The 53,638-nt window shown below is 71.3% G+C and carries 58 protein-coding genes and 4 pseudogenes; 35 read left to right on the forward strand and 27 right to left on the reverse strand.

All coding sequences use genetic code 11. From position 1 onward, the window contains the following. Positions 1–221, forward strand: a pseudogene (locus ABZ815_RS42765) (hypothetical protein); the annotation flags it as partial. Between the two features lie 162 nt (positions 222–383). Here ABZ815_RS42765 and ABZ815_RS42770 read toward each other — a convergent pair. Then, a complete protein-coding gene (locus ABZ815_RS42770; RefSeq protein ID WP_357707239.1) occupies positions 384–578 on the reverse strand; it encodes a Clp protease N-terminal domain-containing protein in 195 nt (64 codons plus the stop codon). Positions 579–1,078: 500 nt separating this feature from the next. Here ABZ815_RS42770 and ABZ815_RS42775 point away from each other — a divergent pair, with 500 nt between their 5' ends. Beyond that, positions 1,079–1,594: a hypothetical protein gene (locus ABZ815_RS42775; RefSeq protein WP_357707241.1), complete on the forward strand. Its 516-nt coding sequence runs from the start codon at positions 1,079–1,081 to the stop codon at positions 1,592–1,594. Here ABZ815_RS42775 and ABZ815_RS42780 read toward each other — a convergent pair. The 3 genes and pseudogenes from ABZ815_RS42780 to ABZ815_RS42790 all read right to left on the reverse strand — a co-directional run bounded on the left by ABZ815_RS42780 (position 1,494) and on the right by ABZ815_RS42790 (position 3,719). Beyond that, positions 1,494–2,163: pseudogene (locus ABZ815_RS42780) on the reverse strand (transposase). The gene ABZ815_RS42775 and the pseudogene ABZ815_RS42780 sit on opposite strands and share 101 nt — an antisense overlap. A gap of 357 nt (positions 2,164–2,520) precedes the next feature. Further along, on the reverse strand, positions 2,521–2,877 hold the full coding sequence (locus ABZ815_RS42785) for a DUF4440 domain-containing protein (protein ID WP_357707242.1): 357 nt from the start codon (positions 2,875–2,877) through the stop codon (positions 2,521–2,523). Continuing rightward, positions 2,874–3,719 carry an NmrA family NAD(P)-binding protein gene (locus ABZ815_RS42790; RefSeq protein WP_357707244.1) on the reverse strand — a complete coding sequence of 282 codons (846 nt, stop codon included), beginning with the start codon at positions 3,717–3,719 and terminating at the stop codon, positions 2,874–2,876. The genes ABZ815_RS42785 and ABZ815_RS42790 overlap by 4 nt, the downstream gene beginning before the upstream one ends. A gap of 71 nt (positions 3,720–3,790) precedes the next feature. Between ABZ815_RS42790 and ABZ815_RS42795 the strand changes: the two genes are divergently transcribed. Further along, complete coding sequence (locus tag ABZ815_RS42795) at positions 3,791–4,759, forward strand: AraC family transcriptional regulator (protein ID WP_357707245.1); 969 nt, start codon at positions 3,791–3,793, stop codon at positions 4,757–4,759. A 15-nt stretch (positions 4,760–4,774) separates the two neighbouring features. Here the strand turns inward: ABZ815_RS42795 and ABZ815_RS42800 are convergent, their stop codons facing one another. The 4 genes from ABZ815_RS42800 to ABZ815_RS42815 all read right to left on the reverse strand — a co-directional run bounded on the left by ABZ815_RS42800 (position 4,775) and on the right by ABZ815_RS42815 (position 9,109). Further along, the gene (locus ABZ815_RS42800; RefSeq protein WP_357707246.1) at positions 4,775–5,464 is read right to left on the reverse strand and encodes a DUF4097 family beta strand repeat-containing protein; all 690 of its coding nucleotides are present in this window, start codon (positions 5,462–5,464) and stop codon (positions 4,775–4,777) included. Between the two features lie 119 nt (positions 5,465–5,583). Beyond that, complete coding sequence (locus tag ABZ815_RS42805) at positions 5,584–6,696, reverse strand: polysaccharide deacetylase family protein (RefSeq protein WP_357707248.1); 1,113 nt, start codon at positions 6,694–6,696, stop codon at positions 5,584–5,586. Between the two features lie 49 nt (positions 6,697–6,745). Beyond that, positions 6,746–7,762, reverse strand: coding sequence for a helix-turn-helix domain-containing protein (locus tag ABZ815_RS42810; protein WP_357707250.1), 1,017 nt, complete (start codon positions 7,760–7,762; stop codon positions 6,746–6,748). Positions 7,763–7,858: 96 nt separating this feature from the next. After that, positions 7,859–9,109, reverse strand: coding sequence for a deoxyribodipyrimidine photo-lyase (locus ABZ815_RS42815; protein ID WP_357707251.1), 1,251 nt, complete (start codon positions 9,107–9,109; stop codon positions 7,859–7,861). Between the two features lie 157 nt (positions 9,110–9,266). On the opposite strand from ABZ815_RS42815, the gene ABZ815_RS42820 reads away from it, so the two are divergent. The 3 genes from ABZ815_RS42820 to ABZ815_RS42830 all read left to right on the forward strand — a co-directional run bounded on the left by ABZ815_RS42820 (position 9,267) and on the right by ABZ815_RS42830 (position 13,021). Beyond that, a complete protein-coding gene (locus ABZ815_RS42820) occupies positions 9,267–10,736 on the forward strand; it encodes an SDR family oxidoreductase (protein ID WP_357707253.1) in 1,470 nt (489 codons plus the stop codon). A gap of 380 nt (positions 10,737–11,116) precedes the next feature. Further along, positions 11,117–12,541, forward strand: a complete 1,425-nt coding sequence (locus tag ABZ815_RS42825; protein ID WP_357707254.1) for an amidase family protein — start codon at positions 11,117–11,119, stop codon at positions 12,539–12,541. A 291-nt stretch (positions 12,542–12,832) separates the two neighbouring features. Beyond that, complete coding sequence (locus ABZ815_RS42830; RefSeq protein ID WP_357707346.1) at positions 12,833–13,021, forward strand: PQQ-binding-like beta-propeller repeat protein; 189 nt, start codon at positions 12,833–12,835, stop codon at positions 13,019–13,021. Between the two features lie 72 nt (positions 13,022–13,093). Here ABZ815_RS42830 and ABZ815_RS42835 read toward each other — a convergent pair whose 3' ends face one another. The 4 genes from ABZ815_RS42835 to ABZ815_RS42850 all read right to left on the reverse strand — a co-directional run bounded on the left by ABZ815_RS42835 (position 13,094) and on the right by ABZ815_RS42850 (position 17,122). Further along, entirely contained in the window at positions 13,094–14,395 is a 1,302-nt protein-coding gene (locus tag ABZ815_RS42835; RefSeq protein WP_357707255.1) for an MFS transporter, read from the reverse strand. Positions 14,396–14,516: 121 nt separating this feature from the next. Further along, positions 14,517–16,076 carry a multicopper oxidase family protein gene (locus ABZ815_RS42840; RefSeq protein ID WP_357707257.1) on the reverse strand — a complete coding sequence of 520 codons (1,560 nt, stop codon included), beginning with the start codon at positions 16,074–16,076 and terminating at the stop codon, positions 14,517–14,519. A gap of 91 nt (positions 16,077–16,167) precedes the next feature. After that, entirely contained in the window at positions 16,168–16,563 is a 396-nt protein-coding gene (locus tag ABZ815_RS42845) for a hypothetical protein (RefSeq protein WP_357707259.1), read from the reverse strand. 55 nt (positions 16,564–16,618) lie between these two features. Continuing rightward, complete coding sequence (locus ABZ815_RS42850; protein ID WP_357707260.1) at positions 16,619–17,122, reverse strand: carbonic anhydrase; 504 nt, start codon at positions 17,120–17,122, stop codon at positions 16,619–16,621. A 105-nt stretch (positions 17,123–17,227) separates the two neighbouring features. Between ABZ815_RS42850 and ABZ815_RS42855 the strand changes: the two genes are divergently transcribed. The 3 genes from ABZ815_RS42855 to ABZ815_RS42865 all read left to right on the forward strand — a co-directional run bounded on the left by ABZ815_RS42855 (position 17,228) and on the right by ABZ815_RS42865 (position 18,733). Next, complete coding sequence (locus tag ABZ815_RS42855) at positions 17,228–17,377, forward strand: NUDIX domain-containing protein (protein ID WP_357707261.1); 150 nt, start codon at positions 17,228–17,230, stop codon at positions 17,375–17,377. A gap of 115 nt (positions 17,378–17,492) precedes the next feature. Next, the gene (locus ABZ815_RS42860; RefSeq protein ID WP_357707262.1) at positions 17,493–17,792 is read left to right on the forward strand and encodes a hypothetical protein; all 300 of its coding nucleotides are present in this window, start codon (positions 17,493–17,495) and stop codon (positions 17,790–17,792) included. Between the two features lie 323 nt (positions 17,793–18,115). Next, positions 18,116–18,733: a DUF6461 domain-containing protein gene (locus ABZ815_RS42865; protein ID WP_357707263.1), complete on the forward strand. Its 618-nt coding sequence runs from the start codon at positions 18,116–18,118 to the stop codon at positions 18,731–18,733. 24 nt (positions 18,734–18,757) lie between these two features. Here ABZ815_RS42865 and ABZ815_RS42870 read toward each other — a convergent pair whose 3' ends face one another. Continuing rightward, positions 18,758–19,291: a DUF2165 domain-containing protein gene (locus ABZ815_RS42870; protein WP_357707265.1), complete on the reverse strand. Its 534-nt coding sequence runs from the start codon at positions 19,289–19,291 to the stop codon at positions 18,758–18,760. 227 nt (positions 19,292–19,518) lie between these two features. Beyond that, positions 19,519–20,400, reverse strand: coding sequence for a LysR family transcriptional regulator (locus ABZ815_RS42875; RefSeq protein ID WP_357707267.1), 882 nt, complete (start codon positions 20,398–20,400; stop codon positions 19,519–19,521). Positions 20,401–20,513: 113 nt separating this feature from the next. On the opposite strand from ABZ815_RS42875, the gene ABZ815_RS42880 reads away from it, so the two are divergent. Genes ABZ815_RS42880 through ABZ815_RS42910 form a run of 7 tightly spaced genes read left to right on the forward strand, consistent with a single transcriptional unit; the run spans position 20,514 to position 27,138 of the window. Next, positions 20,514–21,182, forward strand: coding sequence for an isochorismatase family cysteine hydrolase (locus tag ABZ815_RS42880; RefSeq protein ID WP_357707269.1), 669 nt, complete (start codon positions 20,514–20,516; stop codon positions 21,180–21,182). Positions 21,183–21,188: 6 nt separating this feature from the next. Continuing rightward, on the forward strand, positions 21,189–22,013 hold the full coding sequence (locus ABZ815_RS42885; RefSeq protein ID WP_357707270.1) for a DUF2877 domain-containing protein: 825 nt from the start codon (positions 21,189–21,191) through the stop codon (positions 22,011–22,013). After that, positions 22,010–23,533: an acyl-CoA synthetase FdrA gene (fdrA, locus tag ABZ815_RS42890; RefSeq protein ID WP_357707271.1), complete on the forward strand. Its 1,524-nt coding sequence runs from the start codon at positions 22,010–22,012 to the stop codon at positions 23,531–23,533. Before ABZ815_RS42885 ends, fdrA begins: the two co-directional genes overlap by 4 nt. A 23-nt stretch (positions 23,534–23,556) precedes the next feature. Continuing rightward, complete coding sequence (locus ABZ815_RS42895) at positions 23,557–24,984, forward strand: DUF1116 domain-containing protein (protein ID WP_357707272.1); 1,428 nt, start codon at positions 23,557–23,559, stop codon at positions 24,982–24,984. Further along, positions 24,981–25,940 carry a carbamate kinase gene (gene arcC / locus ABZ815_RS42900; RefSeq protein WP_357707273.1) on the forward strand — a complete coding sequence of 320 codons (960 nt, stop codon included), beginning with the start codon at positions 24,981–24,983 and terminating at the stop codon, positions 25,938–25,940. The genes ABZ815_RS42895 and arcC overlap by 4 nt, the downstream gene beginning before the upstream one ends. Then, positions 25,937–26,341 carry a gamma-glutamylcyclotransferase gene (locus tag ABZ815_RS42905; protein ID WP_357707275.1) on the forward strand — a complete coding sequence of 135 codons (405 nt, stop codon included), beginning with the start codon at positions 25,937–25,939 and terminating at the stop codon, positions 26,339–26,341. The genes arcC and ABZ815_RS42905 overlap by 4 nt, the downstream gene beginning before the upstream one ends. Before the next feature lie 2 nt (positions 26,342–26,343). Continuing rightward, a complete protein-coding gene (locus tag ABZ815_RS42910) occupies positions 26,344–27,138 on the forward strand; it encodes a cytosine permease (protein WP_357707276.1) in 795 nt (264 codons plus the stop codon). On the opposite strand, the gene ABZ815_RS42915 is transcribed toward ABZ815_RS42910, so the two are convergent. The 3 genes and pseudogenes from ABZ815_RS42915 to ABZ815_RS42925 all read right to left on the reverse strand — a co-directional run bounded on the left by ABZ815_RS42915 (position 27,135) and on the right by ABZ815_RS42925 (position 28,260). Beyond that, positions 27,135–27,302: a hypothetical protein gene (locus ABZ815_RS42915; RefSeq protein ID WP_357707350.1), complete on the reverse strand. Its 168-nt coding sequence runs from the start codon at positions 27,300–27,302 to the stop codon at positions 27,135–27,137. The genes ABZ815_RS42910 and ABZ815_RS42915 overlap by 4 nt on opposite strands. A gap of 167 nt (positions 27,303–27,469) precedes the next feature. After that, positions 27,470–27,748, reverse strand: a pseudogene (locus ABZ815_RS42920) (SMI1/KNR4 family protein); the annotation flags it as partial. Between the two features lie 254 nt (positions 27,749–28,002). Then, positions 28,003–28,260: a hypothetical protein gene (locus tag ABZ815_RS42925; protein WP_357707278.1), complete on the reverse strand. Its 258-nt coding sequence runs from the start codon at positions 28,258–28,260 to the stop codon at positions 28,003–28,005. A gap of 78 nt (positions 28,261–28,338) precedes the next feature. Between ABZ815_RS42925 and ABZ815_RS42930 the strand changes: the two genes are divergently transcribed. Continuing rightward, positions 28,339–28,779 carry a LysR substrate-binding domain-containing protein gene (locus ABZ815_RS42930; RefSeq protein WP_357707348.1) on the forward strand — a complete coding sequence of 147 codons (441 nt, stop codon included), beginning with the start codon at positions 28,339–28,341 and terminating at the stop codon, positions 28,777–28,779. Here the strand turns inward: ABZ815_RS42930 and ABZ815_RS42935 are convergent. Further along, positions 28,722–28,895, reverse strand: coding sequence for a M15 family metallopeptidase (locus ABZ815_RS42935; protein ID WP_357707349.1), 174 nt, complete (start codon positions 28,893–28,895; stop codon positions 28,722–28,724). The genes ABZ815_RS42930 and ABZ815_RS42935 overlap by 58 nt on opposite strands. Positions 28,896–28,925: 30 nt before the next feature. Here ABZ815_RS42935 and ABZ815_RS42940 point away from each other — a divergent pair, with 30 nt between their 5' ends. Then, a complete protein-coding gene (locus ABZ815_RS42940) occupies positions 28,926–29,129 on the forward strand; it encodes a hypothetical protein (protein WP_357707280.1) in 204 nt (67 codons plus the stop codon). 236 nt (positions 29,130–29,365) lie between these two features. Here the strand turns inward: ABZ815_RS42940 and ABZ815_RS42945 are convergent, their stop codons facing one another. The 3 genes from ABZ815_RS42945 to ABZ815_RS42955 form a co-directional block, all read right to left on the reverse strand. Beyond that, positions 29,366–30,718 carry an HAD-IIIA family hydrolase gene (locus ABZ815_RS42945; protein WP_357707281.1) on the reverse strand — a complete coding sequence of 451 codons (1,353 nt, stop codon included), beginning with the start codon at positions 30,716–30,718 and terminating at the stop codon, positions 29,366–29,368. Positions 30,719–30,871: 153 nt separating this feature from the next. Next, a complete protein-coding gene (locus tag ABZ815_RS42950; RefSeq protein ID WP_357707282.1) occupies positions 30,872–31,876 on the reverse strand; it encodes a LacI family DNA-binding transcriptional regulator in 1,005 nt (334 codons plus the stop codon). A gap of 8 nt (positions 31,877–31,884) precedes the next feature. Next, a complete protein-coding gene (locus tag ABZ815_RS42955; protein ID WP_357707283.1) occupies positions 31,885–32,925 on the reverse strand; it encodes a hypothetical protein in 1,041 nt (346 codons plus the stop codon). Between the two features lie 131 nt (positions 32,926–33,056). On the opposite strand from ABZ815_RS42955, the gene ABZ815_RS42960 reads away from it, so the two are divergent. The 8 genes from ABZ815_RS42960 to ABZ815_RS42995 all read left to right on the forward strand — a co-directional run bounded on the left by ABZ815_RS42960 (position 33,057) and on the right by ABZ815_RS42995 (position 41,937). Next, complete coding sequence (locus tag ABZ815_RS42960) at positions 33,057–34,046, forward strand: ABC transporter permease subunit (RefSeq protein ID WP_357707284.1); 990 nt, start codon at positions 33,057–33,059, stop codon at positions 34,044–34,046. Beyond that, on the forward strand, positions 34,046–34,933 hold the full coding sequence (locus tag ABZ815_RS42965) for a carbohydrate ABC transporter permease (protein WP_357707285.1): 888 nt from the start codon (positions 34,046–34,048) through the stop codon (positions 34,931–34,933). The genes ABZ815_RS42960 and ABZ815_RS42965 overlap by 1 nt, the downstream gene beginning before the upstream one ends. 61 nt (positions 34,934–34,994) lie before the next feature. Beyond that, positions 34,995–36,668, forward strand: a complete 1,674-nt coding sequence (locus tag ABZ815_RS42970; protein ID WP_357707286.1) for an extracellular solute-binding protein — start codon at positions 34,995–34,997, stop codon at positions 36,666–36,668. Positions 36,669–36,702: 34 nt separating this feature from the next. Beyond that, complete coding sequence (locus ABZ815_RS42975) at positions 36,703–37,956, forward strand: hypothetical protein (protein ID WP_357707287.1); 1,254 nt, start codon at positions 36,703–36,705, stop codon at positions 37,954–37,956. 583 nt (positions 37,957–38,539) lie between these two features. Further along, on the forward strand, positions 38,540–38,968 hold the full coding sequence (locus ABZ815_RS42980; RefSeq protein WP_357707288.1) for a hypothetical protein: 429 nt from the start codon (positions 38,540–38,542) through the stop codon (positions 38,966–38,968). Between the two features lie 19 nt (positions 38,969–38,987). Continuing rightward, positions 38,988–39,917, forward strand: coding sequence for an inorganic phosphate transporter (locus ABZ815_RS42985; RefSeq protein ID WP_357707289.1), 930 nt, complete (start codon positions 38,988–38,990; stop codon positions 39,915–39,917). After that, complete coding sequence (locus ABZ815_RS42990) at positions 39,914–40,546, forward strand: DUF47 family protein (protein WP_357707290.1); 633 nt, start codon at positions 39,914–39,916, stop codon at positions 40,544–40,546. The genes ABZ815_RS42985 and ABZ815_RS42990 overlap by 4 nt, the downstream gene beginning before the upstream one ends. 137 nt (positions 40,547–40,683) lie before the next feature. After that, positions 40,684–41,937 carry a valine--pyruvate transaminase gene (locus tag ABZ815_RS42995; protein WP_357707291.1) on the forward strand — a complete coding sequence of 418 codons (1,254 nt, stop codon included), beginning with the start codon at positions 40,684–40,686 and terminating at the stop codon, positions 41,935–41,937. Positions 41,938–41,974: 37 nt separating this feature from the next. On the opposite strand, the gene ABZ815_RS43000 is transcribed toward ABZ815_RS42995, so the two are convergent. Next, on the reverse strand, positions 41,975–43,054 hold the full coding sequence (locus tag ABZ815_RS43000) for a Gfo/Idh/MocA family oxidoreductase (protein ID WP_357707292.1): 1,080 nt from the start codon (positions 43,052–43,054) through the stop codon (positions 41,975–41,977). Between the two features lie 90 nt (positions 43,055–43,144). Here ABZ815_RS43000 and ABZ815_RS43005 point away from each other — a divergent pair, with 90 nt between their 5' ends. The 3 genes from ABZ815_RS43005 to ABZ815_RS43015 all read left to right on the forward strand — a co-directional run bounded on the left by ABZ815_RS43005 (position 43,145) and on the right by ABZ815_RS43015 (position 45,376). After that, the gene (locus ABZ815_RS43005; protein ID WP_357707293.1) at positions 43,145–43,747 is read left to right on the forward strand and encodes a TetR/AcrR family transcriptional regulator; all 603 of its coding nucleotides are present in this window, start codon (positions 43,145–43,147) and stop codon (positions 43,745–43,747) included. 129 nt (positions 43,748–43,876) lie between these two features. Then, entirely contained in the window at positions 43,877–44,461 is a 585-nt protein-coding gene (locus ABZ815_RS43010) for an RNA polymerase sigma factor (RefSeq protein ID WP_357707294.1), read from the forward strand. Positions 44,462–44,464: 3 nt separating this feature from the next. Beyond that, on the forward strand, positions 44,465–45,376 hold the full coding sequence (locus ABZ815_RS43015) for a CU044_5270 family protein (RefSeq protein WP_357707295.1): 912 nt from the start codon (positions 44,465–44,467) through the stop codon (positions 45,374–45,376). A 19-nt stretch (positions 45,377–45,395) separates the two neighbouring features. Here ABZ815_RS43015 and ABZ815_RS43020 read toward each other — a convergent pair whose 3' ends face one another. Further along, positions 45,396–45,689: a hypothetical protein gene (locus ABZ815_RS43020; protein ID WP_357707296.1), complete on the reverse strand. Its 294-nt coding sequence runs from the start codon at positions 45,687–45,689 to the stop codon at positions 45,396–45,398. Between the two features lie 58 nt (positions 45,690–45,747). Between ABZ815_RS43020 and ABZ815_RS43025 the strand changes: the two are divergent. The 6 genes and pseudogenes from ABZ815_RS43025 to ABZ815_RS43050 form a co-directional block, all read left to right on the forward strand. Continuing rightward, positions 45,748–46,068 (forward strand): annotated as a pseudogene (locus ABZ815_RS43025) (TetR family transcriptional regulator C-terminal domain-containing protein); the annotation flags it as partial. A 99-nt stretch (positions 46,069–46,167) separates the two neighbouring features. After that, positions 46,168–46,494, forward strand: coding sequence for a PadR family transcriptional regulator (locus ABZ815_RS43030; protein ID WP_357707298.1), 327 nt, complete (start codon positions 46,168–46,170; stop codon positions 46,492–46,494). Beyond that, complete coding sequence (locus ABZ815_RS43035) at positions 46,491–46,847, forward strand: DUF1048 domain-containing protein (RefSeq protein WP_357707299.1); 357 nt, start codon at positions 46,491–46,493, stop codon at positions 46,845–46,847. The genes ABZ815_RS43030 and ABZ815_RS43035 overlap by 4 nt, the downstream gene beginning before the upstream one ends. A 1-nt stretch (position 46,848) precedes the next feature. Next, on the forward strand, positions 46,849–47,175 hold the full coding sequence (locus tag ABZ815_RS43040) for a DUF1048 domain-containing protein (protein ID WP_357707300.1): 327 nt from the start codon (positions 46,849–46,851) through the stop codon (positions 47,173–47,175). A 108-nt stretch (positions 47,176–47,283) separates the two neighbouring features. Next, positions 47,284–47,715, forward strand: a complete 432-nt coding sequence (locus ABZ815_RS43045) for a hypothetical protein (protein ID WP_357707302.1) — start codon at positions 47,284–47,286, stop codon at positions 47,713–47,715. Further along, a complete protein-coding gene (locus ABZ815_RS43050) occupies positions 47,712–49,748 on the forward strand; it encodes a M48 family metalloprotease (protein ID WP_357707303.1) in 2,037 nt (678 codons plus the stop codon). The genes ABZ815_RS43045 and ABZ815_RS43050 overlap by 4 nt, the downstream gene beginning before the upstream one ends. 12 nt (positions 49,749–49,760) lie before the next feature. On the opposite strand, the gene ABZ815_RS43055 is transcribed toward ABZ815_RS43050, so the two are convergent. From ABZ815_RS43055 to ABZ815_RS43070, 4 genes are all read right to left on the reverse strand, one after another. After that, positions 49,761–50,348 carry an isochorismatase family protein gene (locus ABZ815_RS43055; protein WP_357707304.1) on the reverse strand — a complete coding sequence of 196 codons (588 nt, stop codon included), beginning with the start codon at positions 50,346–50,348 and terminating at the stop codon, positions 49,761–49,763. A 125-nt stretch (positions 50,349–50,473) separates the two neighbouring features. Next, positions 50,474–51,751 carry a serine hydrolase domain-containing protein gene (locus ABZ815_RS43060; RefSeq protein ID WP_357707305.1) on the reverse strand — a complete coding sequence of 426 codons (1,278 nt, stop codon included), beginning with the start codon at positions 51,749–51,751 and terminating at the stop codon, positions 50,474–50,476. A gap of 110 nt (positions 51,752–51,861) precedes the next feature. Further along, complete coding sequence (locus tag ABZ815_RS43065; RefSeq protein WP_357707306.1) at positions 51,862–52,194, reverse strand: nuclear transport factor 2 family protein; 333 nt, start codon at positions 52,192–52,194, stop codon at positions 51,862–51,864. After that, complete coding sequence (locus ABZ815_RS43070) at positions 52,191–53,564, reverse strand: MFS transporter (RefSeq protein WP_357707307.1); 1,374 nt, start codon at positions 53,562–53,564, stop codon at positions 52,191–52,193. The genes ABZ815_RS43065 and ABZ815_RS43070 overlap by 4 nt, the downstream gene beginning before the upstream one ends. Positions 53,565–53,638: the final 74 nt, after the last annotated feature.

A 53,638-nucleotide genomic window follows, 5' to 3' on the forward strand; every position in this document is an offset into this window, starting at 1 on the left:
TGGAAGCCCCCGAGCAGTGGCACTTCCCCTACTACGACGAGGAGATGGCCGCGGCCGTCTCCGGCCAGCTCGACGAAGCCGACATCCTCCTGCTCCACCCGGTCGTCCTCGGTCATGGAGAGCGGCTCTTCGCCGGCAGCGGTCCGACCCCGCTGCGACTGGTCCACTCGGCCACCTTCGCCACCGGTGTCCTGCACCTGATCCATCACCCTGGCCCCTGACAAGGCCGGGGCAGGGCGCCGCCGCGCGGCCGCCCTGGCCCCCCGACAACGCGCCTGTGGCAGCCTGCACCGTGAGGCGCAAGCACAGGCCGGGCCAGGTGGAGCCGGACGCATGGCGACGTAGCCGCCGCCACACGTGACGCGGCTGGTCGCCCAGATGCCTCAGGAAGCGTCCCGGGCGAGGCGTTGCGACACGGCCGCGTGATCCACGCCCAGCCGGGCAAGCAGTTCTGCCGCCGGGCCGGGACGATCCAGTTCCAGCAGTGCCCGCAGCAGGTGCCTGGTGTCGACGTCGCGGGTCCGGGCCTTCGCGGCCTTGACGGCGCTCGTCAGGACCGCCTGGGCGGTGGAGGTCATCGGCGGGTACTTGCGGGAGGGGGCGCCTGGATCGGTGGCGAGGCATCCGAGGTCGATGCCGACGGCGCGTAGGCTTCACGGTCCAGCGCCTCCAGGGCCGATCTGCCTGTCCTGCTGGACGGCGCTCCGGTCGCCGTTGTGGCGGTGGCGGCGTGAGTGTCGCGCGTGGCCGCGTTCTTGTACGGGGTTGCCCGTCGTCTTACCCGTGCCGGACCCGCCCGACGTCAGGCCCGTCACATCTGCGGCTGACAGAGATGGTTACCGTCTCGGGTGCCTGGCGGCCGTGCTCGCGGAACTGGGCGGCCGGCTGGATCGCCGATCCACCGCCGGCGGCCTCGTGCTGTGCACGGCCACCGGCGTGGTCTACCTGACGAGTCTCGCCCTGGCCGTACTGGGCACTTACAGACCGCGCGGAATAGGGCTTGGGGCGGAGGGCGCAAGTGGCTACGTGCCTCGGCTGTCGATCATCATCGTGACCAGGCTTGACCTATGCTGAGCCGATGACCGGCAATGGCGCACCGACGAGAAGCTCGGGCGTTGAAGAGCCTGGCGTTGACGCGAAACTGCCCGCGACTGTGCGTATCGCCGGGGTTGTGTTGAGAAGGATGGAGAGCCCTCCATCGCTGGCCTGCTGGACCGGTTACTTCCCGGAGCCGACAGGCGCGGTGGAGACCGGGATGAGTCTGGTGATCGAGCCAGCCGCCCCGCCGGAAGAGGCCACCCTCCATTTCGCTCATGACGTCGTGAGCCACTTCGATGTCTTCGTCGACCAAGCTTTGGAGTACTGCCGCACCCGACTCCGGGAATCGCACTTCGAACTCACAACTGAGGAACTGAGCTGGCTCGACCTTCCGGAGTTGCCCCTGGCAGTTCCCGAAGCAACCGTGTGGGCCGACCAAACCTGGGCAATCCGTTTCACGGAGAGCAGACTCCGGCTGGCGGACCCCTACGGAATCCTCGTGACGTTCGACGGAAGGCAGCCTGTCGACGTTGAGGGCCTCGACGACGAGCAATGAGCCGCTCGACGCGCCATCGGGCGTGTGTTCCCGGGTGGCGGTTGGGTCGGTTGTCCCACATGGGTACGCTCCACATGCCACCTGTCGCTTGCCTGGACCGGTGCCTTCTCGCCCTTGTGCGCGATCCGGCCGTCCAGGCCACGTTCGGCAAGCAGGGCGCGGGTCTTGTCGGAGTCGTAGCCGGCGTCCAGGTGCACGGTGATGTCGTCGGGCAGGGGCCGGAGGTCGTCCAGCAGGTCCAGGGTCGCGGCGAGCAGCGGGGAGTCGTGACGGTTCGCTCCGGCCAGGACACGGCCCAGCGGAATGCCGTAACCGTCCGTCATCCCGGAACGCTTCAAGCCCTGCTTGCCGCGGTCGACCGGGGAACGCCCCGCCACCTCACCACCACCAGGCGCCTTGGTGATGCGGCCGTCCACAGCGACCCGGTCACCGATACGCCTGCGATGACAGCCCAACGGATGGCCCGGGTGGAACTCCGGCCGCATTGGCAACAGGGCCGCGAACTGCTCCCGCAGCGGTTCGCCAGGACTCGTACCCGCTCTGCCGCCAGTCTCCCCAACCGCCCCTATCCGCGCAGCCACTTACGCGATCGTGCTCTATCCTTCCGGCGATGCCGATCTCGGGCCGCTTTTCCGGGTTGGTACTTTCCTGCACTGGTCGTCATCGCCCTCGTGACCCTCACCGGGCTGACCGTCTGGCTGTCCGCCGCGGTCAGGGAGGCCCCAGCCTCCTGATGGTCAACGCTGCGACCACCGCGCCTCCCGAACATGTCCGCAGCCTGCCAACCGGCTCGGTGGGCTGATGCGAGTGTCACGGCTCCACCCCCTCAAGCTGATCTTCTCGAACACGCTCCGAGGATCTTGTCTCTGAGGATGGTGAAGGAGGCGGCAGGGCCTTCGTGGAGGGGCGTGCCGTCACCGACGCCGTCACGGGAGCCAGGTCTCGTGCAGGTGCAACCACGTGGCGGCCTGGAGGACCGCCGTGGACTGCCGGGTCCGATCCGGCTGGACCTCCTGGTAGGTGGCCACCGCGAGGGCGCCGTCGGAGGCGACGATCCGTACGTGGCGGATCTCGATGGTCAGCCCGGGTGCCCTGCCGTGGAGTGCCTCGACCTCGGCGAGGACCTGGTCGCGGGGGAGCGTCCGGCCGTCGGGGGTGATGAGCGTGAAGCCGGGGGCGTGGGCGTCGGCGAAGCGGGCGAACTCCTCCCGCGCGGCGGCACCGGTGAGCCAGCGTTCGATGACCTCGTGGTGGCGGACGATCTCCGCCTCGACGCCGTTCACCGGGTCGCCCAGGGCTGGGCGGCGATCCAGGTGCGCAGCGGCGTCAGCCGGAGGCCCAGCAGGTCGGCCACCTCGGGGTCGGCCGCGAACAGGTCGCGGTCGGCGGCGGCCCAGCGGTAGGTGGCCGCCACCACGGCGGCCGTCGGCGCGCCCAGCGCCATCGTCAGGCCCGCCTCGAACTCGTCCGGATCCTGCGCGGCGTAACGGGCGCCGAAGGCGGCCGCCAGCTCGTCGCCGGTCACCACGTCGGGCCCGCCGAGCCTGAGGACGGCTCCCTCCAGATCGTCACGCACGAGCGCGGCGTGCGTGGCGGCCGCCAGGTCGTCGTGCGAAAGCCAGGGCACCGGCAGGTCGGCGGGCAGCGGGTAGCGCAGCACGCCCTCGGCCGCCAGCGGACCCGCCACCCACGGCGCGGCCAGGTTGTCCAGGTAGACCGGCGGGCACAACACCACGACCGGCAGCCCGGCCGACCGCAGCGCCCGCACCGCCCACCGGCGCGTCTCGAAGGCCGCCACCTGCGTGGTGGCCTCGGGCAACCGGTTGGCGGTGTTGAACACCAGCCGCCGCACCCCGGCCGCCAGCGCGGCGTCGCGCACATGATGGACGTGGGCGGCCACCGTGTCCGGCTCGTAGACCATGGGGAGCGTCACCGAGGCGTGCGTCACCCCGGCGAAGGCCGCCTTCACCGCCTCGGCGTCGCCGAGGTCGCCGGTGACCGGCTCCACCCCGTGCGGAACTCGGCCGCTCCTGGTCAGGCCGCGCACTGTGTGTCCCTCGGCGACGAGCCGCCGCGCGACCGCGCCGCCCTGGGCGCCTGCAGCGCCGATCACAAGAAAGGTCATGCCGGATAGCCTTCACCCAATCGGCGATACGCTCGATAAAGCGAAATATCGGGTTATTTAAGGATCGTCCGGTGGATGGTGACCTGCTGAGCGCTCTGCTGGCCCCGCTGCGGCTGGAGGGCGTCTTCCACAGCCGCTGGCAGGCTGGCTCGCCCTGGGGCGTCGCGGGCGAGAGCGAGGACTGCGCGCTGCTGCACTACGTGCACGAGGGCACCTGTGCCGTCGAGCTGCCCGGCGCCGAGCCCGTCCTGCTGCGCGCCGGGGACCTGGCCGTCTTCCCGCACGGCAGCGCCCACCGGCTGGGCGACCGGCCGGGGCGTCCCGCCGTGCCGCTCGCGGCTGTGCTGCCCGAGCGGCCGCAGGGCGGCGTGAGCACCGTCGAGCTGGGCGGGCCCGGCGAGCGGACCGTCCTGCTGTGCGGCGGGCTCCACTACGACCGGGCCGCCATCTCGCCGATCTACCGGGCGCTGCCACCCGTCCTGGTGCTCGACCGGGCCGCGCTGGAAGGTCACGGGCTGCTCGGCGGCACCCTCGGACGGCTGGCCGGCGAGTGGGACCTGGCCGAACCCGGCGCGACGCTGGTCGCCCTGCGCGCCTTCGAGCTGGTCTTCGTCCTGGCGTTGCGGGCCGCCGTGGGCGAGCTGGCCGAGGGCTCGCCGGTCCTGCGGGCGTTGCGTCACCCGGCGATCGGGACGGCGCTGCACGCCGTGCAGACGAGGTTCGCCGAGCCCTGGACGGTGGAGTCGCTGGCGGCCCAGGCCGGGATGTCGCGCTCGGCGTTCGCGGCGACCTTCCGCGAACTGGTCGGCGAGGCGCCGATCCGGCACCTGACCGCCCGCCGCATGCAGGAGGCCGCACGCCTGCTGAGCGAGACCACGCTCGCCCACAGCCGGATCGGCGAGCGTGTCGGCTACCACTCGACGGTCGGCTTCCACCTGGCCTTCCGCCAGCAGTACGGGACCACCCCCGGCGACTACCGCCGCCGCTCGGCTCGGCACACCGCACTCGGGACGACGGACGTGACGCGCGACCCGAGGTAGCGCCCGCCGGCCCGGTCAGCCGCGCAGGACCTCGATGTCGCCCGACCCGGACGTGGCCACGATCTTCCGGGACGCGCCCGGATCGTCGGTCACCGTGACGTTCGTGTCCCCGGATTTCGTGCTGGTCTCGACATCGTACGGCTCCGCCGGAAGCGTGAGCTTGGCGTGCCCCGAGCCGGACGTCACGCCGACCTTGTCCGGCGCGCTCGCGAACGTCAGTGCGATGTCCCCCGAGCCCGTCTGCCCCGTGAACTCCCTGCCGGTGAGCCCGGTCGCCGAGACGTCGCCCGAGCCGACCTTCACCTTCAGCGGACCGCCGAGCCCGCGCAGGTCGACACCCCCCGAGCCGGTCTCGACCTCCACCCGCAGCCCCTCCGGCACCTCGATCACGTAGTCGACCGAGCAGTTGTCCGTGGCCGCCGAACAGTCGTAGCTCATGGTGAGCGTGTCACCTTCCACCTCGTGCTCGGCGACCGGACGTTCGGCCGACCAGCGGTGGGTCTCCACGACCCGGACCGCGGCGCCGGACGTCTCGCTGACCCTGACCTCGCCCGCCCCACCGACCAGGGAGAGCCCGGCCACCTTCTCCGTCACCTTGTAGGTGACCTGCTCCTGGTTGGCCGCCTTCGTGATGCCCTGCAGCCCGCATCCGGTCAGTACCAGCGCGGCCAGAACCAGGCCGCCCGCCGTCCCCGTCGCCCTCATACCGACGATCCTGCTGGACCGGGGAGCGCGGCACAGTGAGGTACACCCCCCAATGGGCATGGAGGAGCGCCCGACACCCGTCCCAGCACCGCCGCGCCCCCACCACCGCCTGCCTGCGCTCATGACGCACCGCTCGCGTAGTGGGCGGCGATCTCGTCACTGGTGGTCAGCCACACGCCGGGGTGCCCGGCGATGTAGGCCAGCGCCTGGTCGAGGTACTTGGCGCGGAAGGCCTGGCCGATCACGAACGGGTGCAGGGCCAGCGCCATGACCCGCCCGCTCGTGGCCGAGTCCGCATACAGCTGGTCGAACTGGTCCTTCACCAGTTGCAGGAAGTCCGGCCCTGTCATCCCGTGCGCCGTGAACAGGCCGAGGTCGTTGACCTCCACCGAGTACGGCACGCTCAGCATCCCGGGCACGTTCAACCGGAACGGCTGGTCGTCGCAGGTCCAGTCGAGCACGTAGCTCAGGCCGAGCTCGGCCAGCAGGGCGGGGGTCCGGAGGGTCTCGTTGAGCGCCGGGCCCATCCAGCCGCGCGGCCGGCGGCCGGTCGCCTTTTCGATCGTGGCGACCATCGCGGCCAGTTCGGCGCGTTCCTCGTCCTCGGACATGCCGGACGGCAGGACCGAGTTGGTCCGCCCGTGTGCCACCCACGCCCAGTCGCGGGCCGTACCGGCCTGGATGATCTGCGGGTAGTGGTCACACACGGACGAGTTGAGCAGGACGCTGGCCCGGACGCCGTGGCGGTCCAGGCATTCCGTCACCCGCCAGAAACCCACCCGGGGGCCGTAGTCGCGCCAGCCGTGGTTCAGCGGGTCGGGCACCAGGGCCGAGGTGGCCTCGTTCAGGCTCGTCGACGGCCGGCCGAACAGGAAGTGCTCGACGTTCAGGCCGACGTAGAAGGCCACCCTGGCGTCCCCGGGCCAGCGGATGGGCGGCCGGTCGACGATCGGGTCGTAGGCGTACAGTGCGTTCTCCATGGTTCTTCCTCGTTCTGATGGGATTCGTGGGCCGGTCGCCGCCAGGGCCAGCAGGTAACCGGCGGTCATGAAGCCGTAGATGTCGATGATCCAGAGGAACTCGGCGCTCGGCGGCCGCAGATCGGCGGTCACGAAGGGGGTGGCCGGCCACAGAACGCCCAGGTCCGCGGTGAGCAGCATGGTCGGCGGCAACAGGACGGCCAGCCCGAACCACTGCCGGCGTCCGGCCTTCTGCTCAGTGCGAACTCTCATGCCGGTGACCGTACGGATCACGCCAGGTCCAGCAGGAGGACCGAAGGCGTCAGGAAGGGGACATATCCCGCCTGAGTGCCGCGGGGCCGTGGCCGTACCAGCGATGGATCGCCCGGCGCAGCGCCCGCTGGTCGGCGTAGCCGGTGCGCGCGGCGATCGACTCCACCGTCATGCGGGTGTTCTGCAGCAGGTGCTCCACCCATTGGCGCCGTACCCGCTCGATCTCCTCGCGCCAGCTCGTGCCCTCCTCACGCAGACGGCGCTGCAAGGTGCGCGGCGCCATGCGCAGCCGGTGGGCGACGGCGGGGAGGTCTCCGTCGGGCAGGCTCAGCTCGACCTCCACGCGGAACCGGTCCAGCCGGCCCAGCACCGGCCGGGCGCCGGCCAGCGTGGTGCGCGCGTGGTCGCGCAGGATCGTGGCGAGGGCCGGGTCCGCCCGCGGCAGGCGAGCGCGCGCGTCGGTCGCGGAGAAGGTGACCGAAGGGAGCTCGGCGCCGAACTCCAAATGCGTCGTGCCGTACGCCTCCATCAGGTAGTCGTGGCGGCGCGGCGCCGCGCCGGGCAGCGTCACGCGCACCGGGGTCAACGGTCGTCCGGCGGCGGAGCGCGCCGAGATCAGGATCAGCCCGGTGGCGAACTCGGAAATGATCGGAAACACCGGGTGACCGGCGAAGACGCCGCGAAAGTCGACCGTCAGCCGCCCGGCCCCGTCGACGGTGACGGTGAACGACTCCGCCGGATCGGTGATCGCGGCGGCGTGCCGGTCGCCCTCGCGGAAGGCGTCGACGAGGGTGTCGGCGGTGGAGAAGAGGTAGTCCCACACCCCCAGCGAACCGGGCTGCCACAACTTCCACGGCAGCGTGCCGCCGCCGCGCTCGCGCAACGCCGTCTCCCATTCCTGCCAGATCCGTACGAGCGAGGCGGACGGCAGGCGGATGCCGTCCTCACCCGCCACGGCCAGCCCGGGGACGCGCGTCAGCCTGCTCCGGTCGAGCCCGGCGGCCCCGCCCGCGAGCAGGATCAACCTCGTGATGTGCGGGGGGCAGGTGTGCTCCATCCCCGTCATGCTGCCTCCCGACGATCAGCGCATGATCACGATATCGCTCAGACGTCAATAACTCGCTCGTCAGGGGCCATTTCGGGCGGAAAGTCCAGCGAACGGTCAGAGCATCGGACGGGGGTAGCCGCTCGGGGGAGCCTCCAGCCGCCACGGCTGATGGACGTGGGCGGCGGGCACGCCGGCCAGCTCGGGGACGTAACGGCGTACGTAGTCGCCCGCCGGGTCGAATCGCTGGGCCTGGCGCAGCGGGTTGAAGCCGCGGTTGGGGCGCGTGTCGTTGCCGGTGCCGGCGATCCACTGCCAGTTGCCCGAGTTGTTGGCCACGTCGCCGTCGAGGAGGAGCTCGAAGAAGTGCCGGGCGCCGGCCCGCCAGTCGATCCCGAGGATCTTGACCAGGTAGGAGGCCACGATGAGGCGGGCCCGGTTGTGCATCCAGCCCTCGGCGAGGAGCTGGCGCATGCCGGCGTCCACGATGGGGAGCCCGGTCATGCCCTCCCGCCAGGACTGCAGCGCGTCCTCGTCGTCGCGCCAGCGGTGGCCGCGGGGGCGGTAGTCGTCCCGGTTGATCCGCGGGAAGGCGTACGTGACCTGGTGGTAGAAGTCGCGCCAGCACAGCTGGCGGAGGAACGCCTCGCCGCCTGCGGCCAGGTGGGCCAGTTCCAGCGGGGACAGGCAGCCGAACCTCAGGTACGGGCTCAGCCGGGACGTACGGTCACCGGCCAGGTCGTCGTGGCCGTCGGCGTATCCCCCCAGGTCACGACGGATCCACCGCCGGGCGCGGTCGCGGGCGGCGCTCTCGCCGCCGGGCACGGGTTCCGGCCGGGCCTGGACCGGCAGCCGCCCGGCGCCGAGGTCGTGGGGCGTCGGCACCTGGCGAGGCGCCGCGAGCAGGGGACGGTTCCGGTGCCGGCTCCAGGCGCGCCAGTACGGCGTGAAGACCCGGTAATGATCCCCGCCCCCGGACGGGGTGAGCGCGCCGGGCGGCACCACCGTGACCCCGGGGAAGAGCTGGTACGAGATCCGTTCGCGGGCCAACCGGTCCTGCCTGCGCCCGGCCAGCAGGCTGACGTCGGCACTGGCGAAGACCGCCTCGGCTCCGGTTTCCTGGACGAGCTTCATGGTCTCGGTCACGACGTCGCCGTGCCGGACGATCAGGTCTCCACCGCGTGCCCGCAAGGACGCCCGCAGGTCGGCCAGGCACTCCAGCAGGAAGCCGCGGCGGCGCCCGGCGGGGACGGCGTCGTCCAGCACGAACAGGGGGAGCACGGCGCGGGCGCCCTCGCAGGCGGCCGTCAGGGCCGGATGGTCGTGCACCCGCAGGTCCCTGTTGAACAGGACGATCACCGTGTCCACCGATGGCTCCTTCGCGACGAGAGATGCCCGCGGGCCGCGCCCGCACGCCTGCGGAGCGTGACCGACGCCTCCGGGACGAGGCAAGCAGCCGCGCCGGGCACGGATCGCCCCCGCCGTCCCGAGCATGAGGCGTGGGGGACGGGGAAGGTGCGTGGGCATGGCATTGTGCCTGGTCACCGGGGCGACGGGTTACATCGGCGGACGGCTGGCGCCTGAGCTGCTGGCCGCCGGTCATGACGTGCGCTGCATGGTGCGCTCGGCCGGACGCCTGCGCGACCTGCCCTGGGCGGAACAGGTCGAGGCGGTCGAGGCCGACGCCACGGACGCCGAGCGTACGCGCCTGGCGCTGGACGGGGTGGAGGTCGCGTACTACCTGATCCACGCGATGGGGACGAGTGGCCGGTTCGCCGAGCGGGACCGGCTGGCGGCGCGCACGTTCGCGACGGCGGCGGCCGAGGCGGGCGTGCGGCGGATCGTCTATCTGGGCGGGTTGACGGCGGACGAGCGGCTTTCGCCGCACCTGTCGTCCCGGGCCGAGGTGGGGGAGATCTTCCTGCGGGGCGCGGTGCCGGCGGTGGTGCTGCGGGCCGCGGTGATCATCGGGTCGGGGTCGGCCTCGTTCGAGATGCTTCGCCACCTGACCGAGCGGCTGCCGGTGATGACGACGCCGCGCTGGGTGCGCAGCCGTACGCAGCCGATCGCGGTGCGGGACGTGCTGCGCTATCTGGTCGCGTGGGCGGATGCGCCGGGGACGGTCAACCGGGGGTTCGACATCGGCGGGCCGGACGTCCTCACCTATGCCGACATGATGCACGGCTATGCCGCGGTCGCCGGGCTGCCGCCGAGGTTGATCATTCCGGTGCCGCTGCTCACCCCCCGGCTGTCGAGCCTGTGGGTGGGGCTGGTCACGCCGGTCCCCGTGAGCATCGCCCGTCCGCTGGTGGAGTCGCTGCGCAACGAGGCCGTGTGCGGTGAGCACGACATCGCACGCCACGTGCCCGACCCCGAGGGCGGGCTGATCGGCTTCCGTCAGGCGGTGTCGCTGGCGCTGAAGAAGATCAAGGAGGCCGACGTCGCCACGCGCTGGTCCTCGGCGTCCACGCCGGGCGCGCCGAGCGATCCGCTGCCCACCGATCCCGACTGGGCGGGCGGCAGCCTGTTCGTGGACGATCGCAGCCTGCCCGTGCAGGCGAGCCCGGAGGCGTTGTGGCGGGTGATCGAGGGCATCGGCGGCCACAACGGCTGGTACTCGCTGCCGGTGGCCTGGCAGTTGCGGGGCCTGGCCGACCGCCTGGTGGGCGGGGTGGGGTTGCGGCGCGGCCGGCGCGACCCGGCCCGGCTGCGGGTGGGCGACTCGATCGACTTCTGGCGGGTGGAGGAGGTGCTTCCCGGACGGCTGCTGCGGCTGCGCGCCGAGATGCGGCTGCCCGGACTGGCCTGGCTGGAGCTCGGCGTCACCCGCTCCGGCGACCGGACGATCTACACCCAGCGTGCCGTCTTCCATCCGCACGGACTGCTCGGCCATCTGTACTGGTGGGCGATCTCACCCTTCCACGGCCTGATCTTCGGCCGGATGCCGGTCAACGTGGCCGCCGCGGCCCGCCGCGGCGAGCGATCGCCGTCCTGACGCCGGCCCGGCCGTGGGAACGCGCGGGGCTCAGGAACGACGGTGCTCGCCGGGAAGGGGATGCGCGGCTTCGGCCCGCAGGCCGTCGAGGAAGAACGACAGCGGACGGCGCTGCCTCCAGCCTGTCAGCAGCCAGTCGCCCTGTGTAGTTCGCCGTCGCGGCGTACGGGCCGGTAGACCCGCGTCTGGTCCGGCGGAAACCCGGTGGACCTCCGGGACGGCGACTGCGAGCATGGCCGGTGATGTACCGAGCCTAGGAACACGTCGATCACCGGCAGGGGGCGGCCCAGGAGCCGTCACCCCCTTGTCGGCAACCCCCTGACTCTTCCCTCAGACGATCGACGTGCGGGCGCCCGAGCGCGCCCGGAGAAGGACTTTCCATGGACATCCATGAGTACGCCAGGTACGACGCCACCGCCCTCCGCGACCTGATCAGGACGGGCGAGGCCGGCGCGGCCGAGGTCGAGACGGCCGCCCGCCAGGCGCTGGCGCAGGTTGACGAGCACGTCAACGGGCTGGCGCTGCCGGTGTTCACGCCGGCGCTCGACCACGCCGCCGACGGGCCCTTCACGGGGGTGCCGTTCCTCATCAAGGATCACGGGCCGGTGGCCGAAGGAGTGCCGTTCACGCTGGGAAGCCGGGCCTATCCCGGCGTCCTGGCCAGGCGCGACACCGACCTGATGACGCGGTTCCGCGCCGCCGGCCTGGTCACGCTGGGCCTGACCACGGTGCCCGAGCTGTGCGTCAGCTTCACCACCGAGCCCGTGCGCTACGGGCCCGTACGCAACCCCTGGGACCTCGGCCGCACCGCGGGCGGGTCGAGCGGCGGCGCGGCGGCACTGGTGGCGGCCGGGGCCGTGCCGGTCGCGCACGCCAGCGACGGCGCCGGCTCCACCCGGATCCCGGCCGCCTGCTGCGGGCTGGTCGGGCTCAAGCTGAGCCGTGGACGCGGCCCGTGCGGCCCGGAGGCCGGTGAGCTGGTCCTGGGCATGGCCGACGAGTTCGTGCTCACGCGCACGGTCCGCGACGCCGCCGGCCTGCTGGACGCGGTCCACGGGCCGGGGATCGGCGACAAGTACACCGCGCCCCCTCCACGCGGCCCGTACGCGCGGGAGCTCGTGACGGACCCGGGCCGGTTGCGGATCGCCCTGACCACCACGTCCTGGATGGGCACGGACGTGGACCCGGAGGTCGCCGCGGCGGCGACCGCGACGGCCCACGCGCTGGAGCGGGCCGGGCACGTCGTCGAGGAGGCGAGCCCGGCGGTCGACCGGGAGGACGCCATGAGGGCGTGGCTGATCGAGGCCGCCGGGGTCGCCTCCGCCTGCCTGCTCGCGCCACGGCAGCCCGACGAGGCCAGGATGGAAGCCGGCTCGCGCGTGTTCCTGGAGGCGGCCAGACGGGCCACCGCGCTGGACATGCTGGCCGCCTTCGACGCACAGAACCGGATCACCCGGTCGGCGGCGGCCTTCTTCACCGGATACGACCTGCTCGTCACGCCCACCCTGGGCCGCCTCCCGCTGCCGCACGGCACGCTGCGGTACGACGATCCCGGTCCGACGTTGCGGGGATGGCTGGAGACGTTGTCCGGGTTCGGGCCGTTCACGCAGTTGTTCAACACCACCGGGCAGCCGGCGATCAGCCTGCCGCTGGGGCAGAGCGCGGGCGGCCTGCCCATCGGCGTGCAGCTCGCCGCCGCGTACGGGCGCGAGGACCTGCTCTTCCAGGTCGCCGCGCACCTGGAACGGGCGATGCCCTGGCGGGACAGGGTTCCGCCGGTCTTCGCGGGCCGCCTGCCGGGGTGACCCGGACGCTCTGAGGCCGTGGGCGAGGGCGGCTCGGCGTGGCCGCCCCCGTCCGGAGGCCCTGCCCTGGTTGTACGGCTTCGCGACGAACTTCATCCGCCGGCACCAGCGCGCCGAGATACAGCGTTACAAGGCGTACGCGAAGGTGGGCGCGTTTCCCGACGTGGACGACGCCGCGGAGCAGGCCCTCGGGCGGGCGAGCGCGCATGCCGTACGCCGCCCGCTCGCCCTCGGCAGCACTGCCCCACGACGGAGCAGACCTCATGAACGACCTGAACGGAGAACGGCGTACTGCACGCGCTGGACGCGGCCACCGGCGTTCCTCGCTGGCGCTTCCAGAGCGGCGGACGCTTCCAGACCCGGCCGGTCGTGGCCGGCGGCCTCGTCTGTGTCGGCAGTTCCAACGGCGACCTGTACGCACTGCGCGCCACGGACGGACGTCCCGGGCCGAGCCCGGCCGAGCTCGTCGTGCGCCCGTGAAGCGCCTGGCCGCGAGGTCCGTCCCGAAAGCAGGAAGACCTCCCCGTGCGGGGAGGTCTTCGGATCGTCGCGTCAGTGGTGGTGGGCGGCGGGCGGCGCGTGGTGATGGTGGTCCGCCGGCACGGCGGGCCGCTGGTCCGCCCTCCTCCAGGTGGCCAGGGCGGTCAGCAGTCCGGCCGTGGTGAGGAGGCCGCCGACCCAGTTGACCGAGCTCAGGCCGAGCCCGCCGTCGATGGCCGCCCCGCCCAGGTAGATGCCGATGGCGCTGCCCAGGGTGAAGGCGGAGATGTTGGCTGCGGACGCCACGTCCGGGGCCTGGCCCGCGGCCGTCATGACCCGCAGTTGCAGCGGGGCGACCACGGCGAAGGCCGCGGTCCCGAAGACCAGCATCATCACGACCGTCGCCGGCCTGCTCTCGACGGCGAAGGTCATCGCGAACAACGCGACGGCCAGCGCGCCGAGGGTCGCGATCACGGTGGGCATGAGCGCCCTGTCCGCGAGCTTGCCCCCGAGGTGGTTGCCGAGGAAGAGCCCGATCCCGAACAGCAGGAGCAGCGGCGTGACCCAGCCGGCCTCGAACCCGGTCACCTCGGTGATCTGCGGCGCGAGGTAGACGTAGCTGGTGAAGACGCCTCCGTAGCCGAGCATCGTGGTGACCAGCGCGCCCCACACGGCCGGACGGCGCAGGGCCGCGAGTTGCTCGCGCATGGTCGGCCCCTGGCCGGCGCCGCCCAGGTGAGCCAGCGCGTGCGCGTCGAGCCCTTCGAACTCGGCGCCGGGCCGGGGGTCGTGGTGGTGTTCGTGCTGGACGTCCGCCGTGCCGCGGCGGCCCAGCGAGCCGATCAGGCCGAGCAGTGCGATGCCGCCGAAGACCACCAAAGTCCAGAACGTGAACCGCCAGCCGAGCGCCTGTCCGATCGCCGCCCCGATCGGCGCGCCGAGCACCGTGGAGGCCGTCAGCCCGGAGAAGACGATGGCCACCGCGCGTCCCTTCCGCGACGGGTCGACCAGTTCGGCGGCGTACACGGCGGCGATGCCCAGGAAGGCGCCGTGGGCCATGGCGGAGATGATCCGTCCGGCCATGATGGTGGCGTAGGCGGGGCCGAGGGCGGAGACCAGGTTGCCCAGGAGGAACACGCCCGTGGTGGTCAGGAGCATCGACCGCCGGCCGAACCTGGTGCCCAGAGCCGTGAACACCGGCGCGCCGATCGCGACCCCGAGCGCGTAGACGCTCTCCAGCGCGCCGACGGCCCCGATCGTGACGTTCAACGACTGGGCGATCTCACGGACGACACCGGCGACGATGAACTCGTCGGCGCCCATCGCGAACGCTCCGACGACCATCGCCCAGATCGCCAATGGCAGCTTTCTCATAGCGCGCTCCCTGCGTGGAGGGCCGCCCGCCGGGGGTTCGTGCCCCCGGCGGGCCTTGCGCCGCTGTAAGCGCCATACCCTGTGGGGGTATTCCCGGATTCCGTCGAAGGGCGGTCGGCGATCAGGTCTGCTGGTAGCCGAGAAGGGTCATCATGCCTGATTCGGCGTGGTAGATGTTGTGGCAGTGGATCATCCAGAGCCCCGGGTTGCCGGCGTCGAAATCGACGTCGAGCGTGCTGCCGGGCAGGACGATCACGGTGTCCTTGCGAACGCCGCCGTCCGCCAGGGCGAAGGTGTGGCCGTGCAGGTGCATGGGGTGCCACATGGTGGTCCGGTTCACGAACGACAGCCGCACGCGTTCGCCCGGCCGTACCGGGGAGATGATCTTCGGGTCGTACTTCTTGCCGTTGATCGCCCAGTCGTAGGCCATCATGGTGCCGGTCAGCTCCAGCCTGACGACGCGGTCGGGGTTCTTGGCCGCCAGCCGCACGGCAGCGGCCGGGCGGAGCTCGGAATGGCGGACGACGACGCCGTCCAGTTCGCGGGGGCGCAGGTCGGCCTTGGGGGCGGAGGCGCCGGCGCTGGTCCGGATCAGGCCGCGGGCCACGGCGTTCTTGCCCTCGGCCAGGGCGACCAGCGGGAAGACGCCGTCCTTGAGGGTGACCAGCACGTCGTAGCGCTCGCCCATGCCGATCAGCAGCGCGTCGGTCTCGGCGTGCCGGACGGGGAAGCCGTCGGTGTGGGTGACGGTCAGCCGGTGTCCGGCCAGGGCCACCCGGAAGGCGGTGTCGCCTCCGGCGTTGATGACGCGGATGCGCAACCGCGTTCCCGGCTTGGCGCGGAAGGTCTCGGCGGCGGCGGGGATACGGCCGTTGAGCAGGAAGTGCGGGTAGCGCACGTCGCCGGCGTCCCCGCCGAGCAGTGGGCTCGTCGCGCCCATGAGCATGTGCTTGGCCGGGCCCGAGGAGGGAGCGGAGGTGGCGCCGTGGTTCATTCCCGGCATGTCGCCCATGCCGCCGGTGGGGGTGGCGGCGCCGTGGTTCATGCCCATGCTCATGCCTCGGGACAGCTCGGCCAGGACCTCCTCCGGCGTCCCGGTGACGCCGTCCAGCCAGTCGTCGAGGACCACGACCCATTCGGCGTCGTAGCCGAGCGGCTCCCGGGGGTCCTCGACGATCAGCGGGGAGTACAGGCCCCGGTCCAGCTGGGTTCCGGAGTGCGGGTGGAACCAGTAGGTGCCGGGGTCGGGGGCGGCGAACTCGTAGACGTACTCGGCTCCGGCGGCGACGGGCTGCTGGGTGACGCCGGGCACGCCGTCGGCCTCGTTGGTCAGCGCCAGGCCGTGCCAGTGGATGCTGGTGTCCTGGGGGAGCCGGTTGGTCAGGCGGGCGCGGACCACCTCGCCGGCCTGGACCCGGATGGGCGCGCCCGGGATCTTGCCGTCGTACGCCCAGGTGCGCACGGTGACGCCGCCGAGGTCCACCTGGCTCTCGGCGGCGGTCAGGCGGAAGTCGCGGACCGCGCCCGTGCGGCGCGCCCGCTCCGCCTGCCGGACCTGCTCGCCGGCGGGGGTGACGAACGCCGGCCCGGTGGTGGCGGGTTCACCGGCGCACGCGGTGAGAGCGCTGCCCAGAATGCCGAGCCCGGTGGCCCGCAGCATGGTACGTCGATCGATCTGCATGGTTGATGCCTCGCTGAGAAGTCGTGCTCACGGATGGACACGGACGGATCCGGCCGGGGCGCGAACGGCCACGGCGATCCGGGTCCGCGACTCAGGTCCGCAGGACGACGGTTCGTCTCAGTACGAGAGCGTCAGGCGGCCCGCGCAGCCGGCGGGCGACGCGCCACCCCAGGCGGGCGAGACCGCCGGACGACGAGGTGAGCAGGCCCGCCACATGGAGCAACGGCAAGGCGAGCGCGATGAGCCCGGCCGCGATGGCCAGGCAGATGGGGGCGGTGTCGTGACCGCCGCCCGGGGCTCCGCCGTGGTCGGGCATCGAAGACGGGCCGTCGTGGGCTTGGACGGCACCGGCGGAGACGGGCAGGGGCTGGTTCTGGCCCCCGACGTGGCCGAGGGTGTGCATCGCGGCCAGGCCCAAGGCGATGAGCACGGCCAGCAGCACCGGTGGGAGCAATCCCGCCGGCCGACCCTTCCGCCCCGAAGTCACACCCTCACGATACCCCTACCTGGTATATGGTGGCGGTAAGCGCCCGTTGGGCCATTTACGCGGCGTCCAGCTTGACCTCGCTCAGCCGGCCCGTGGTGACGTCGTAGACGAACCCGCGGACGGAGTCCTTGTGCGGGATGAACGGGTCGGCCTGGATGCGCCTGGCCGACTGGCGCACGTCCGCCTCCAGGTCCTGGAACGCCTCGGCGGACCAGTCGGGCTTGACGCCGACCTCCTGGTAGATGTCGCGCTTGAAGCCGTCGTCGGTGAACGTCAGCATGCCGCAGTCGGTGTGGTGGATGAGGATGATCTCGCGGGTGCCCAGGAGGCGCTGGCTGATGGCCAGGCTGCGACGTTCGCCGGCGGTGACGACGCCGCCCGCGTTGCGGATCACGTGCGCGTCGCCCTCGCGCAGTCCGAGCAGGCCGTAGACGTTGAGCCGGGCGTCCATGCAGGCCACCACGGCCACGCCTCGGGCGGGCGGCAGCGGCAGGTCCCCGGCGTCGAAGGCGGCGGCGTAGCGTTCGGAGTTGGCGATCAGCTGGTCGGTGACGCTCATGGGGGAGTCCTCCTGTGACGTGCCGACATAGTCCACATTCCCTACTGACTGTACATGTTATTGTCGCGATGTGTAGCCCCCGGCTGCCGAGGTACCGTCCGGGAGATGCGGGCACGAGTCGCCGGCGTGCTCGTCGAGGACGGCCGGATCCTCCTCCTTGACCAGGACGCCGACTCCGGTCGCTCGTGGTCTCTGCCTGGCGGGAAGGTCGAACCGGGCGAAACCATCGGCATGCATGGGCGCATCGGCCTGTAAATAATCTACGTTGTAAAGGCGGTGGGCAGGACCTTATGTCGCCAGAGAGAGTCACAACCCGTATTTGCTCAACTGCATACTGTGATGTAACTGGTCGCCCTCGAAAGGACTTTCCATGCGGCCCATTCCCGTCATCTCAGCCGCCGTCGTCCTGGCGCTCACCTGCGCCGCCCCCGCCTCCGCCGCTCCCGGCTTCGTGCGCCTCTTCTCGCCGGACGGTCAGAGCAGGATCATCGACAACCCTCAGCCCAACCAGTGCCACCCCGGCTTCGGCCCCGGCAGCAGCCTGTTGAACCGCACCGCGGGCACCGTCCTGGTCTTCCCGGACTCGAACTGCCGGATCAAGGTCTTCGACCCCGTAGAGCCCGGGGACGTCAAGCAGGGCAACATCGGAAGCTTCCTCGCCGTGAACTGATCCGGCAAGGGCCGTACGGGCGGCCGATCGCGGCCGCCCTGCGGCTCTCGACGAGTGCGGGCCGTGTGGACGTCAGGTTCAAGCTTGAAGTGTTTTGAGGGTGTGGGAGACGCGCAGGAGCCGTGATGGCTCGATGGTGAGGAGCAGCAGGGCTGGTATGCGCCGGCGTTCTCTCCCTACGCGGGCCTGGTCCAGGTCTTTCCACCCCGCCTGAGCCGTCCGGCGGGGTGGGGCTTGTCCTTGGTGCGGCGAGCCCGGATGATCAGGATCCGGACACGCGGTTGGGGGCGTCCCGCGGAATGCCCCTCCTTCGAGAGGCGGCCATGCGGTCACCGACCTACCTGCACGACCTTCTGGTCGCGACCCTCTTCACCGAGGGGCTCGACGCCGAGATGGACCTGTGGGCGCTGGGATTCAGCGCCATGTGGGTCCAGGGCGCGGACCTCGGGTCGCTCGCCCGGACCTTCCACCTGGACCTCGCCACCCGGACCCCGTGCCACCTGAGCGAGATCCTCGACCACAACATCGACGACGGATCCACCTGGGTGGCCGAGGTCAACGGCTGGATCGGCGTCGTGCCGGCGCACGGCCACGGCGAGTTCCTGTGCTCGGTCACCGAAGGCGGCCGTCAGGCCCTCGGCCTCCACATGGACATCACCGGCAACGCCTATTTCGAATACGCCCGCGACGGCCGCATGGTCGTCTCCTTCGACCCGCTCTCGCCCGACGACTGGAGGCGGTCCGGCGACGACCCGCACGCGCTCGATCGTCTGATGGACGGGCTGCGCTTCGAGATCAGCGATGACGACGTCCGCGACAACCCCGTGGAGGATCCGGAGAGCATCAGTTCGGCCTTGGCGCTGATCGGGCGCGTCACGGAAACCGACATCGCCACCGACTGGTTCCTGGCGCGGCACTCGCGCATCAGGCCCGCCTCCTGACGGCCCCGGATCCCGCCGGGCTGCTCAGGCGTTCTCGCGGGTGTCGTTGCGGAGGCTGAGGAAGACCAGGACGACCCCGATGTACGTGCACAGCCGCACCGCGTCGGGGATGCCGTTCCAGGTGCCGTTCATCCACATGCCGAACCATTCGCCGCCGATGGCCTGGAAGCCGAAGAACCACAGGAGCAGGGCCACCGTGCAGCCGACGACGCCCCAGCGCTTGGCCTGGTGGAAGGCGGCGTCGTCGCGGCCGACGGCCCTGGCCTGCTGCCAGGCGGACACGAGACAGGTCACCATGATGACCGCCTCGGTGAGGATGACGCCGACGTAGGCGACGTGGTGCGCCCACGTCCACGGGATGGCGCGGTAGTTGATCTGGCTGACCGCGGCGAGCTCGGGCTTCTGGGCGTCCATGGCCAGGACGTGCCGGACGAACTCGAAGTTCGTGCCGTAGTCGGTGAGGTTGCCGAACACGACGAGCAGCGCGAAGCCGCCGACGGTGAAGGTGAGCAGCGCCTTCGCCAGGCGAATGGCGACGATGGTGTCGAAGCGGGCCAAGGTTCTTTCCTTTGACATCTCTGATCGAATGAGCACACGAGCCCAGAGGAGGTGTCCTGCGATGGGGAAAGATCCACGGGGCCCGCTCGCCCGGCGTGGAGGAACTCGCCGGGCCGCTCCACTGGCTCCGTCACTGGTGGTGACGTCGCGGGCCCCTCAGCCTGAGGTGGAACAACGCGACCGATTGTAGCTGCGCTCGCCCCCTGTCCGATCCGCGACCGGCGCGGCTACCCGGCGGGGTCGGGTCGCAGGAGGTCGAGCAGGGCCCGTACGGCCGGGTTGCTGTCGTGGCCGGCCCGGGTGACCAGCGCGACGGTCCGGTCCGCGGTGTTCCCGATGATCGGGACGGCCGTCAGGCCGGCCTGGTGGGCCACGCCCACGGGCAGGACGGCGAGGCCGAGCCCGTGCCTGACCAGCGAGGCCAGCAGTTCGAGCTGGGTGGTCCTGAGCACGATCCGCCGTTTGAGCCCCGCGTCGTGGCACAGCCGGTCGACGACGGTCTGCAGCCCGGTCCCGGCCTGGAACTCGACGAACGGCTCCGCCTCCAGGTCGGCCAGCCGGACGCCGGGCTGCCCGGCCAGCGGGTGGTCGGGGCCCGCGGCCACCGCCAGCGGCTCGGTGTCGCTGTCGATCACCGTGAGCGCCGCGGGCAGCTCGTCGACGCCGCACGCGAGGTAGGCGAGGTCCAGTTCGCCGCTGCGCAACGCCTCGATCATCTCGTCGACCGGGGCCTCCAGGAGGCTGATCTCGACCCCGGGGTACGCCTTCGTGAAGCGGGCCAGCACCTCGGGAAGGTCGATCCAGGTGAGCATCTGGATCGTGCCGAGCGCCACCTGCCCGCGCAGCAGCCCCTGGACGGCGGAGATCTCCGCCTTGGCCGCGCGGGCGTCGGCGAGGATGTGGCGGGCGATCGGGAGGAGGGCGCGGCCGGCGGGGCTGAGCTCGACGCGGCGGGTGGTGCGGTCGAAGAGGGTGGCGCCGAGCTCGCGTTCGAGCTGGCGGATGGATGCGCTCAGTGACGACTGGACGACGTTGACGTCGTGGGCCGCCAGGGTGAAGCTGCGTCGCCGGGCCACGGCGAGGAAGTGCGAGAGCTGCCTGAGCTCCATTTATCGACCGTTTCGATGAGGGCTACCAAGTCTATCTGTTGGACAGAATAGCCTGGTGGAAGGCAGTCTGGGTACTGAGCGTGAACACCGCTGGACAACAAGGGAGTTGGCCTGTGACTGCCAGGAGCATTGCAGCCGAGCCGTTCGATCTGGAGCTGGACCCGGCGACGACGGCGCTGGTCGTGATCGACATGCAGCGGGACTTCCTGCAGCCGGGCGGTTTCGGGGAACTGCTCGGCAACGACGTCTCGCTGCTGCGCGGCGCGATCGAGCCGACGCGGGCGGTCCTGGAGGCGGCGCGGGCCGCCGGGATGCTCGTGATCCACACCCGCGAGGGCCACCGTACCGATCTCACGGACTGCCCGCCCGCCAAGCGGACGCGGGGCGGCAAGACGTTCATCGGCACCGACGGGCCGATGGGCCGCATCCTGGTCCGCGGCGAGGAGGGGCACGACATCGTCCCCGAGCTCTACCCGATCGAGGGCGAGCCGGTGATCGACAAGCCGGGCAAGGGCGCGTTCTACGCGACCGACCTGGAGGCGATCCTGAGCAGCCGGGGGATCCGCACGCTGCTGGTCTGCGGCGTGACCCTGGAGGTGTGCGTGCACACCACGGTGCGCGAGGCCAACGACCGCGGGTACGAGTGCGTGGTCCTGGAGGACTGCGTGGGCTCCTACTTCCCCGAGTTCCTCCGGGTCGGGCTCGACATGATCAAGGCGCAGGGCGCGATCTTCGGCTGGGTGTCGGACTCCAAGCGCGCCGTGGACCTGCTGAACGGCTAGCTCGACATGGTCGCCGTCTCCGCCGGCTATCTGGTGCCGGGGCCGGACTTCGCCGGAACGGTCCACAGCGTCTTCGCGACCGCGTGCAACCTGGCCGTGGACGGCCTCCTGCTGACCGTGCACGACGCCGTCGCGCCGCACACGCCGACGTCCGTCCGTGTGACGGGGTGGCGGCCTGCGGCGCGGGTGGGCGATCCGGTCCGGTGCAGGTCGGGGTTGCTGTCGTTCGGCGCGCACGTGCTCGATCTGCGGGACGTGCCGGTCTGGACGCCACCGCCGCCGGCACGGGCGTCGTCCACGGTCACCGGCTGGCGGCAGGTCGCGGAGCTGCGCGAGCGGTACGTCGAGGCCGAGGGCCTCACCGTGCCCGGCCTCGACGGACGAGCGGAAAGCCTGCTGGAGGCGCTGATCGGACGGCCGCACGACGTGCCAGGGGCCGTGGCGCGGCTGGTCGGGTTCGGGCCCGGCCTGACCCCCAGCGGCGACGACCTGCTGGTCGGCACGCTGGCCGTCCTGTCACGGACCGCCCGGTCAGCGGGCGGCCCGGCGCCCGCGCGGGCGTTCCGCACCCTCGCGGACGGCGTGCGCCGGCACGCCCACCGCACCACCGACGTCGCCGCCCACTACCTGCGGCTCGCTGCCGAGGGCCACTTCAGCGAGCCGATCCTCGACCTGGTGGACGCGCTCGTCACCGGAGCCGACCGCACGGCGGTGCCGGCCCGTACCCAGGCCGCGTTGCGCGTGGGAGCCAGCTCGGGAGCCGACGGCGTCGCCGGCGTCCTGCTCGGCCTGCGCGTACTCGGTTTCTCCCCAGATCGGAAGGCGGCATGAGCAGCATTCGCGAACATCGCATCTACCCCAACCGCTATCAGGACTCGGTCGCCCTGATGGCGCTCTCCGCGGCGCTGGCCGAGCTGCCCGGCATCCGGACGGCCTCCGTCGTGATGGGGACCGGCACCAACCTGGACAACCTCCGGCAGGCCGGACTGGGCGAGGTGCAGGCCGGCCCCGGCGACCTGGTCGTCGCGGTGCTGGGCGAGGAGCAGGCCACCGCGCAGGCACTGGAGCTGGCCGACGAGCGGCTGTCCGAGCAGCCGTCCCGCGAGACCGCCGGCGACGTTGCGGCGCCGCCGCTCCGGAGCCTGCGGCAGGCCGTGGAGCAGAACCCGGCGCACAACCTGGCGCTGATCTCGGTGCCCGGACCGTACGCCGCCGCCGAGGCGCTGAAGGCGCTGCGGCTCGGGCTGAACGTCATGGTGTTCAGCGACAACGTCCCGATCGACCAGGAGATCGAGATCAAGCGCTTCGCCGAGGAGCGGGACCTGCTCGTGATGGGCCCCGACTGCGGCACCGCGATCGTGGACGGCCTTCCGCTCGGCTTCGCCAACGTCGTGCGGCGTGGCCGCGTCGGCGTGGTGGGCGCGTCGGGAACCGGCATGCAGGAGATCACCTCACGGGTGCACCAGCTCGGAGAGGGCATCTCGCAGGCGTTCGGCACCGGCGGCCACGACCTGTCGGCGGAGGTCGGAGCGATCTCCATGCTCCGCGGGCTGCGCGCCCTGGCCGCCGACGAGAAGACGGACGTCATCGTGCTGGTCTCCAAGCCTCCGGCCGAGACGGTCGCCAAGACCGTGGTCGAGGAGGCGCGCACGCTCGACGTGCCCGTCGTGATCTGCTTCCTCGGCGCCGACCCGGCCGCGTTCGGCGGCGACACCCCGGGGGTGCGGTTCGCCGGCACGCTGGCCGGGGCCGCCGACGCCGCGGTGGCGCTCGTCCGGGGGGAGGCCCGGCCCGAGGATCGGCCGGTGGAGCCGTACGAGCAGGTGAGTCTCGCACCGGAGCAGCGTGACCTGCGCGGCGTGTTCACCGGTGGCACGTTCTGCTACGAGGCGCAGCTCCTGGCCTTGGCCGAGGGCGTGCGGGCCGCGTCGAACACGCCCGTGGCGGGCAACACCGCGCCGGCGGACGTCGCCGTCAGCGTCGGGCACACGATCCTCGACCTGGGCGACGACGTGTTCACGCGGGGGCGGCCGCATCCCATGATCGACCCGGCGCCGCGCGACGAGCGGCTGCTCGCCGAGGCCGCCGACCCGGCCACCGCCGTCGTCCTGTTCGACGTCGTGCTCGGGTACGGCGCGGCCGACGACCCGATCTCCGGCCTGCTCGACGCCATCGGCCGGGCGCGGGCCGGACGCGAGGGCCCCGCCCCGGCGTTCGTCGCGCACGTCTGCGGCACCGACGACGACCCGCAGGACCGGTCGGCCGTCGTGGCGCGGCTGCGCGAGGCCGGCGTCCTGGTGGCGGAGAACAACGCCCAGGCGGCCGTGATCGCCGCCCGGATGACCCCGTGACCGGGGTAGGAAGGCAGAGACATATGTGGAGCGAGCACCTCGACGTGGTCAACGTCGGTCTCGCCGGGTTCGGGGACGACATCCGCGCCGCCGGAGGGTCCGTGACCACCCTGGACTGGCGTCCTCCCGCGGGAGGCGACCCGGCGGCCGCGCTGGCGCTGGCCAGGCTCGTCCGCCACCCGGAGGTCGAGCGGGCCAACCAGGTCGCCTTCGAGCGGTACCTGTCCGCGCGGCCGGTGCTGACGGACGTCGTACCGGCGAAGGAGGCCATCCCCGAGCTGGCCGCGGAGCGGCTGATCCTGCACTCGGGCCCGCCCATCGCCTGGGAGCGGATGGCCGGCCCGGTCAAGGGCGCGATCGCCGGGGCCGTCGTGTTCGAAGGCTGGGCGCGGACCCCCGAGCAGGCGGCCGAGCTCGCCGCGTCGGGCGCGATCTCCTTCTCCCCGGCGCACCACTACGGCGCGGTCGGCCCGATGGCCGGCGTCATCAGCCCGTCGATGCCCGTCTGGGTGGTGCGCGACGCCACCTCGGGCAACCTCGCCTACAGCAACTTCAACGAGGGCCTCGGCAAGGTGCTGCGCTTCGGCGCGAACGGTCCGGAGGTGCTCGACCGGCTGAGGTGGATGGGCACCGAGCTGGCCACGGCGCTGCGGCCCGCCGTCCGGCGGCTGGACGGCCTCGATCTCAAGCCGCTCATCGGCCAGGCGCTGCACATGGGCGACGAGGTGCACAACCGCAACGCGGCGGCCACCGGCCTGCTGCTCAAGCAGCTGCTGCCCGCGCTCATCGCGACCGGGCCGGACAACGCCGTGCTGCGCAGGGCCGCCGAGTTCATCACCGGCAACGACCACTTCTTCCTGAACGTGTCGATGGCGGCCTGCAAGGCCATGCTCGACGCCGCCGCCGGGGTGCCGCACAGCTCGATGGTCACCGCGATGGCGCGCAACGGCGTCAACTTCGGCATCCGCGTCTCCGGCACCGGCGACCGCTGGTTCCAGGCGCCGGCCAACCCCGTCGACGGTCTCTTCTTCCCCGGTTACGGCCTGGACGACGCCGCCCCCGACCTGGGCGACAGCGCGATCACCGAGACCGCGGGGCTCGGCGGCTTCGCGATGGCCGCCTCGCCGGCGATCGTCAAGTTCGTCGGCGGCACGCCGGCCGACGCCACCGCGCACAGCCGGCGGATGCGGGAGATCACGATCGGCACGAACCCGGTGTTCACCCTGCCCGCGCTCGACTTCGGCGCGAGCGCGGCCGGCATCGACGTGCGCGCCGTCGCCGACACGGGCATCCAGCCGGTCATCAACACCGGCATCGCGCACAAGGAGGCCGGTGTCGGGCAGATCGGCGCGGGCGTCACCACGGCGCCGCTGCCCTGCTTCACCCAGGCGGTCGTCGCCCTCGCCGACGGGCTCGGGCTCGCCGCCGGAGCGGCGGGGGCGGCGGCATGAAGGCCGGGCTCGCCGTCGTCGCCTTCGGCGGGAACGCGCTCGTCCGCGACGCCGCCCACGAGGCGATTCCGTACCAGTACGACACGGTCGTGCGGACCGTGCCGGCCATCGTCGACATGATCGCCAAGGGCTGGGACGTCGTGGTCACCCACGGGAACGGCCCGCAGGTCGGCTTCATCCTGCGCCGCTCCGAGCTGGCCGCCGCCGAGGTCGCGCCGGTGCCGCTGGACTACGCGGTCGCCGACACCCAGGGCGCGATCGGGTACATGTTCACCAAGGCGCTCTCCAACGAGCTCGCCGTACGCGGCCTGAGCCGCCCGGTGGTCAGCCTGGTGACGCAGACCGTGGTCGACCCCGCCGATCCGGCCTTCGACCGGCCCACCAAGCCGATCGGGTCGTTCTTCGACGAGGAGACCGCCCGCCGCTACGCCGACGAACTCGGCTGGACGGTGGCCGAGGACTCCGGACGCGGCTGGCGCCGTACGGTGGCCTCGCCCGAGCCCGTCGAGATCGTCGAGCTCGGCACCATCCGCGACCTCGTCGGCGGCGGAACCGTGGTGGTGGCCGGCGGCGGCGGAGGCGTGGCCGTCGCCCGCGACGCCACGGGCCTGCTCACCGGCGTCGAGGCGGTGATCGACAAGGACCGCGCCGCAGCGCTGCTCGCCGCCGAGCTCGGCGCGGACCTGCTGGCCATCCCGACCGGCGTGGACCGGGTGGCGATCCACTTCGGCACGCCGCGGGAGCAGTGGCTCGACCACCTCACCCCGGACACCGCCGCCGAGTACGCCGCCGAGGGGCACTTCGGAGAGGGCAGCATGCGGCCCAAGGTGGAGGCGATCATCGACTTCCTGCGGGCCAGGCCCACGTCGTACGGCCTGATCACCGCCCCCGACCGGCTCGCCGACGCCCTGTCCGGCACGACCGGCACCTGGATCAGCAAGGGAGAAACAGCATGACCGGCACCACCACCGGCGTGGCGCTCGCCGTCAACGGCACGCTGATGCGCGGCCTCGAACTCAACGGCAACCTCACCGGCGCCGGCGCCACGTTCCTGCGCGAGGACGCCACGGCCCCCTGCTACCGGCTGTGGAGCATCGACGACCGGCACCCCGCGATGATCCGCACCACCGACGGCAGCGGCGTGTCGGTCGAGGTGGAGGTCTGGGAGGTGCCCGCCGAAGGGCTGGCCGGGGTGCTGCTGTCCGAGCCCGCCGGACTGTCCGTCGGCAAGGTCAGCCTCGCCGACGGCACGGAGGTGCTGGGCGTGATCGGCGAGCCGTTCCTGGTGGCGGGCAAGCGGGAGATCACCGAGTTCACGGGCTGGCGGCGGTACGTCGCGACGCTCGGAGAGGGTTGACCATGACGACCGAGACCCCGGCCGAGAGGGCCCAGGCCGCGACCGGCGCGCCCGGCTACCGGATCGCGCTGATCCTGCTGGGCATCATCATCACGCCGGTCGTGCTGTCCTCGCCGACGCTCGGCAGCGGCCTGCCCTTCCCGAGCGTGCTCGTCGTGACCTCCGCCGACTTCGGCAGCTTCGCCAGGGGCCGCAGGCAGGCCCTGACCGGCGGCGTGCTCGCCTTCGGGATCGCCTACCCGCTGCTGTTCGTGGCGGGCGCCGTGCCGGCGGCGCTGACCGGGCGGACCGCGCTCATCGACGCCATGGCGTTGATCGCCTCGGCGCTGCCGGCGGTCGCGCTGCTGGTGTTCGCCTCGATCACCGCGAACGCGGGCAACATCTTCCAGGGCACGCTCGCCGTGTCGTCGCTGATCCCCAAGGCCCGGAAGTGGCAGGTCTCGATCGCGCTCGGCGCGGGCGCGGCCGTGCTCGGCAGCTTCGACGTCTCGGCCTGGCTGCCGAACTTCCTGCTCTTCCTCGGCATCGCGGCGCCGCCGGTGGCGGGCATCATCATCGCCGACTTCCTCCTCTACCGGCGCAACGGCTACGACACCGGCGCGCTGTCGTACGGCGCCGCGGTCAGGCTGCCGACGTTCGTGGCGTGGGCGGGCGGGTCGGTCGTCGGCTACCTCACCGCGTACGGCACGTTCTCCCTCACGCACATCCCGTCGATCGACTCCCTCCTGTGCGGCGGCCTCCTCTACGCCCTGATCACCGCTCTGGCCACGTCCAGCCGCCGGGAACGTGTCGCCTAGGCGCGCCGGAAGGAGGTCTCCATCAGGTGCCAGAACGAACGGAAGCGTGTGGCGCCGAGCAGGCACGAGGTGTCCAACTCCCAGGCCTCCCATTCGCCGCCCGCAGTGACGACGTACGGATTGAGCAGGTAGACGAGGCCCTCGACGTCCTCGGAGACGCGCAACGTGTGCGGCAGGAAGTCGCCGACCTCGAAATACTGCGGTCCTGAGGTGCGTCGTAGTCGAAGGAATAGTCGTCGGGCAACTCCGGAACGGGGGAGCCCGGCGGCGGGCCCCATGTGTGTGCGAGGTGCGGGTCCACGTCGCGGAGCCACCCGGCCTCGGCGATGGGGAGTATGTGCAGGCTGGTGAAGGACTCCACGTCCCAGCCGTTGGTCACCAAGAGGAACTCCCGGTAGCTGGGCGGCAGGCGGAGGCCGAGGCGCTCCTCGTGCAGCAGGATCTCGGCCTCGGACGCGGGGGCCGTGCCCAGCCACTCGGGCGGGTAGGACGAGGAGTCCTCGCCGGGATCGTCGTCCGTGCCGCTCATCGTGTGGAGACGCGCGGCCCAGGGGTAGCGGGGGGCGTTCATGGACGTACCGTATCCAGGGGAAGGGCCCCCGGTGATCATGCCTGGAGCAGATCCGGGACGTCCTCACCGTCTCCGGCCAGGCCGAGCGCCAGGCCCTCCTCCAGCGGCACCACGCGGAACCGGAACACCGGCTCCAGGAGACATCGGCGTCCAAGGCGCTGATCGAGCACCTCATGCGGTGCACCGCGGACGACTTCACCCGATGCCCCGACTACCGGCGGATGGCCGAGAGCACCACCGGGCCGCACGACCTCGACAAGGGCGGCTGCGTGATCTGAGACGCCGCCGTGGCCTCATCTGCCGGCGGCGCCGGATCCGCGCGCGGGCAGGGCGGCGCTGACGGTGAGGCCGCCCCCGGGGACCGCGTTCGCCGACAACCCGCCGCCGAGCTCCGCGAAACCGGCGCGCCTGACGCGCAGGCGGTCGGCCAGCCGTTCCGTCGGCGGGCCCGCGCCGTCGGCGCTCACCGTCAGGCGCAGTCCGCGGGCGTTCACGGTGAGCGCGACGCTCACACACCGAACGGACGCGTCCGCCGCCAAGACGTCCAGCACGTCGAGGATCGTGGCACGGACGAGCCCCTCGACGCGACCCCGCAGGGGCTCGGCGGGAAGCTCTCCTCGCAGGTGCTCATGGTCGCGGCCGCCCACCCGCTCGCCGATCGCGAGTCGGTGTGCAGAGAGGACTTCGGCGACCTCACCTTCGCCGCCCATGGCTCGCCGATCCCGGTGTCGATGGAGGAGGTCTTCCAGCCCTTCCGCACGCCGTCCGGGCGTCCGATCAGCCGCGGGCCCATGGTCTACAACTGGGCGGACATCCTCAAGGTCGTCGGCGCCGGTCAGGGTGTGATCGCCACGGTGGAGGAGGTCACCCGCTTCTACCCGTGGCCCGACCTCGCCTACGTGCCCATCCGGGACGCCCCGCCGGTCTCCTGGGCCTTCGCCTGGCGCACCTCGGCGGAGAACGACCTCATCCGCCACTTCGCCGAGGCGGCCGCCTGTCCCACGCCCGGTTCTCAGAGCGCGGCTGAGGACACCGGTCCGTACCGTGCGGCCGGAGCGCCGGTCAGGTAGGCCCAGTAGCGGTCGCCGTAGGAGCAGTGCCACCACTCGCTGGGGTGGTTGGTCAGACCGACCGTGGTCAGCGCCGCGCCGAGGATGCGACGGTGTTCCCGTGCCTCCGTGGAGATTGCCCGGTGTTGGTCACCCGGTACGAGTAGGTGATCAGCTCACCGGCGGCGCCGAACGACGTCGAGGACGCCGACTTCTCCACGCTGATCGCCGGCTCGTTCATCGGGACGAAGGTGACGGTCGACTCGCCCGGCAGGTTGAGCCCGGTGGACGAGGTGATGTTCGAGGCGTCGTTGGTGTACGTGGCGGCCGTCGTCGACGTCACGTCCACGGTCACGAGGCAGAACGCCTGACCGGCGTTCAGGCGCCCGCCGGTGAGCGAGACCTCCGTGCCCCGTCGGGAGCTGTGAGCGTCCCGGCCGGACACGTCGTGGTGGCCTGATGTCGTCGAACGCGTCCTACTGCGGCGGTCTGCGATGGGCCGGTGGCGCGCCGACGCGCGACCGGGGGAGACGCCGACCCTTTGCGTCCGGCACGAGAATGCGGGGGAACCCTTGGAGAAACAGGGGAAACGCAGGTGAGAGCGCGCCTACAGGCCCGGTGGCGAGGCCGACACCACCTCGACCGCCGCGGCCACGAGATCGTCGACGACCAGGCAGGCGGGAGCGTCGCCCCAGGCTCGCTCCGTGGCCCGCCCGTCGCCGGTGCGAACCAGGATCGGGCGTACGCCGGCGGCCTGTGCGGCCGCGATGTCCGACGACCGGTCGCCGATCAGGCAGCTCTCCGACAGGTCGAGGTTCAGCTCGGCGGCCGCGCGTCGGATCATGGCCGGGCTGGGCTTCGGCGCGTCACCCACGTTGTAGCGGGCGGAGATCGCCTGTTCCCCGGCCACCGGACTGCTGTAGATCGCATCGACGGCGACCCCTTCGCCGGCCAGCAGCTCGGACATCCGATCATGGACCTCGTCCAGGGTTCCCGGTTCCACGTAGCCGAGGCCGACGCAGGACTGGTTCGTCACGACGACCAGGGCGTACCCGTGATCACGCAGCAGCCGGAGCGCGGGTGCCGCGCCCGGCAGCAGGTGCATCGCCCCAGGGCCGTGTCTGTAGGTCGGGAGCGTGTTGACGCAGCCGTCGCGGTCGAGGAACACCGCCTTCCGGGCGGGTGCCTCACCCGCGAGACGAACCTGCTCATGCCGGACGGCGCCGACCCGGCCGCCGTCGAGCTCGATGTCGAAGATCCGGTACGGGTGCGGATGCTCGACCAGCGCCGGCGTGACGCTGAAGGTGGTCGATCCGATCGTGGTCGGCTCGGCCCCCGGATGGTAGTGCCCGGACAGGGACAGGACGACCCGGCCGGAGTCGCTGGTCCGCCGCCGGAGCTCCTCACCTTCGGCGTAGGTGTGCGGGTAGCCCTCGTCCAGCCGTGGCGTGATGACGAAGTGCTGGAGATGGACCTGCGGACGCGTGCCGGGGTCGAGCAACGACGAGTCGAACCGCTCCCGTTCGGTCAGCGTGCGACGCGGCACGTTGCCGGTCGACTCGCGATCCCAGAAGCTGACGACGCGTAGCCCGCCGACGTCCCGGACGAACGGTCCAGACCCCAATTCCTCGGCGTGCACGCGATAGCTGTCGTGATTGCCGGGAACGGCGATCCACTCGATGCCGCACTCGTCGAGCATCCGCCGCACGAGACGATAGTCCGCGCGCACCCGCTGCCAGGCCAGGCCGTCGCGGGCGGCGTCACGCTCGGGGGCGAACAGGTATCCCGGGACGTCCACCAGGTCGCCGGTGATCACGATCAGCTGGGCGCCACGACGGCGGGCGTCGTCGAGCGCGGCCGCCAGCAGCTCGGGAGCCGCACGACTGCGCCGCACCGGCACCGTGGAATGTCCAGGGATGCGGCTTCGGAGATGTATGTCGGTTATGTGGGCGATGCGCATCGGGGATGCTTCTCCTGTCGTGCCAGCGCGTGACTCGAACAGCCTGCGTCCGTCGCGTGACCGTGGTCGGCACTGGCTGAGGCTGTGAGGAATGGTCTGTCCGGTGAGAGCGGCCGCTCTGCTACCGGAAGGCACCGGATCGAGCCGGTGAGATCACCCGGCCGGCGGGGCCGTCGACTGCCGGACCTTGAGCTCGACGGGAAGCTCCCGATGAGGTCTGTCGATCTCGTCGCCGTTCAGGGCGCCGATCAGCATCGTCGCCGCCTGCCGTCCGATCTCGAACCGGTCGAGCGCGATCGTGGTCAGTGCCGGGCCGAGCAGGCGCGAGGTCGGGAGGTCGTCGTGACCGACGACGCTGAGGTCGTGGGGGATCCGGAGCCCGGTCTCGATCGCGGCCTCGTAGACGTAGTGCGCCAGCAGGTCGCTGTCGGTCATGACGGCGGTCGGACGATCGTCTCCGGACAGCGCGCGGACCACCCGCTCGACCGTCTCGTCGGCGTTGCCGCCGGAGATGACGCGGGACGCGAGCCCCTGGGCCTTCATCATCCGGCGGAACAGGGACACCCGTTCCGACGCCGACGACAGCCCGGGGTTGGTGAGCAGGGCGATCCGGCTGTGCCCGAGTTCGAGAAGATGGTCGACGGCCGACCGCACCGCCTGGGAGGCGTTGCCGCGGATGCTCATCGCACCCGACGACCTCGCGCTGCGCGCCGAGTTGACCAGCACCAACGGGCGATCGGACTCGTCCTGCCAGGTCGCCAGCACGGCCTTGCCGTCGATCGGCGCGATCGCCAGCCCGTCGAGCTGCCGGTTGGTCATGGCCCTGATCATGTTGGTCTCGCGCGCCTGGTCGAGGTCGGAGGTGCCGACCAGCACCTGATAGCCCCGCTCCTCGGCGGCGCCGCTGAAGCCGTCGATCAGGCGCAGGTAGCCGGGGTTGCTCAGGTTCCGGCTGATCAGGCCGAGCATGTTGGAACGCTCGACCCGGAGTGCGCGCGCGGCGAAGTTCGGGCGGTAGCCCTGCTCCGCGGCGATCGCCCGCACGCGCGCCCGAAGCTCGTCGCTCACACCGGGGCGGCCGTTGAGGGCCATGCTGACCGCGGTCGGACTGATGCCGATGATCGCCGCCAGCCCCTTGAGGGTCGGACCGCTGGACATTCTCGGCATCAGACGCCCCGGCTCGCCATCGGCTCGCCGTCCGCGGCGTAGGAGTATCCGGCGTTGGGCCCTACCACGGCGTCTATTGTGCCACTTCGCTCGATGATCGGCAGCGTCGGCGAGGTGAGCGAATTGCCGCTGACGACGGTCGCCGCGATCTCCCCGCCGACCGCGGCGTCCAGGTGGACAGCGGGCCCGCCGGTGCAGCTCACCACGTTGCCGGTGATCGCGACGCCGGTCACCCGACGGTTGCCGCCGGTCCTGATCCGGATCCCGGCGGCGGTGCCGGTGAAGGTGTTCGCGGTGATCGAGACGGCGCTGGTGTTCGTCAGGTTGACCGCCCAGCAGGACAGGTCGGTGGCGGTGTTGTTGGCGATCACGACCGAACCGTGCTGGAGACTCGGATGTCCCGTGTGACAGCCGACGAACGTCGGATAGCCGGAGCAGAAGTTGTCGATCACCCGGACGTGGCTGCTGTGGGTGTCGTCCTCGGCGCCCCAGGCCGTCAGCCCCGGTGCGGCCAGGTCGAGGCTGACCGCCTCCGTCTGGTACGCGTGCGGTTCGCGAGCGATCCCGGTGACGAAGCGGCATCCGGAGATGGTCACGTTGCAGGTCGAGTTCGTCTCGATGGCGTGCCACTCGGGCATGTTCCGGATCTCCAGATCGCGAACCTGGACGTCCCTCGCGTGGTTGAACACCATGCCGAAGGACGGCCGGGGATTCTCGAAGCCGTTCACGTCCCAGACGCCGCCCTCGACCACGATGTTCCCGGGCCCGTCGTGCGCGCCGACGGTCCGGTCGCCGCCGTACGGCCCGTTGACCAACATCGTCTCGATCGGCCCGGTCCGCACGATGCGCGTCGCGGGTGTGAGCGTCAGACGGGTGCCGGCGTGCACCCGCAACGGCGCCTCGCGGAGCCGCCACTCCCCGGGCCCGACGATCACCCGCCCGCCGGCGGACCCGGCCACTTCGTCCAGCGCCTGCTGCAATTCGCGCTCGTCCCGCGCCCCGCTCTGACCAACGACCTCGACCACGGCTCGACCTGTCACGTACGCCTCCGCCTTGCCGAAACTGTTATTTACGGCTCGTCCCGCCGGTGTTACCGTGCCAACTGTAACGTTGAAGTTGAGCGTGGTCGAGACAGAGGATTGATGCCGTGACGTCCATTCAGGGGAGGGGCATGACGGACCGTGAGGCCGTCGCCGCCCGTCCCGGCGCGACGACCCTGATCCCTCCGGACCCGCGGTCGTCACCGCCCGCCGGACGGATGCGACGTCTCGCGCACGCACTGCGACAGCACAAGGTGATCTATCTTCTGCTGTTACCGGGAATGCTCTACTTCCTGGTGTTCCACTACCTTCCGCTGGGCGGCGTGTCGATCGCCTTCATGGACTACTCGCCGTTCCTGGGGCTGAGCGGCTCGACGTGGTCCGGGCTGGACAACTTCGCCAAGCTGTTCGACGATCCGGAGTTCGTCGGCACGGTACGCAACACTCTGATCATCTCGTTCCTGCAGATCGCGTTCGCGTTCCCCGCTCCGATCCTGCTGGCGCTGCTGCTCAACTCGCTGCTCAGCGAGCGGACGAAGCGCGTGGTGCAGGCCGTCGTGTACCTGCCGCACTTCCTGTCCTGGGTGATCGTGATCGCCGTCTGGCAGCAGGTGCTGGGCGGTGCGGGCGCCTTGGCCGACCTGTTCCAGCGGCTCGGCCTCGACGGCGTCAACGTGATGGCGAACGCCGAGACGTTCAAGATCCTGCTGACCTCCCAGGTGATCTGGAAGGACGTCGGATGGGGGACGATCATCTTCTTCGCCGCCATCGCCTCGATCCCTCCCCAGCTGTACGAGTCGGCCGCGGTGGACGGGGCCGGATCGCTGCGACGCACCTGGCACATCACCCTTCCGGGAATCCTGCCGGTGATGGTCCTGCTGCTCATCCTCAGGCTGGGCAACGTCCTGTCCGTCGGTTTCGAGCAGATCCTCCTGCAACAACCGTCCGTCGGGGCCGAGGCGGCGCAGGTGCTGGACACGTTCGTCTACTTCCGCGGCGTGCTCGGTGGCGACTGGGGCATCGGCGCCGCCGCCGGCCTGCTCAAGGGCGCCATCGGCACCCTGATGATCGTCGCCGCGAACCGCATCGCGCACCGCGCCGGCAGCGAAGGACTGTTCTGATGACGTCATCCCACCAGCCGGTCTGGGTCGAACGACCGAACCGGGTCGTGACGACGATCAAGGGGATCCTGATCGGCGCGATCCTGCTGGTCATGATCTACCCCTTGGCGTACGTGATCCTGAACTCGTTCGCCGGCCCGGAGGCCACGACGACCGCCGGGCTGATCCCGAGCGAGTGGAGCCTCTCGTCGTACAGCACGATCTTCAAGGGCGGGATCGTGCAGCGGTCGTTGATCGTCTCGATCCTGATCACGCTCGTCGGCACGGCGCTGTCGCTGGTCGTCACCTCGACCCTGGCCTACGCGCTCACCAAGACCCGGCAGGTCCCGGGGATCCGGCCGGCCCTTTACCTGGTCCTGCTGACGATGATCTTCAGCGCCGGCATCATCCCGAACTACCTGGTGGTGAAGGCGTTCGGGCTGCTCGACTCCTACTGGTCGCTGATCGTCCCCGTGCTGGCGTCCGCCTTCAACGTGGTGGTGATGCGGAACTTCTTCATGCAGTTGCCGCGGGAGCTGTTCGAGGCCGCGCGGATCGACGGCGCCGGGGAGCTGAGCATCTTCATCAAGATCGTGCTGCCGCTGTCCAAGGCGGTGCTGGCGGTGATCGGGCTGTTCTACGCGGTGTCGTACTGGAACTCGTTCTTCAACGCGCTGCTCTACCTCAACGACTCGTCGAAGTGGCCGATCCAGCTGGTACTGAACTCGTACGTCCTCCAGGGGGCGTCGATGAGCTCGATGAACGGCGCCGAGATGTACAACCTGCCCTCCAGCCAGTCCGTGCAGATGGCGGTTCTGGTGATGGCCACGGTCCCGATCCTGATCGTCTACCCGTTCCTGCAGAAGTACTTCACCAAGGGCGTGCTGACCGGCGCCATCAAGGGCTGACCGCCCGCGCCGCCGCCACCCGTCACCACTTCGCGCCTCAGACCAACTTGGGAGTTTCCGCATGTCCTCACAGTCGAATTCGCCGCGTGCCGGCGGCGTCCCCATGAGCCGGCGGGCCGCGCTCGGCCTGGGGTTCGGCGCCGTCGCCGGGGTGGCCCTGACCGGCTGCGCGTCCGGTGGCGCGGGTCCGTCCGGCACGAGGAAGGCCGCGGTGCCGCCGCCGACGTACGTCGCGCCGCCGGTCTATCCGGGGGCCATCGTCCCGGAGGTGCCCGGTGTCCCGACGGCCTATGCCTCGATGCCGAAGAAGCTGACCAGGACCGTCGCCGCGGTGCCGGGCCGCGGCGGCGCCGTCCGGCATTTCCACCTGACCTGGGGGCCGCCGGCGACCCCGCTCGCCGAGAACCGGTGGTGGCAGGGGCTCAACGAACGTCTCGGCGTGGACTTCAAGGTGACGGAGGTGTCGGCGGGCAGTTACGACGCGAAGTTCGCCACCATGCTGGCCGGCGGCGACCTTCCCGAGGTCGTCCAGCTGACCTTCACCGCGGGCTGCATGAAGGCCGTCAAGCAGGGCGCGTTCGCCGATCTGAGCGAGACCCTGTCCGGCGACAAGGTGCTGGAGTACGCCAACCTGGCCAACGTCCGCACCGAGCAGTGGCAGGCGTGCACCATCAACGGCGGGTTGTGGGGCGTCCCGATCGACGTGCCCGTCGAGCTGCTGGAATTCCGGTACCGGAAGGACTGGGCGGAGAAGGTCGGCTTCTCCAAGCCGCCGGCCGACGCCGCCGAGACGGCCGAGCTCCTGGTCGCGATGACGAAGGGGAACCCGGAGAGCGGCAAGAAGACCTGGGGGCTGACGGCCTTCCCAGGGATGGCCCTCGACCTAGCCTACGGCATGTTCGGCGTACCCAACAACTGGCGATACGAAGGCGGCGCGCTCACCCACGCCATCGAGACCCCGCAGTTCGAGGCGGCCATCGCCTGGCTGACCGCGCTGTGGAAGAAGGGCGGGATGCATCCCGACGCGCTGGCTCTGGGCAGCCAGACCGACCGCTACCGGGCCTTCGTCGTCCAGGGCCAGGTCGGCATGGCGGTGGACTCGGCGGCGAACTTCCACCGCCCGAACTCCCAGTACGGCGCGGTGGTCGCCAAGCTGGACGGCGCCTTCGCCGCGTTCGTCCCGCCGGGTCATGACGGGTCGAGCAAGGCCGTCTTCCGGAAGACCGCAGGGGTCTACGGCATCAACGCGATCTCGGCCGAGGTCGCCAAGGACAAGGAGCGCCTGGCCGAGATCCTCCGGCTGCTCAACTGGCGGCGCGGGCCCGTGGGCAGCGAGGAGTGGTACTACCAGGGCTGGGGGGCCGAGGGCGAGTACTTCACCCGCGGGGACGACGGGGATCCGGTCGCGGTCGAGGGCACCAACCTCGACGCGGACAAGGGTGCCATCGCCTACGGACTGACACCGCAGAGCTGGATCTTCCCGACCGCCAAGGAATGTGTGGAGACCAACTCCCAGATGGTCCGCCAGTCCGTCGCCAGCGCGGTCGAAGGGCTCCAGTCGGACACCCAGGACGCCCGCGGCGCCCAGCTCGACCAGCTCTTCGCCACCTACATCAACCAGATCGTGGTCGGCTCCCGGCCGCTGAGCGACATCAAGACCTACCGCCAGGCCTGGCGCAGCCAGGGAGGCGACCAGATCCGCCGCGAGTTCCAGGAGCAGTTGAAGCGGCGTTGACAGCCACGTTCCCGACCCCGGAAAGGGAGACGACATGACAGTGAGTCGACGGGCCGCGCTCGCGGCCGGTGTACTGGGCGGCGCCGCGGTGATGGCGACGGGCGGCGCCTCGGCGGCCCAGGCCGCACCGAGCGGGCCCGGCCCGAATCCGCCGGTCGCGGGGGAGTCCGACAGCGTGCGCAGGTTACGGCAGCAGCTCAACCTCGCCGCCGTCGGAGACCGGAGCCTGGAACGTGACGCCGGCGGGCGTTGTGTGGTGGTCGCCCCGGCGGGCGTCCACGTGCTCAAGCGACCCCTGATGATCGGCGGCAACACCACGCTGCGGGCGGCGGGCGCCACCTTCACCTCCGACATCGCGGTCCAGCCGCAGACGTACCACAAGGACAAGAACCAGCACTCCCCGGAGCCGACCTACCCGGATTCGTTCGTCAGTGTCGGAGCGGTGAACTCCCGCGAGGCGACGTTGTTGCTCAACGCCGTCCCCGATGACTGCACCGGCTACCGGGCAGCCGGCAACATCCGGCTGGAGGGCGGCACATGGGACCCGACGGCGCACTTCGTGCGGAACGCGACCGGTGACGATCGTGCCCGGGCGACGGCCGCGCCGCCGATGAACGCGATCACCTTCGAGCACACGCACGACGTCGAGCTGTCCGGCGTCACCGTACGCAACGTCAAGTGGTGGCACGGAGTCGAGCTGAACGCCGTCCACACGGTGACCGTCAGCGAGTGCCGGTTCGAAGGCTGGGTCGAGGCGCCGACGGCCGGGCTGTGGCACGGTGAGGCGGTGCAACTCGACCTGCCGACCGACGGGACCACCTGGGGCGGGGTCGCCGACAACACCCCGACCACCAACGTCCGGATCATCGACAACTACTGCGGCGCGTCGCAGGAGTATCCGGGCTGGGGCAAACTCACCGGCTCCCACACCGGCGCTCCCGGAGCGGTGCACAGCGACGTGTGGATCGAACGCAACCTGATCGAGAACGCGAAGTGGGACGCGATCGGACCGATGAACACCTCCCGGGTCGTCATCCGGGAGAACACGATCAGGTCGAGCTGGGGCGGCGTCTACGTGAAGTCGATCAGCCCGAATCCGAACGGAACGATCGACATCATGGGCAACGACATCACGCTGACCGAGGGGTCGACCCGGCCCGCCGTCGGCGTGAACGCCACCAACGCCGCCCTGCCGGTCGGCGATGTGGCGGTCTACGCGAACACGGTCCGGGGCGGCGGGTTCAGCTACAGCGCCAACGTCACCTTCAGGCGGGAGCCCCAACGGTGACGTCACATCCGGGTCGCCCGTCGTGCCCTTCGAGGGCCGCAGCGACGGTTTGACGATCCCGCCCCAGGGGCCGGGCGGTGCGCGGCGTCCGCGTCCCGCCCGGCTTCCGTCGCCGTTTCTACAGGGTGACGACGGTTCCGGTGAGACGGGCTTCCTGTGCCGCCCATGCGATCTCGTGACTGTGCAGGCTCTCGCGGGGGTCCGGAGAGGATCGGGGACGGGGCGTTCCCGCTGAGGGCGTCCAGGAACGCGGTGACCAGGCCCTGGTCGCCGCCGCTGTGACCCTCCGCGGGCGGGTTGTCGATGACCTCGACGTTCCCGGTCACGAAGTCGGTCACGGTCAGTTGGGCGCCGTCCGCGAGCCGCGGCTGCTCGGCGAGCAGCCTTCCCGGCGTCCCGGATCGGGCTCGGCCACGGCGGTGAGCCTGGCGCGGACGTCCGCCGTCGCGTGCCTCGTGTATCTCGTCCCCCGGTCGCCCGCACCGACCAAAGCCAGCCCAACCTGTCGCATGTCCCCAACTCCAATTATGAGAAGACGCGACGTAAAGCTAGGGTTACCGCATCCCGACCGTCAAGGGGCCTTATGACAACTCTCGGTGTTACCAACGACACCGCCCTGCTGCGTCGTCTCAACACGCGCGCCACCCTGCCCGTCCTGCGCCAGGGCGGGCCGCAGACGCTGACCCAGCTCGCCCGCGCCGCCGGCCTGTCGCGGCAGACGGCTGAGGTGGCGCTGTCCGACCTGACCGAACGAAGGCCGGCGGAGGAGTGCTCGCCGACCGAGGGCTGGGAGGACTCGTCCGTCGTGCTCGCCGAGGCGGGACGGGTCGTGGGCGGCGGGTTCTCGCGCGCGGGGGAGTCGTCGCTGCTCATGCGGGTACGGGCCCACCTGGCCGAGACGTGCCTGAACCCTCCCGAGGTCACGCTGTCCACGTTCGGCGAGGAGAGCATCGCGCTCGGCGCGGTAGGCATGGCACTCGACCACGTCGAGCGGGAACGGCTCGGGCTGTGACCGGAGAAGGCGGCCTCCCGTGTCCTTAGAGGTTGTGCTCGCGGCCGTCTTCGCCCTGGTCACAGGCGTCAACGACGGCGGCGCCCTGCTGGCCCCCGGCCACAAGCTGCCCACGGTACGGCCCCGTACCGGCATCGCCGTGCTCGTCGCGATGAACGCGCTGGTCCCCCTGCTGACCCAGGAGGTGGCGCAGACCTTCACGCGACGCCTGGCCACGCCACAGGGCCCGCACGCCCGGCAGGCGGTGGCGGTGGCGGTGATCGCGGCGCTGGTCGTCGTCCTCACCCTCAGCCATTTCGGCAAGCCCACCAGCCTCACCCTGGCCATCGTCGGAGGGCTCACCGGGGCCGGGATCGGCTGGGGGATGCCCGTGGCGGCCGGGCCGGTGGCGCTCGTGCTGGCGGTGGGGCTGGCCGCGCCGTTCGCCGGGGCGCTGGCGGCGCCGGTGGTGGCGCGGCTGCTGGGCGCCGTGACCGCGAGCCGGGGGCTGGCACGCTGGCACTGGGCCGGGTTCGCCGTGCAGAGCCTCGCCTACGCCGCCAACGACGGCCAGAAGATGACGGCCGTGTTCGTCCTCGCGCTGGGCGTCCCGGACGCGCCGCTCCCCGTCACGCTGACGACCGCGGCCCTGTTCGGCGTCGGAGCGCTGTACGGCCTGCCCAAGGCGGGCCGCACGCTGAGCATCGAGATCGTCCCGGTCCGCCCCCTGTACGGCGTGGCCGCGCAGGCCGGCTCCGGCCTCACCGTGATCGGCTGCGCCGCGGCCGGTCTGCCGGTGAGCATGACCCAGGCGGTGGCGGGCGGGTTGATCGGGTCGGCGATGGCGGAGGGCGGCGGCAGGGTGCGCTGGCACGCGGCCGTCAGGATCGTGCTGGCCTGGCTGCTGACGTTGCCGACGAGCGCCCTGCTGGCGGGGCTGGGGGCACTCGGGTGGGGGATGGTCGTGTGAGCCGGCTGAGCCGGGTGCGTGACCTGCTGGCCGGGCGCATGGACACCGCGCTGACGGAGGCCCTGGCCGGACAGCTGCGGGCGACCAGGGAGGGCGCCCGGCTCGCGCTGGCCATGGTGGCGGGCGAGATCGACAACACGGGCGCGCACGAACGCATGCGGACGATCGAGCACCTCGGCGACACCCAGCGGGCCCGGCTGGTGGTGGCGCTGGAGTCCGTCCTGATCACCCCGATCGACCGGGAGGACCTGTTCCGGCTCTCGCGCGCCATCGACGACGTGCTCGACGCGCTGCGCGACTTCGTCAGGGGAGCCCACCTCTACCGGCTCCCCGGGCAGGCCGGCTTCACCCCGCTGCTCGACCAGGTGATCGCGGGCATCGAGGCGCTGGACGAAGCGGTCCGCGCGCTGGCCTCGAAACCGTCGGCGGCCGTCGGGGACGCCCTGGCGGCCAAGAAGGCGGGCGGCGCGGTGCGCAGGATGTACCAGTACGAGATCGCCCGGATCTTCACCGGCGAGCTGACCGCGGACAAGATGAAGGAAGGAGAGCTCGCCCGCCGCCTTGAGATCGCGGGCACCGCCATCGCGGCCGCCGCCGACGCCGCGGCCGAGGGCGCGATGAAGCGCTGATGCGACCGTGAAGGTGCCGGAACCCGGTTCGGGTGCCGCCTTGTGCGGCGACGGCGAATGCGGTGGACTCAGTTGATCACGAGAAACCGCGGGGATGTGCCGGTGTCTCGGCCAGATCCGAGAAGGGGCAGGCAAGAATGAGGTTATCGCGGAGCGGTCAGAAGATGTCTGACATGTCGGGCCTGCGGAGCATCATGGAGGACGTCGCGACCTCCACCGCCTCGGGCGCGTCCGACTGGCTGAACCTGAGCATCGGCAACCCCGCCCAGATCAAAGAGGTCCTCGACGCCTGGAAGGACCTGACCGCGACGGTCGTGGCAGAGGACTACGCCTCGACGACCAGCCGGTACGGCCCCTCGCGCGGCATGCCCGCCATGGTCGACGAGATCGTCGCCCACTTCAACGCCCGCTACGGCTGGGGCATCACGGCGGACAACGTCGTGGTGGGACCGGGCAGCCAGATGCTCTTCTTCATCGCCACCGCCCTGTTCGCCGGCCAGGCCGCGGACGGCTCGCTCCAGCGTGTGGTCCTGCCCATGACCCCGGACTACGCGGGCTACCTCGGACTGTCCATGGACCCCGACGGCGTGACCGGCATCGCCCCCGAGGTCGAGCTGACCGGCGACAGGTCCTTCCGCTACGCCTTCGACTTCGACGCGGTGGAGCGGTGCCCCGAGGTCGGCATGCTCCTCCTGTCCAGCCCGAGCAACCCGACCGGCCGCAGCATCGACGGCGACGAGCTGGCCCGGCTGGTCGACGTGGCGCGGCGCCGTGACGTGCCGCTCATCGTCGACCACGCCTACGGCGCCCCCTTCCCCCGCGTCGCCGCCTCCCGGGTGGCGCCCCAGTGGGACGAACACCTGATCAACTGCTTCACCCTGTCCAAGGCGGGCCTGCCGGCCGAACGCATCGGGTTCGCGATCGGGCCGTCCCGGTACATCCGTGCGATGGTGTCGTTCATGGCCAACTCCGTCCTGCACGCTCCGCAGCTCGTGCAGCTGGTGGCGGCCAGGGCGATGTCCTCGGGGCTGCTGGACCGGCTCGCCACCTCGGCGATCAGCCCGTTCTACCGGGCCCGTCGCCTCTACGCCGAGCGCCTGCTGGCCGATCTCCTGCCGGACTCCGTCGCCTGGCGGCTGCACGAGGGAGAGGGCGGGATGTTCTGCTGGTTGTGGATCGATCACGACTGGTTCGACGACATGGCCCTGTACCAGCTCATGAAGACCAAGAAGGTCTTCGTCGTGCCCGGCCGCCACTTCTTCGGGAAGCCGATGCCGGCGTCGCACGCGACGCGGTGTTTCCGGATCAGTCTCACCCCGGAGGAACCCGTGATCGCCGAGGGCGTGGCGAGGATCGCGGAAGGACTGCTGGAACTTCGCCGGTCCTCCTGAGGCTCACGCCGTCCCGCCCTCGGCGGCGCCGGACGGGTCACGCGATCTTCTGGGTGGTCCCGTCGGCCGCGGACCGTTCGACGGCGGCGAGGAGGCGGTGGTGGCGCAGGGCCGTCTCGAAACTGGGCTGCGGCTGCCGGCCTTCGGCGATGGCCCGGGCGACCTCCTGGTAGAGGGCCGCGATGTTGGCCGGCGGGCCGGACCGGACGCCGGCCGGGACGGTGCGATAGCTGTCGGGCATGGTCAGGACGTCGTCGCCGATCCTGACGTCCCAGTCGCCCCAGTGGATGAACGTCCCGCGCTGGACCGGGGTGGCGGTCAGCGTCCCGTCGCTGCCGACGAGCTTGAGCAGGAACGCGTCCTGGATGGGACCGTGGCCGCCGTGCACGGCGACGGAGGCGGTGGCGCCGCTCGCCAGCAGTCCGTGCAGCAGCACGTGGCTGGGGGTGGCGTTGGGCACGGTCCGTTCCGTCCCGGTGACCAGGACGCGGTCGTGCGTGCGGGGCAGCCGGGCCGAGACCTCGGCCATCGGGCCCGCGACCCGTTCGAGGGTGGCCAGGAAGTGGCCGGCCATGATGGTCAGGATGTCGGTCCCCTCCGCGGGGTCGAGGCCGAAGACCAGTTCAGGCCGGATGCGGCTGCCGCCCCAGGGCGCGCCCTCCGCGACCAGCGCGACCGATTCGAGCGTGCCGATCCGGCCGTCGGCCAGGAGGTCGGCGGCGAAGCGGGCGCTCGGCGCGTGGTGCCCCTGGAGGACGACCGCGTGGACGACGCCCGCGGCGGTGGCCGCCTCGGTCAGCTCGCCCGCCTCGTCGGCGTCGACACCCAGCGGCCATTCGGACACGACGTGCTTGCCGGCGTCGAGCGCGGCCCTGATCACGGCGGCGTGCCCGGAGGCCTTCACCGAGACGACGACGAGGTCGACCTCGGGGTGCCTGGCGAGTTCGCCCGCGTCGGCGAAGGCGTGCCGCACGCCATGGGCGGCGGCGGCCCGGTCCGCGCCGGCCTGCTTGGTGGTCGCGACCGCGGTCACCTCGAACGCCTCAAGCGCGGCGAGCGCGGGCAGGTGCGAGCCGTCCGCCCAGCCACCGGCCCCGACAACTCCGACTCGGATCATGCGTCGCTCCTTAGTTGTGTACCTAGCGGTATGAAACTAGGGCAGTGCGGAGCCGTCGCGCAAGAGATAACGTACCGATAGGTATAAAACTTGGCAGAGAGCACGGAGGACCGCATGCCCGGGGGACGCCCACGCTCGTTCGACGCGGACGCCGCACTCGACCGCGCGCTGGAGGTGTTCTGGCGGCAGGGCTACGAGGGCACCTCGCTGACCGACCTGACCACCGCGATGGGCATCAACAAGCCCAGCCTCTATGCCGCCTTCGGCAACAAGGAGGAACTGTTCGGCAAGGTCCTCGCCCGCTACCTCGACGGCCCCGGTGCCTACACCGCCGCCGCGCTGGACGCACCCACCGGCCGCGAGGTCGTGGAGCGGCTGATCCACGGAGCCGTGGCCCTGACCGCGGGCGAGGACACGCCCGAGGGCTGCCTCTGCGTCAAGAGCGTGCACGCCGGCGGCCCCGACTCGCACGCCGTGCGCCAGGACGCCGTCGCCGTGCGCAAAGCCGGTGAGGCGGCGCTGCGCAGGCGGCTGGAGCAGGCCGACGACCTGCCCCCCCACTACGAGCCGGCCGCCCTGGCGGCACTCGTCCACACGATCTCCGACGGCATCGCCGTCCAGGCGGCGGCCGGTCGCGGTCGCGACGAGCTGCGGCAGGTCGCCGACCTGGCGTTGCGCGCCCTGCTGGACTGAGGCCGCACTCCTGCCGCCTGATCGGCCCGCAGCGGGCGCTGACCGCGAGACGTGTCGAGAAATATGGAACTTCGCCCGCGTTCATGGCAATTACTCGTGTCATGTTCGAGGACATCCGAGAGGCGACAGATGCGACACGAGAGCCAGGCGGCTCCCTCCTCCTGGCCCCAAACCGCCGAGGGCCCGTCGCCCTGGCGCGAATCCGAGCGGTTCGCCGTCCTGTTCACCCGTCACGCCCCTGAGCTGAAGCGCTACGTCATGCGGCGGCTGGGCCCCGAGCCGGCCGACGACATCGTGGCCGAGACCTTCGCCGTGGCCCTGCAACACCTGACGTCCTACGACGGCGGCAAGGGCAGCGAACGCGCCTGGCTCTACGGGATCGCCACCAACCTCGTCAGCCGGCACCGGCGCCGTGAGATCGGCCTGTACAAGGCGCTGAGCCGCACCGGCGTCGACGCCGTGATCGAGCCGTTCACGGACGAGGTGGACCGGCGGGTGAGCGCGGGCGGGGCGAGCAGGCGGCTGGCGAAGGCGCTGGCCGGGCTCTCCCGGGCGCACCGGGACACGTTGCTGCTGGTGATCTGGGGCGAGCTGACGTACGACGAGGCCGCGGCGGCGCTCGACGTGCCCGTGGGGACCGTCCGGTCGCGGGTGAACAGGGCGAGGGCCAAACTGCGCCGGGTGCTGTCCGACATCGATCCGGAAGAGGGGTAGACCGTGGTGAACGAGATCGAGATGCTGCGCCGGATGCGCGACGAGGTTCCCGAGCGGCCCGACGTGTCGCAGGTCCGGCTCAGGATGGCCGCGCACCTGGAACGCGCCCCCGCACGACCGAAGCGACCGGCGTACCGGCTGAAGTTCGGGCTCGCGCTGGCCGCGGCGGGGGCGCTGGCGGCCGCGACCGCGGCGGTCCTCGTCCCGGCCGGCGGGGACGAGCCGCGGCCGCGGCGGCCGGCCGTGCCGAGCGCGGCGATGGTGCTGGAACGGGCCGCGCTCATGGCGACCCGGAGCGCACCCGCCGAGATCAGGCCCGACCAGTGGTTCTATCTCAAGGAGTCGCAGCACATGGGGGCCGACCTGCCGACGTTCGAGACCTGGGACCGCATGGACGGGACCAGGTCGGCGCTGCGCCAGGAGGGCGGGGAGCTGAAGATCGGCCCGGCCGAGAAGGGATCGACGACCGTGCGGCGCACCCAGCGGGAGGTGGCGGCCATGCCCGCGGATCCCGACGCGCTGCTGCGGTACGTCCGCGACGACGTCTCGGCGCGGATGCCGTTGTCGATCTGCCAGCCGTCCTGCCCGCCGGAGATCGCGCAGGACGTCAAGGCGTTCGGGACGATCGGGTGGTACATGAAGTTCGGGCCCGTGATCCCGCCGGACACGGCCGCGGCCATGTTCCGGGCGCTGGCGAAGATCCCGCACGTGTCCGTCGAGGAGAACGCCACGGACATGGACGGCCGTCCCGGCGTCGGCGTGGTCTTCGACGCGGGTCAGTTCGGCAAGCTCTCCTACGTGCTCAGTCCGGGCGACTACCGCTATCTGGGGGTGAAGGCCGTGAGCGACGGCCAGAGCGTGGGCATGTCGGTGCTCGGCTCGGGGATCGTGGACCGGCCGGGTGACACGCCCTGATGAGCGCCGGCGGCGGGCTTCACAACATCCCCAGCACGCGGCCGAGGACGCGCTCCCATCGGGTCCGCAGCCAGCGCCGGTAGAAGACCTCTTCGAGCAGGCTGTTGACGACGAACACCACGACGATGGTGACCAGGAGCGTGACGGGGTCGACGCTCGCCGCGTAGTCGCTGGGCGGCTCGGCCGGCGGGCCCGCGTAGGTGAGCGCCGGCCAGAGGGCCACCGGCGCGACGGGGCCGTAGTGGCGCCAGGCCGCGGGCCTCTCGTGGAGGAGGCCCCGAGCCGCGGCATCGCGCCGCGACAACAGCAGCACGGGTACGGCGAGCAGAAGACCGGCCTTCAGCAGCGTGTGACCCGGTGACGACCGCCGCGTCGAGGTGGACGTATGGCTGGCGTGCCTGATGCGCTCGCGTATGGACGAGTCGCCGGCGGAGCAACGCCGCGAGGGCTGGTCGGGCGAACGCCACCTCTGCCGTCTGGCGGTCGCCTCCCGTCACGGCCTGCCGCATCCCGAACGTATGGGGCAGGAGTTCGCCGACGCCGGCCCGGAAGGGCAGGCCATGCGACTTCACGTGTTCATGGACGGCCTGACGCTCCAGACGGCGGCCTGTCCGCACCACTTCCCCCCCCAGGCCGTGCGCCGGATGGTCCACGACGAGCTGTGCCGTCTCGCCGAGGCGCCGTCGCGGTGACCGCGGGACGGCCGCGGATCGCTGGGCCGATCTCGCTACTCTGTGGTACTTTATACTGGTACTCGGTGCCACCGGGTACCGGGAAGAAGAGGATCCGCGATGGACGGCCTGACGGAGATGCTGAAGGGCACGCTTGAGGGCTGCGTGCTGGAGATCATCGGCAGCGAGGAGACCTATGGGTACGCGATCACGCGCCGCCTGAACGAACTCGGCTTCACCGACGTCGTCGAGGGGACCGTTTACACCATCCTGCTGCGCCTGGAGAAGAACAGGCTCGTGCAGGTGACGAAACGACCGTCCGGGGTGGGCCCGCCGCGCAAGTTCTACGCGCTCAACGAGGCGGGGCGCGAAGAACTCGCGACGTTCTGGGCGAAGTGGGAGTACATCACATCACGGATCGACAGCCTCAAGGAGGTTGGAAGATGAACTTCTGGGAGACCATCACGGGCAGCGATCTCACCAGGGAATGGAAGGCGTTCGAAGCCCGGGCCGGGGCGTTGCCGTCCGACCACCGGGCGGCGTGGGAGCAGATCAAGCAGCACCTCTACCCCCACGCGGACTTCACCGGCCGGAACCTGATGCCGATCCTCGACAGCGCTCTGGGGCTGCTCGAAGAGGCGGCGGCCGACGGGCGCGGCGCTCACGAGGTGCTGGGTGACGACATCGCGGGCTTCTGTGCGGCGCTGGCCGGCGGAGAAGGGGCCCGGAGCTATCGCGACCGCTGGCGTGAGCAGTTGAACAGGAACGTCGCAAGGAAACTGGGCCGGCTGGGAGGCTGACGTGGGCATCCAGGACATCATCGAAGGCAAGAAGCAGTGGCGGGCGCACCTGGCGCGGGTCAAGGCGCTCCCGCCGGACTACGAGATCGTCTACAAGGAGATTCAGAAGTACTTCTTCAAGGTCGGACCGGTCGACCTGCATGACGGGCCCCTGCTTCCGGGGATCGTCGACTTCTTCGAGGAGGGCGTCGCGGCCGGGAAGGGAGTGCTGGAACTCATCGGCACCGACGTCGCCGCCTTCTGCGACGACCTGATCAAGGACTCGCGCACCTACGCGGACGTCTATCAGGAGTCCATCACCGGGAAACTCGGCAAGGCCCAGCAGTAGGGAAAAGGGCGGGAGGTGCGACCTCGTCCGGCCTGTCATGATTCAACGGACAGTGACCGTCAAGGCTGCCTATATTCAGGGAACAGCATCCCCCTGTTGGAGGCCTAGGTGTCCGATGTGCTCGCCAAGGATCTCAGCCGCCGAGTCGTGACGAGAATCGCCCCTTCCGAACTGCCGCTGTTCGACCAGACCTGGGCCGCGCTCGGCGGCAGGAACAGGCCGAGGTCTCGCCGGGATCCGCTCGGGTTCGGGTTGCCAGGGGTGGACGAGCTGCTGGTGACGGCCATCGTCTCCGGCGTCGTGACCACCGTGCTCGCGGACGTGGGCAAGGACGTCGGCTCGTGGACGGGCCGGCTGATCGGCCGGTTGCGCCGTCGTCCGCGGGAGCTGCCCGAGGGCCCGCCGCCGTTGCCGCCGGCCCGGCTGGCGGAGATCCGGACGGTCGCCTACCGCAAGGCCCGCCGGATGGGCATGTCGCAGGCGCAGGCCGACGCGCTGGCCGACGCGGTGGTGAGCGAGCTCGCCCGCAATCCGTCATGAGAGGCCGTCTCCCGTCGGCCACCACGTCCGCGTTCGTCCTGCTGATCAGCCTGACCTTCGCCACGACCGCGATCTACCGGCCAGGGGTGTTCGACCTGCTGTCGGTGCAGGGGGCGGAGGTCGCGGCGAAGGTCAGGGAGGCGTGTCAGCTGGCGGCGCTGAAGGGCCTGGACGACCCCGCGTGCGAGGTGGTGAGGCGTGGGGCCCGTCAGGATCTCCGGCTCGGCGTGCTGCTGTGTTTCGCGACGCTCGTCCTGCTCACCGGGCTTCAGTACTGGTTCGGCCCGGCCTGGCGGATCCGCCGCAGGCGGCTGCGTCCGGTCGTCGGCGAGGTCCACGACGAGCTGCGGCGGATGGCCGGGGAGGTGCTCGGCGGCCGGCGGGTCGTCTTCCTGCTCGACGTGCTCAACCCCGGGGTGGCCGGGCTGGCGTTCGGTCGCATCGGACGCAGGTATGTCGTGATCAGCCGGGGCACCTGGATGTTGTTCGAGCGCGACCGGCCGCTGTTCCGGGCGGTGGTCCTGCACGAGCTGGCGCACGTGCGCAACCGGGATCTGACGATCACGGCGGTGACGCTGGCGATGTGGCGGTCGTACGCCGCGGTGATCCTTGTGCCTGGCCTGCTGGCCGCCGTGAACGGGATGTTGTCGGGGCGGGCGCCGTTCCTGCGGTCCGAGCAGATGCCGTTCGGCTCGAACGTGATGTTGTCGTGGTTGTTCGCCGTCCAGATCACCGGTCTGGCGGTGCTGTCGTGGCTGACCCGTTCGGTGGTGCTGCAGTCGCGTGAGCTGCTGGCCGACGCCCGCGTGTTGTCCTGGCAGGAGGACGCCACGCCGCTGCGCCGCCTGTTCGAGCAGGCGCCGGCCGCGCGCCGCCGGCCGGTGTCGCTGCGGGTGCGCACCCACCCGCATCTCGCCGTACGCCGGGCCGCGCTGGACGGGCAGGCGCCGCTGGTCCGCCAGGGCTTCGTCTTCCCGCTGGCCCTGGGCGGCTGTTTCTCCCTGACCATGGATCCCGCCACGTCGCTGACCGCGCAGGGACGCACCAACACGTTGCCGTGGCCGGCGGAGGCGTTCGCCCTGCTGCTGGCCGTCGCCCTGGGGCTGCGGGCGTTGCGGGCCGTGGGGGCGCCCGGCGACGCCGTGCACGTGCCGCTGGGCCTGGCCGCGGGGCTGGCGGGCGGCTGGGTGCTGGCGCCGAGCAGGCTGACGGACCACGCGCTGGCTCCGTTCCCCGTGTCGGTGCAGCTCGGCGGGCTGGTGGTGCTCGCGGTGGCGGGCCTGCTGCTGGGGTTGTGGGTGCGGTGGGTGGCGAGGGTGTGGGCGCCGCGGGTGCGCGGCCTGTGGTCGGCGCTGGCGCCGTTGTCGCTGATCGCGGCGGTCGTGACGCTGAGCGCTCGGATGTTCTACGACGTCCAGACGCAGATCATTGTTGCCCACGTCCAGAAATATCCCGCCGTATCGGAACCGCTGGCCCAGGTTCTGATCACGGCGCAGATCATGCTGGACTCCCGGCTGTCGGGGGGCGTCCTGCTGCTGGTCGCCATCGTCCTGCTCATGCTGGCCCCGATGGCGGTGCGGCTGGCCGCCCTCGGCGAACGCCGGCCGCCGGCGCCGCGCCGCAAGGGCCGCCTCGCCCTGGCCCTGGCCTGCGGAGCAGCCGCGGCGGTGATCACGGCGGTCGTGTCGAGCACGGTGAACGGCTACATCTTCCAGCGCTCCGGCGCCACCGTGTCGGGCCTCATCGCCGCCGGCGCCGCTTCCGGCGCCGCCCTGGCGGCCGCCGTGGCCGGTTGGTCCAGGACGTCGCCGGTCGCGAAGGGCATGGTGACCGGACTGGCCGCCGCGGTGCTCTACGCCCTCGTGCTGGAGCTGGTGGTACTCCCTCTCCGGGCGGCGCTGCCCTGGATGCTGCACATGATCATCCTGGAACGCGTGCTGGAGGCGGCGCTGATCGCCGGTCTGACCACGGCCCTGCTGTCCCGGCTGCTGCCCGTCCAGGCGGCTCCGGTCGCCGAACCCGTACGAGGCTGAGGTCGGGGCTGTTCAGGCGACGACGGGTTCGCCGCTCAGCGCGACCCCGGCCCGGCGCAGCTCGTCCAGTGCGGTGCGCGTGGTGTCGGCGGCGACGCCGGCGGTGTAGTCGAGCAGGACCCGCACGGTGAAGCCCGCGCGAGCCCCGTCCAGCGCGGTGGCCTTCACACAGTGGTCGGTCGCGATGCCGACGACGTCGAGGTCGACGACGTCACGGGCCCTCAGCCAGGCCGACAGCGTCGTGCCGTCCTGGGTCGAGCCCTCGAAACCGCTCTTGGAGGCGGAGTGGGCGCCCTTGAAGAAGACCTCGTCGACGTACCCGGACTCGACGGCGGGCGCGAACTCCGGGTGGAACTCGCCTCCCTCGCTGCCGACGACGCAGTGCACGGGGAAGGAGTTCTGGAAGTCGGGGTCGTCGGAGAAGTGGGCGCCCGGATCGATGTGGTGGTCACGGGTCGCGATGACGAAGGCGTACTGCCCGTCGGCGCTCCGGAGCAGCTCGGCGATGGCGGCGGCTCGATCGGCGCCGCCCTTCACCGGAACGCTGCCGCCCTCGCAGAAGTCCTTCTGCACGTCGACGATGATCAGTGCACGACTCATGGAAATCCCCTCTCCCCGACTGTCGCAATGAGTGTATGGGATGTCACATTGAGTGCTCTCGGGCGAGGCGGCGTGGCGTGCGGCAGCCCGGCCCTGGCCGGGGCCGGGCTCGACGACTCGTCGATCTAGCGCTTGACGGAGAGCAGCCGGTCCACGGCGAACGGGACGATCTCCGGCTGCGCCGCCTTCGTGCGCGCCGGGCTCTGGCCGCAGAGCCCCAGCAGCAGGTAGTCGACGGTGGCGTAGTCGATGGGGCTGATCACGATGTTGCCGTTCTCGTCCAGGCTCTGGTACTTCGTGCGGTTGACGCCCATGGAGAGCTGGCGGGCGCCGTCCGGGCTGGTGTAGGAGTCGGTGGCCATGCCGAAGACGCCGCCGCTGTGCCCCCAGAACCGTCCGCACGGCAGGTCGGTGGCGTAGATGCCGAGGCCGTAGGCTCCCGACACCCCGGCCACGGGCACCGTCTTCTGCATCTCGGTCAGCTCGGCGGGGCGGAGCAGCTCGCCGCGCAGCAGCTTCCGGTAGAACTGGTTGAGGTCGTCCATCGTGGACACGACCGCGCCCGCCGTGGTGATCCACGACATGTTGTAGACGCTGTAGTCCTTGGGCGGGTCGATGAAGCCGAACATCGACTCGTACGCCTTCGAGTGCGGGCCGGGGATGACCGGCGTGCGCGGGAAGGACGTGTGCCGCAGGCCCGCCTTGCGGATGACGTTGCGGGTGATGTACCGCTCGGCGTTCTCGCCCGTCACCTTCTCCAGGAGCAGGCCGGCGATCAGGTAGTTGGTGTTGGAGTAGATCCCCGGCGTGGCGCCCGGCTCGCCGGTCGGCGTGGCGGCCAGGCCCAGGTCGACCAGCTCGCGCCGGGAGAAGGTGCGGAAACGGTTGTCGTCGAGGCTCTCGAACGTGCCCTGGAGCAGCGAGGGGAAGGCCGGGCCCACGTGGTCGGCGATGTGGCTCGTGTGGTTGAGCAACATCCGTACGGTGATCTTCTGGCCGCGCTCGCCGGGCACCACGTCGGGCAGGTAACGGGCGATGGGGGCGTCCAGCTCGACGGTGCCGCGGGCCACCTGCTGGAGCAGGGCCACCGCGGTGAACGTCTTGGTGATGCTGCCGACCCGGTGCACCATGTCGGGGCGCACCGGACGGTTCGTGGCGACGTCCGCCACGCCGGCGGCGCCCCGCCAGTCGCGTTCCCCGTCGCGGACGGCGGAGTAGATGCCGTACATGCCGGCCTGATGCACGGCGTCCAGCGACCGGCGCAGCGCCTGCCGGTCGGGCCCGGTCTCCCGCGCCGGGGTGGGGGCGGCCTGGGCCGGGGTGGCCGCCGCCAACATTCCGGCGGTCAGGGCGGCGGTCAGGGCGGCGGCCGAGGCGTTCTTTCCAAGCGTCCGGATGGTCATGGCGTAAGCATGATCCGAACGCGGCTCGGCGGTCAGTCCCGGCTGTCATCGGCTCCACATGACAGGAGTCATGATCGGTGGCGCGGGGGTCCGGCCCGCTCCCCGGCCGTCTAGACGAAGAAGCCGATGATGCCGCTGATGCGGTCTCCCCTGAACTCGACCACGTCGTAGCCGGTGGCCACCGTGCCGAGCCGCCAGGTGAACAGGGCGCGGTCGTGGTGGGCGCTGATCACGGTGCCGAGGGTGAAGCGGAGGTCGCCGAACTTCCCATGGGCCCTGCCGATCGCCTCCGACAGCTCCGCGTGCCCGCGCAGGCCCGCGTAGTCGGGGTCGGAGTAGAGCGAGTCGTCGGTGAGGACGGCCGTCATGAGCGCGTCACGGGCGGCGCGGTCGCGCTCGTTCCAGATGTCGATGTACTTGAGGATGAGGTCGTCGGTGTTCATGCGGTTGCTCCTTCGAGAGTGCGGGATCGTGAGGGTTCGAGGGCGAGGGCGGTCAGGCCCCCGGCGACGGTGAGCGCCGCGGCCGCCCAACCGGCGGCGTGCAGGCCGCCGAGCAGGTCGGGCGAGGCGGTGGTGACGGCGACGATGACGGCCAGGCCCATGGCGCCGCCGATCTCCTTGGCGGTGCTGGCGATGCCGGAGGCGACGCCCTGCTCGTGCGGCGCGATGCCGGACCCGGCGGAGGCGAACAGGGTGACGAAGGCGACGCCGCCGAACAGGCCCCAGACGACGCTGCCGGGCAGCAGGGTCCAGAAGCCGCCCGCGGGTGTGGTGCCCATGACCATGAGGGCGATGCCGACGCCGGTGCCGACCGTCGAGACCGAGAGCGTCGTGCGGATGCCCCACCGGCCGAGCGCCGCCGGGGCGATCTTCACGGCGGCGAACATGCAGACCAGCGTGAGCGGCAGGAAGCTCAGCCCCGCTTGCAGGGAGCTGTAGCCGAGGACGGGTTGCAGGTAGGAGGTCAGGACGTAGTAGCCGCCGCCGAGGGTGCCCTGGAAGACGGCGATCACGATCATGGTGGTGGCCAGGGAACGGCCGCGCGCCAGCCGTAGGGGGATCAGCGGGTCGCGGGTGCGCGACTCCACCAGCAGGAACGCCGCCAGCAGGAGGGCGCCGGCGATCAGCGAGCCGTAGACGCGGGGCGAGCCCCATCCCGAGTCGGGGCCGCCGGCCAGCCCGAACACCAGCAGGGCGGCGCTCCCGGTGGCCAGGAGCGCGCCGGGCAGGTCGAAGGAGCCCGGGGTGCGGGCGGGGTCGGCGGGCAGCAGACGGGGTGCGGCCAGGGCGCACATCAGCGCCAGCGGCACGTTGACGTAGAACACCCATTCCCAGCCGAGATAGTTGGTCAGCACGCCGCCCAGCAGTGACCCGGCGGCCAGTCCCGCGCTGCCAGCCATGCCCCAGGCGCCCAGGGCCCGGTTGCGGGCCGGCCCCTCGGCGAATCCCCGGTAGATGAGCGTGAGGGTGGCGGGCGTCAGCAGCGCGCCGCCGACGCCCTGGACCGCGCGGGCGGCCACCAGCGTCTCCGAACCGTTCGCAAGCCCGCCGGCCAGCGAGGCGACGCCGTACAACGCCAGTCCGGCCATGAACATCCGGCGCGGGCCGAGGCGGTCGACGGCCCGTCCGCCGAGAAGCAGGAGGCCGCCGAGGCCGATCGCGTAGGCGCTGACCACCCATTGGACCGACGACGGGCTGAAGCCGAGCGCGTGCCCGATGTCGGGCAGCGCCACGTACACGATGTTGTAGTCGAGAGCCACGATGAGCTGCGTCAACGCCAGCAGCCCAAGGCGCAGTCGAGGCGAATCCATAGATGCCTTCCTGCATGCCGAAGAATTACTACACGGCGTTCACCATAGAGCACGGCGTTCAATAGTCAAACCCT

This window comes from Nonomuraea sp. NPDC047529 (genome assembly GCF_040642995.1).
Classification (GTDB): Bacteria; Actinomycetota; Actinomycetes; order Streptosporangiales; family Streptosporangiaceae; genus Nonomuraea.

What these genes read in the sequence shown, in the direction of transcription:
- ABZ815_RS42895 (WP_357707272.1), top strand. Translation starts at nt 23,557, where the DNA reads ATGTGGAGCGAGCACCTCGACGTGGTCAACGTCGGTCTCGCCGGGTTC.
- ABZ815_RS42945 (WP_357707281.1), bottom strand. Translation starts at nt 30,718, where the DNA reads ATGCGCATCGCCCACATAACCGACATACATCTCCGAAGCCGCATCCCT.
- ABZ815_RS43050 (WP_357707303.1), top strand. Translation starts at nt 47,712, where the DNA reads ATGAGAGGCCGTCTCCCGTCGGCCACCACGTCCGCGTTCGTCCTGCTG.
- ABZ815_RS42865 (WP_357707263.1), top strand. Translation starts at nt 18,116, where the DNA reads ATGCGGTCACCGACCTACCTGCACGACCTTCTGGTCGCGACCCTCTTC.
- ABZ815_RS42885 (WP_357707270.1), top strand. Translation starts at nt 21,189, where the DNA reads ATGGTCGCCGTCTCCGCCGGCTATCTGGTGCCGGGGCCGGACTTCGCC.
- ABZ815_RS42860 (WP_357707262.1), top strand. Translation starts at nt 17,493, where the DNA reads ATGCGGCCCATTCCCGTCATCTCAGCCGCCGTCGTCCTGGCGCTCACC.
- ABZ815_RS42875 (WP_357707267.1), bottom strand. Translation starts at nt 20,400, where the DNA reads ATGGAGCTCAGGCAGCTCTCGCACTTCCTCGCCGTGGCCCGGCGACGC.
- ABZ815_RS43035 (WP_357707299.1), top strand. Translation starts at nt 46,491, where the DNA reads ATGAACTTCTGGGAGACCATCACGGGCAGCGATCTCACCAGGGAATGG.
- ABZ815_RS42980 (WP_357707288.1), top strand. Translation starts at nt 38,540, where the DNA reads ATGACAACTCTCGGTGTTACCAACGACACCGCCCTGCTGCGTCGTCTC.
- arcC (WP_357707273.1), top strand. Translation starts at nt 24,981, where the DNA reads ATGAAGGCCGGGCTCGCCGTCGTCGCCTTCGGCGGGAACGCGCTCGTC.
- ABZ815_RS43055 (WP_357707304.1), bottom strand. Translation starts at nt 50,348, where the DNA reads ATGAGTCGTGCACTGATCATCGTCGACGTGCAGAAGGACTTCTGCGAG.
- ABZ815_RS42975 (WP_357707287.1), top strand. Translation starts at nt 36,703, where the DNA reads ATGACAGTGAGTCGACGGGCCGCGCTCGCGGCCGGTGTACTGGGCGGC.
- ABZ815_RS42910 (WP_357707276.1), top strand. Translation starts at nt 26,344, where the DNA reads ATGACGACCGAGACCCCGGCCGAGAGGGCCCAGGCCGCGACCGGCGCG.
- ABZ815_RS42855 (WP_357707261.1), top strand. Translation starts at nt 17,228, where the DNA reads ATGCGGGCACGAGTCGCCGGCGTGCTCGTCGAGGACGGCCGGATCCTC.
- ABZ815_RS42825 (WP_357707254.1), top strand. Translation starts at nt 11,117, where the DNA reads ATGGACATCCATGAGTACGCCAGGTACGACGCCACCGCCCTCCGCGAC.
- ABZ815_RS42995 (WP_357707291.1), top strand. Translation starts at nt 40,684, where the DNA reads ATGAGGTTATCGCGGAGCGGTCAGAAGATGTCTGACATGTCGGGCCTG.
- ABZ815_RS43060 (WP_357707305.1), bottom strand. Translation starts at nt 51,751, where the DNA reads ATGACCATCCGGACGCTTGGAAAGAACGCCTCGGCCGCCGCCCTGACC.
- ABZ815_RS42805 (WP_357707248.1), bottom strand. Translation starts at nt 6,696, where the DNA reads ATGAGAGTTCGCACTGAGCAGAAGGCCGGACGCCGGCAGTGGTTCGGG.
- ABZ815_RS42840 (WP_357707257.1), bottom strand. Translation starts at nt 16,076, where the DNA reads ATGCAGATCGATCGACGTACCATGCTGCGGGCCACCGGGCTCGGCATT.
- ABZ815_RS42905 (WP_357707275.1), top strand. Translation starts at nt 25,937, where the DNA reads ATGACCGGCACCACCACCGGCGTGGCGCTCGCCGTCAACGGCACGCTG.
- ABZ815_RS42850 (WP_357707260.1), bottom strand. Translation starts at nt 17,122, where the DNA reads ATGAGCGTCACCGACCAGCTGATCGCCAACTCCGAACGCTACGCCGCC.
- ABZ815_RS42790 (WP_357707244.1), bottom strand. Translation starts at nt 3,719, where the DNA reads ATGACCTTTCTTGTGATCGGCGCTGCAGGCGCCCAGGGCGGCGCGGTC.
- ABZ815_RS42930 (WP_357707348.1), top strand. Translation starts at nt 28,339, where the DNA reads ATGGTCGCGGCCGCCCACCCGCTCGCCGATCGCGAGTCGGTGTGCAGA.
- ABZ815_RS42800 (WP_357707246.1), bottom strand. Translation starts at nt 5,464, where the DNA reads ATGAGGGCGACGGGGACGGCGGGCGGCCTGGTTCTGGCCGCGCTGGTA.
- ABZ815_RS43070 (WP_357707307.1), bottom strand. Translation starts at nt 53,564, where the DNA reads ATGGATTCGCCTCGACTGCGCCTTGGGCTGCTGGCGTTGACGCAGCTC.
- ABZ815_RS42810 (WP_357707250.1), bottom strand. Translation starts at nt 7,762, where the DNA reads ATGACGGGGATGGAGCACACCTGCCCCCCGCACATCACGAGGTTGATC.
- ABZ815_RS42970 (WP_357707286.1), top strand. Translation starts at nt 34,995, where the DNA reads ATGTCCTCACAGTCGAATTCGCCGCGTGCCGGCGGCGTCCCCATGAGC.
- ABZ815_RS42960 (WP_357707284.1), top strand. Translation starts at nt 33,057, where the DNA reads ATGACGGACCGTGAGGCCGTCGCCGCCCGTCCCGGCGCGACGACCCTG.
- ABZ815_RS43000 (WP_357707292.1), bottom strand. Translation starts at nt 43,054, where the DNA reads ATGATCCGAGTCGGAGTTGTCGGGGCCGGTGGCTGGGCGGACGGCTCG.
- ABZ815_RS43065 (WP_357707306.1), bottom strand. Translation starts at nt 52,194, where the DNA reads ATGAACACCGACGACCTCATCCTCAAGTACATCGACATCTGGAACGAG.
- fdrA (WP_357707271.1), top strand. Translation starts at nt 22,010, where the DNA reads ATGAGCAGCATTCGCGAACATCGCATCTACCCCAACCGCTATCAGGAC.
- ABZ815_RS43030 (WP_357707298.1), top strand. Translation starts at nt 46,168, where the DNA reads ATGGACGGCCTGACGGAGATGCTGAAGGGCACGCTTGAGGGCTGCGTG.
- ABZ815_RS42820 (WP_357707253.1), top strand. Translation starts at nt 9,267, where the DNA reads ATGGCATTGTGCCTGGTCACCGGGGCGACGGGTTACATCGGCGGACGG.
- ABZ815_RS42770 (WP_357707239.1), bottom strand. Translation starts at nt 578, where the DNA reads ATGACCTCCACCGCCCAGGCGGTCCTGACGAGCGCCGTCAAGGCCGCG.
- ABZ815_RS42835 (WP_357707255.1), bottom strand. Translation starts at nt 14,395, where the DNA reads ATGAGAAAGCTGCCATTGGCGATCTGGGCGATGGTCGTCGGAGCGTTC.
- ABZ815_RS43010 (WP_357707294.1), top strand. Translation starts at nt 43,877, where the DNA reads ATGCGACACGAGAGCCAGGCGGCTCCCTCCTCCTGGCCCCAAACCGCC.
- ABZ815_RS42965 (WP_357707285.1), top strand. Translation starts at nt 34,046, where the DNA reads ATGACGTCATCCCACCAGCCGGTCTGGGTCGAACGACCGAACCGGGTC.
- ABZ815_RS42775 (WP_357707241.1), top strand. Translation starts at nt 1,079, where the DNA reads ATGACCGGCAATGGCGCACCGACGAGAAGCTCGGGCGTTGAAGAGCCT.
- ABZ815_RS42950 (WP_357707282.1), bottom strand. Translation starts at nt 31,876, where the DNA reads ATGTCCAGCGGTCCGACCCTCAAGGGGCTGGCGGCGATCATCGGCATC.